We start from the raw sequence: 57,671 nt of genomic DNA on the forward strand, positions 1-57,671 counted from the left end.
CCTCCGCCTGCCACCGCTCGGCGAGGTCCGGCCGTTCCGCGTCGCGCAGCAGGTCCGGAATGGACGTCTCCACGCTGATGGAGTTGAGCACGAGGGCCCTGCCGAGTTCGAGCGCGCGCACCGCGAGGTCGAGACGGCCCGCCACGACGCACCACTGCACGATGTTCGCGGCCTCGCCCTCCGCACCCTCGGCCGTGGTCAGCGCGTAGTCGGCCTCGGACTGCAGCAGCACGTCGGCCGCCCGCGCCTGCATCGCGAGGATGCCCTGGTCGGCGGCACGGGCGCGGTCGCCCTGGTCCAGCCGCCGGTTGCCGCGCAGGTGCAGGGCGTCGCCCAGGAAGTAGTGCACGCCCGCTGTGTCGGAGGCGTCGGTGTGGCCGACGAGCGACTCCGCTTCCTCGAGCTGCTCGATGGCGTTGTCGAGATCGGCGGCCTTCGTGGACCGGGCGTAGCGGAACATCATCGACAGACCGACCGTGGCCAGCATCCGGACGCGGTCGCGCGGGCCGGTGGTCGTCTGCTCCCGCAACAGCGCGACCCCGCGGTCGAGCATCTCCAGGTCGTTGCCGACGAACCCGTTGTGCACCAGCGCGGCGGCCTCGGTCATGTCGTCCTGGCGGCCCGACCAGTACCCGGGATTCGGTTGCGCCGCAGGGGCGGGGCCGGTGACCGGCTTCCCGAACGAGCCGGACAGAGTGCGCGCGAACTCCAGCACCCGCGTCACCTCGGCCACGTCGAACTGGGCGACGCGCAGCTCCTCCGCGGTGAGCCCGCGCAGTTCCTCCAGGACCGCGTCGATCTTCTCCGGACTCGTGCCGCCGTGGCGCAGCGACGTGAGCGTGAGGCCCAGCCTGCCCAGCTTCGCCGACACCGCCTGCTGTTCGTCGAGCCCCGGCTCGGCGATGTCGATCAACCGGTAGGCGGACTCGAGGTCGCCGAGGTTCCTCCCGCTGATCGCGCGCTGCCCGAGCGCCATCGCGATGAAGGGTTTGATCATCGGGAACGCCCGGTGCCGCGGCGAGAGCGTGGCCTCCGCCGCTGTGAGGCTCGCGATGCCCGCGCTGATCGAGGACGGCTCCTCGGTCAGGATCCCGTCCAGCACCTCGACCATGCCCCTGGCCAGGTGCCGCGCGCCCTCGTCCGCGATGGTGGCGCTCTCCTCGGCGACGAACTCCCGCAGGTCGTCCAGCCCCGCCCGGTCGCCCGTCTCACCGATCCGGATCGCCATCGCGCTCACGAACGACGTGAACATGTTGTCCCGAGCGGGATCCGACGCCGGGACCTTGTGCAGCACCTTGCGCATCTCGGCGACCTCGTGAGGCAGCTGCGCGCGCTCTACAGGTGTCTTCTCGTGCTGGCCCTTCACCATGGTGACGATGTCGCGCAGCAGCGGCGCCAGCGGGATGTCGTCCCGCAGCAGGAGATCCGCCTCGTGCGCGGCGGCCACCGCTGCGTCGACGTGCACGCGCGCCTTGGTCGCGGACGCCTTCTGGTTCAGCAGCAAGGCGAGCAGCGTCGCGTTCAGAGCGCGGTCGAAACCCTCCTCCGTCAGCGACATGCGGTCGGTCGCCTGCGCGATCGCCTCGTCGAGTGCTCGTTCCTCGTCCTGGTGGTCCTCCCGGAAGTACGGCGAGATGGAGGCGAACAACGCCGCGATCGAGCCGACCGAGGTATCGGACCGCACCGGCTCCGACATCTGGGACAGGTGGCCGGCGATGTCGCTGAAGGCAGCCCTGGTCACGATCGAGGGCAGCATCCCGGCGTCGGAGACGAACCTGGCCGCCTCCGCCCCGTCCGGATCCTCGACGAAGCGGCGGTTCTCCCTGGCCCGCAACGTCGCGGCCCGCAGCTGCACGAGCATCAGCCGGGCGAGATCACCCGCCTCCTCCTGGTAGCCCGGTACGTCCAGCAGCGCGACGAACTCCGCGTGCGCGGTTTGGAAGTCGTCGTCCGGCCCGGCGTGCACGATGTAGCGCAACGCGAGGACGACCGCGCGGTGATGCCTCAGGCCGATGTCGTCGTCGTGTTCGAGCGCGCGCGTGAGCTCGTCGATCGCCTCCTCGACCACGTCCAGAGTGGTGGTGGGTATGGCGAGCGCGTCCATCGCCAGCTGGGGCCCGAGCAACGCGGCGACGGCGGCGCGCATCGGGTGGTCGTCGGTGAGGGCGGCGCGGATCTCCCGGAGGCCTGCGATCGCGGCCCGTGAGTCGTCTCCCGGTGCGAGCCCCTGCCTGCGTTGTGCCGCGGCGAGCGCGGCTTCGAGCCGGGCGATCAGCTCGTCGTCGTTCAGCGGTGCCCCCTACGGTGCGTGTGCTTCAGCGATCGACGGTAACTCCGCGCGGGACCTGGTCACGTGGCAACAAGTTGCCCTCGGCAGCTACCTGTCACGCGCACGGCCGTTGCCGTGCAAGGGGTGTGCCGATGATGTCGGGGTGACGATCGATCAGGAGCTCGCGCGGGACGTGGCCGGGAAGATCCAGTGGTTGCTCAGCCGCAGGCGCACGTCCAACACGTGGCAGCGCTTCGACGACGCGCTGACCGCCGTCCGGGCGGCGCACGAGTCGGGCGACTCCGCGGCGATGGAGCAGGTTCTCTACGAACTGGAACAGCTGACGCGGCGGGTGAGCGAGCGGCTGGGTGAGGAGTCCGCCGCCGAGCCGGAGCCGAAGGTGCGGGACCGCGCGAACGAGCTCGTGCACACGCTGCTGCCGGACGGGGAGGACTCGTGATCGCGCCCGCGCTGCTCACCTTCTTCCAGGTGCCGGTCGAAGGACCGCACGCCGCAGCGGGCCGGGCGTGGCTCGACGAGGCGTGGCGCGTCCTGGGTGACGAGCTGGGGTTCACCGGGCCGGTGCCTGGACTCGGCGTCGGCGTCGACCTCCGCGACGGACCGGGGCTGCTCGCGGCACGGCAGCGCGACGGCCACGAGGTGTGGCAGGCGTCGGTGCGGCTGGAGCACGACGTGCTGTGCCTGACCGTGATGATGGCGCCGGCCCGTGACCGGGACTGCGCCGAGGTGTGGCTGGAGCTCGAACGCGAGCTGGCCCGGCTGGGGCAGCCGTCGGCCGGGGTGCTGGGCGAGACGCGGATCCTGATGGCCCTGAGCACGGGGGAGATCGACCTGGAGGGCGTGCTGCGGGCGGCGGTGCCCGGCGGTGGCACGGTCGGCTGGTCCCGCAGGCCCGACCGGATCAGCCTGCCGGACGGGATCGTGCGGGTGTGGGAGACGAGCCCGCCCGCGGACGACCGGGTGGTGCGGCGCCTCGTCGCGGTCGCCTCGGCCGACCAGGAACGCCCGCTCGACCGGCTGGTGTGGACGACGGGGGACGGCGAGCTCACACCGCTCGCCCGGCACCTGATGCACGCGGCCAAGCTGCGCTACCAGATCCGGGTCTTCCTGCGCGACCGCGGGATCGCGCGCGGGAAGGGCATGCCGGACGTCACCGCGCCCGCGTTGCGCGTGATGCGCCGCGGCTGCGGGATCATCGCCGAGAACCTCGGCAAAGCCCTCAGCGGGCGGCTCCTCACGTCCGGCGGCCCGATAGCGGACGACCTGGCGCTGGGCACCTGGTTCCTCACGCGGCTCGACGACGAGCTGGAGGGGCTGGAGACGTCGGGCACCGAGCAGCAGGAGCCGGCGCCACTGCGCGGCCCGGACGTGTTCGTCAGCTACATCCACGACTCGGACGAGCACAAGAAGGACGTGCGGGTGTTCGCGGACCTGTTGCGCGACACCGGGATCAACGTCCACCTCGACCAGTACTACCCGAACGTCCGGCGGGACTGGTACGCCTGGATGCTCAACCTGGTGCCGACCGCGGACTACATCGTCGTGGTCGCCTCCCCGATGTGCCGCATCGTCGGCGACGCGGCGGGCGACCCGGGCCGCAACCTCGGCGGCCGGTCCGAGATGGGAATCCTGCGCGAGCTGCTGCACTCCGAGAGGCAGGACCGGACGAGGCGGATGCTGCCCGTCGTGCTGCCGGGCGGGTCGGTCGACGACATCCCGTTGTTCCTGCAGCCGCGCACGATGGACCACTACGTCGTGCCGTCGCTGACCAAGGCGGGGGTGGGGGAGGTGCTGGACGTGATCAACGAGCCGCGGCGCGACTGAATGTGGTCCACTACCTGCGACGACATCGCTGAGGCGCAACTAACAGGCACCCCGACGTGCATGCTCATACATCGTCGTGCATAATTCTCAACGTGTCCAAGGTGCTCACTTCACTTCCCGCCGGCGAACGCGTCGGCATCGCCTTCTCCGGTGGTCTCGACACCTCCGTCGCGGTCGCGTGGATGCGTGAGAAGGGCGCGGTGCCGTGCACGTACACCGCGGACATCGGTCAGTACGACGAGCCTGAGATCGACACGGTCCCCGGCCGCGCGGGTACGTACGGTGCCGAGATCGCGCGCCTGGTGGACTGCCGCTCGGCGCTCGTCGAGGAGGGTCTCGCCGCGCTCGCGTGCGGCGCGTTCCACATCCGCTCCGGTGGCCGCGCGTACTTCAACACGACCCCGCTCGGGCGCGCGGTCACGGGCACCATGCTCGTGCGCGCCATGCTCGACGACGACGTCCAGATCTGGGGCGACGGCTCCACCTACAAGGGCAACGACATCGAGCGGTTCTACCGCTACGGCCTGCTCGCGAACCCGTCGCTGCGGATCTACAAGCCGTGGCTCGACGCGGCGTTCGTGACCGAGCTCGGCGGCCGCAAGGAGATGTCCGAGTGGCTGCTGGAGCGTGACCTGCCGTACCGGTCGAGCGTCGAGAAGGCGTACTCGACCGACGCGAACATCTGGGGCGCGACGCACGAGGCCAAGTCGCTCGAGCTGCTCAACGAGGGCATCGAAATCGTCGAGCCGATCATGGGCGTCAAGTTCTGGGACCCGAGCGTCGAGATCGCCACCGAGGACGTGACGATCGGCTTCGACCAGGGCCGCCCGGTCACGATCAACGGCAAGGAGTTCGGCAGCGCCGTCGACCTGGTGCTGGAGGCCAACGCGATCGGCGGCCGCCACGGTCTGGGCATGTCGGACCAGATCGAGAACCGCATCATCGAGGCCAAGAGTCGCGGCATCTACGAGGCACCCGGCATGGCGTTGCTCTACATCGCCTACGACCGGCTCGTGAACGCGATCCACAACGAGGACACCGTCGCGGCCTACCACAACGAGGGCCGCAAGCTCGGCCGCCTGCTGTACGAGGGCCGCTGGCTCGACCCGCAGTCGCTGATGCTGCGCGAGTCGCTGCAGCGCTGGGTCGGCGCCGCGATCACCGGCGAGGTCACGCTGCGGCTGCGTCGCGGCGACGACTACTCGATCCTCGACACGTCCGGCCCGGCGTTCAGCTACCACCCGGACAAGCTGTCGATGGAGCGCACCGAGGACTCGGCGTTCGGCCCCGTCGACCGCATCGGCCAGCTGACCATGCGCAACCTCGACATCGCGGACTCGCGCGCCAAGCTGGAGCTCTTCGCGGGCCTCGGCATGGTCGGCACCCGCCAGTCGGCGCTCATCTCCGCCCAGCCCGAGCCGACGAAGCTGATCGGCGAGGTGCCGGACGGCGGCGCGGAGGTCATCGCCTCCCGCGGCACGGTCTCGGCGGCCGACGAGCTGCTCGACTCGGCGGCGATCGAGTCGGGAACGGACTGATTCGGCCGCTTCCGGCCCCTCCCGAGGGGCCGGAAGCTAGCCTGTTCCTTCGTGTCGATCATGGGGGAGTGGGCTCGACCCGCTGTGCGTCTGCATCCGGTTCAGGGCTCGCCGGGAGTGCGCGACAGTCACATCGGCGGGCCTTTCCTGTGGCCGGCGGACGAACCGTGGCCGTGGTGCGACGGCAGCAAGCACGACGAGGGCCTCACCATCCTCCCGGCCGACAGCTTCGGCGTGCGCGTGGCTCTGACCGGCGCCGTACAGCTCTTCCGGCGCGACTTCCCCGAACTGCCGTTTCCTCCTGGAACCGACCTGCTCCAGGTCCTGCTGTGCCCGTTGGAGCACTGGGACGAGGAAACCGACCACTTCGGGCCTTGCGTGCGGCTCTTCTGGCGTTCGTCCGACGTCACGGACGTGCTGCCCGCCGCCCCTGAACCCGCCGTGTTCGAACCGCAGTACCGGACGCGCCCGTGCGTGCTGCACCCGTGCCGCGTCGTCGAGTACCCGATGGGCGACGAACAGCCCGTGGGCGCGGGGGACTGGCCGCCGGTCGCGAACGGCAGCAAGGTCGGCGGCTGGGCGTTCTGGTGGCAGACCTCGCCTTTCGGCTTGGAATGCCCCTCCTGCGGAGCCGATCGGCGCCTTCTGCTAGCTCTTTACACCCACGAGGAACCCGAGAAGGAGCTCTGCTCCTGCGAGGTCGCCGAACGGGCGGTCGTCGGGTGGGAGTTCGGCCGGGAGGGCGCATTGAACGTGTTCGCGTGCACACAGGATGTCCAGCACCCGATCAAGCTGCACGTCGACTGATGGGCGCCGAGGATGCACGGCCCGCCGTGCTGCTGAACCCGCTGGAGGGCGAGCCGACGGACGCCGACAGCCACATCGGCGGGCCTCTGCTGTGGCCGATCGACGATCCGTGGCCGGTGTGCTCGGTCGACGGCGAGCCCTTCGTCGGTGCGGTGCAGCTCTACCAGCGGGACTTCCCCGAGCTGCCGTTTCCCAGCGGCACCGACGTGGTGCAGGTGTTGCTCTGCGCGCTTGACCACGATGCCGGCGGGCCCGACGTGCGGCTGGTGTGGCGCGACTCGTCGTCGGTGGTCGAGCTGATCGAGGAGGAACCCGACCCCTCGGAGGTGGAGGAGCGGTACGTCCCGACGATCAACGTCTTCGAGCCGATCCGGTACGCCGAACACCCGGACAAGGTGTCGGGCGGCACGAAGATCGGCGGGTGGACACCGTGGTACGACTCGGGTCCGTTCGTGTTCTCCTGTCCGGAGTGCGGCTCGGTGCAGCACCAGACGTTGTCACTCGCGACGCACGAGCCGTCCGGTGACGACGTCGAGTGGGAGTTCGGCGACGAGGGCAACCTGAACGTCTTCTTGTGCGAGAAGGACGTCCGGCATCCGATCAAGGTGCACATTGACTGACGTCCGGGAGATCGCCGCGGGACTGGGCCTGCGGGCAGGAGAGCTGGTCGACACCGGCGGCGATTTCCTCGTGCTGCACGCTCATGACGCCGACGGCGAGGCGTGGATACTGCGCCAGCCGCGCCGCGAGTGGGCGTTGCAGCGCATGGGGCCGGAACGCGCGTTGCTCGACCTGGTCGCCGATCGCGTGCCGGTGCCGGTGCCGCGCTGGCTCCCGGAGCACCGGGACATCGCGATCTACCGCGCGCTCCCCGGCGAACGCCCGGACGAGCCGTCGGACGAGTACTTCGAAGACGTGGCACGGTTTCTGGCCGCGCTGCACGCGATTCCGTTGGAGGAAGCCGCGCGGACGGGTGTCCAGATGCGCTCGCCGGACGACATCCGTTCGGTGATCGCGGAGAAGATCCACCGGGCACGGGGTGAGCTCGCGCTGTCGGACGACCTGTGGCACTACTGGCAGGCCTGGCTCGACGACGACTCGACGTGGCCGCCCCGGTCGGTCGTCGCGCACGCCGACATCTGCCCGGCGAACACGTTGGTGGACAACGGAAAACTCTCGGGCGTCATCGACTGGACCGACTCGCTGGTGGGTGATCCGGCGTCGGACTTCCGCAGGCTCGCCAAGCAGTTCGGGCGGCTCGACGAGCTGATCTCCTCGTACGCCAGGCACGGCGGGCTGACCTGGCCGGGGATGCGGCGGCACGTCGAGGAACGCATCCGGATGGCACCGGTCGACTCCGGGCTCTACGGAATCGACTCGGGCCAGGACCGGTACGTCACGAGCGCTTTGGAGCGGCTAGCACTGCTACGCCCGCCAGCAGCATGAGCAGGATCGCGGCGAACCACGTCATCACCGTCGTCGCGGCGAGGTAGCGGGTCGCGAGGCCGATCGACAACGACGGCACGCTCAGCCCGAGGTAGGCGATGAAGAACAGGCCCGCCAACGCCTCGCCGCGCCGGGCAGGTGCCGCCGTCCTGGCCACCGCGCCGATCGCGGCCTTGAACTGCACGCCCGCGCCGACACCCGCGATCGCGCCACCGGCCAGGAACAACGGGAAGCTGGTCGCGTACATGCCGGCGACCACGAGCAGGATGCCGATCGCCTGCGCGCCAAGGCCGATCGCCCTGAGGGTGCTCACTTGCACGCCGCTGGTCAGCGTTTGGGCGAGAGCCGCGCCGCCGAACACGATGAACACGACCAGCCCGGCCAGCGTCCGCGACGGGTGGTGCAGCTCGCCCGCCACGAACCCCGGCGAGACCGACGTGAACACACCGAACACCGCGAACGCCGAGAACGCGCCCAGTCCGGCGGCGCCGTGGTTGGCGCTGACCCGTTGTGGACGGTAGGTGACCTGTTGGCGGGTAACGGTTTCCGGCGTGAGTGCCACTGCGGCCATGCTCACCACGAGCAACACGGCCAAGACGACGTACGGGGTGCTGAGCGGCGACGACGAGTACTGCGCGAGCACACCGGCCACCAGCGCGCCGACGCCGAGACCGCCGATGTTCGCGGCGGTCGAGACGATCTCGAAGCGCTGGGAGGACGCGCCGGGCCGGTGGTGGGTGTGGAGGTCGTGCAGGTACGCGGTGGCGGTCGCGGCGATCATGCCGACGCCGAGGCCGTTGATCACGCGGGCGGTGATCAGCACGGGCAACGTGGTGCTGCTGAGGAACAACAGCGCGGACACGACCTCCAAACCCAGTGCGGGGATGAGGATCGTCTTGCGGCCCACCCAGTCCGAGACGTGCCCGGCGAGCAGCAGGCTGATCACGACGCCGACCGCGAACGCGGCGAACACGACCGTGATGGCGAAGGTGGAGAAGCCTTCGCGGGCCACGTACAGGGGGAACAGGGGAGAGGGGACGGTCGAGTAGGCCATCGCGACGAGGAAGGTGCCGGCGACGACCCAGAAACCCCGGCCGTGGTGCTTGCTCACGGCTGCTGGAGTGGTTGCCGAGCCGGTGGCGCCGCTGGTCAGTGGGCTGGCGGCGGGCGAAGTGAGATCCAGGGACACGTCACCACCCTGCGTGCCTGGATCCATCACGTCCAACGAAAGTTGCAGCTCGCGATCATCACTTTCTGAGATACTCGCAGGTGTGGACCTGCGTCAGCTGGAGTACTTCGTCGCGATCGCGGAGGAAGGCACCTTCACCCGCGCCGCCGCACGCGTGCACGTCGTCCAGTCCGCCGTCTCGGCCGCGATCAAGACCCTCGAACGCGAGCTTGGCGCGACCCTGCTCGACCGCAACGCCAAGCGGGTCCTGCTGACCGACGCGGGCGAGGCGCTCCTGCCCAAAGCCCGAGCCGTCCTGGACGCCGTCGTCGAGGCCAAGGACGCCGTGGCCGAGGTCAAAGGCGGGCTGCGAGGCACGGTGAAGCTGGGCACGCTGACGTCGATGACCCTGATCGACCTGCCCGCGCTGCTCGGCGAGTTCCACCGCAGGCATCCCGGCGTGCTCGTCCGCACCAGCGCGGCCACCTCGGGCTCGCAGGGCCTGATCGAGCAGCTGCTGGACCGCAGGCTCGACCTCGCGTTCGCGTCCCTGCCGGGCGACGTGCCGGACGGGATCCTCCTCGACGAGCTCGCGCACTCGGTGATGGACTTGGTCGTGCCGAACGACCATCCGTTGGCGCACAAGGAGGAAGTCCCCATCGGCGACCTCGCCGGCCTGGACTTCATCGACTCACCGCTCGGCTACGGCAACCGGGCTGTGGCGGACCGCGCGTTCGCACACGCGGCCGTGCCTCGCCGAGTGACCCTGGAGATGTCGGACATCTACACCGGCGTCGACTACGTGCGGCACGGTCTGGGCGTCGCCTTGCTGCCCAAGTACATCCTCGCGGGCGCGGAAGGCGTGACCACGTTGAAGGTCACGGGCGCCGACCTCAGGTGGCCGCTGGCACTCGCGCGGCCCGCGGACCGCACGCCGTCCGCCGCGTCCAGGGCGTTGATCGCGGTCGTGCACGAGATCTTCAGCCGCGATAGGCGTCGCACGCCAGCGTGACCAGGTCGCCCAGGTGCTGCGGCGGCTGGTCGCGCCACCACGCCAGCCACACCGGGATCGGCGGCGCGTCCTGCACGGCCCGATACGCGACGCCCGGGCGGGGGTTCAGCGACGCGGTGGCCTCGGACGTCATCCCGACGGCCTGGCCCGCGGCGATCAGCGTCAGCCACTCGTCGACGCTGTGCGTGTTGCGCACGACGGCGGGCGCGGCGCCGGGTTTCCAGAGGTCCAAAGTGGTCGTTCCGGTCCGGTCGTCGACCGCGATCCCGTACCTGGCCAGATCCGCGAGCTTCAGGGAACGCTTGCGCGCCAACGGGTTGTCCGTCGCCACAACGCCGTAGCGCCGTTCGGTGCCCAGCAACGCCGTCTCGAACCGCGGATCGTCGAGGGCTTTCCGCAGGACCGCGACGTCGGCGGTACCCTCGGCGAGCCCCGCGGTGAGCGAGTTCGACTGCACGAACACCAGCGGCAGCCCGGGATGCGCCGAAGCCCAGGCTTTCTGGAGCCGCCGGGTGTGTTTGCCGAGCGCCGACCACGCGTAGCCGATCCGCAGCTCGGTCTGCGACTCCGACGCGACCCGTTGCAGGTGCGCGACCTCGTCCAGCACGCGCCGTGCGGCGGCCAGAACCTGCGTGCCGACGCTGGTCAGGGCGACGTGCCGGGTCGAGCGCTGCAACAGTCGCACGCCTAGCGCCGCCTCCAACCCCGCGACGGCACGCGACACAGATGCCTGGGTGAGGTCGAGGTCCCGTGCCGCGTCGGTGAACGTGCCCGCGTCCACCACCGCGACGAACGCCCTCAGCTGCCGCAGATCCATACGTCCAGCGTATAACCAGAACGGCTCATGCATTTCCCGTATCAACGAGGAAACCGCAGGCTGTGCGGCATGAAGAGCCTCGGCGGATTCGCCACGATGACCGCCAGCGCGGCCAGCAGCCAGCTCGGTGCCGCGGTGGGCGCCCACGCGTTCGCCACCATCGGCCCGGCCGGTGTGGTGGCGGTGCGCCAGTTCGTCGCGGCGGCGGTGCTGCTGCCGGTCGCCCGCCCGAACCCGCGCAGATTCACGTGGGCGCAATGGTGGCCGACGATCGCGCTCGGCCTGGTGTTCGCCACCATGAACCTCAGCCTCTACACGGCGGTCGACCGGATCGGCCTGGGCCTCGCGGTCACGCTGGAGGTTCTGGGGCCGTTGGCCGTCGCGCTGGGTGGTTCCAGGACGAAACTGGACATCCTGTTCGTGCTGATCGCGGCCGCCGGCGTCTACGTGTTGGTGCTGCCCGGCCCGAGCAGCGACTACCTCGGCATCGGCGCCGGACTGCTCGCGGCGACGTGCTGGGCCGCGTACATCCTGCTCAACCGCCTTGTGGGGCAACGACTTCCGGGCCTGCAGGCACCGGCGGCGGCGACGAGCGTGTCGGCGCTGCTGTACGTCCCGGTCGCGGCGTTCCTGATCGCGCAGGGCCAGTTCACCGGCACTGCCGTGCTGTACGCGATCGGCGCGGGCGTGTTCTGCAGCGTCGTGCCCTACGTCGCCGACCTGATCGCGCTGCGCAGGGTGCCGGCGCGGTTCTTCGGGCTGGTGTGCAGCGTGCATCCGGTGCTGGCCGCGCTCGCCGGTCTGGTCTTGCTGGGGGAGACGCTCGAGCTCCACCACTGGGCTGGAATCTTGCTCGTCGTCACCGCCAATGCACTCGCAGTGACTTGCACGAAGTGGTCTGGATCACCTACCGTTCAGTCCGAAATGTGAATCCCCTTCACTTAAGTGGGGTCGTCCATGCGGACAGCAGTGATGACGGTGGTTGCCGCCCTGACAGGAGCCGCGCTGGTCAGCGGTCCGTTCGCGTGGGCTGAACCCGAGCCCTACCTCGTCGGCAGAGGCATCTCCGACGTCACCGGCCCGGCCGCGGAGAACGGCATGATGGGCTACTCCAAGTTCGACCAGAAGACGACGGGCATCGCCCAGCGGCTGCGGTCGCGCGCGTACGTCGTGGTCGACCGCAGCAACGGCAAGCGCGTCGCGTACGTCAACGCCGACCTCGCGATGATCTTCCGCGCGGTGCAGGAGGGCGTGCTCACCAAGCTGCAGGCCAAGTACGGCACCACCTACACGCGCGAGAACCTGCTGCTGTCCGCCACGCACACGCACAGCGGCCCCGGCGGCCAGTCGCACAACCTCGCCTACAACCTGTCGATCCTCGGCCTGCAGCCCCAGGCGCTCGCGGCCGTGGTCGACGGCATCACCGAGTCGGTCGTCGAGGCGCACGAGGACCTCAAGCCCGGCTCGATCAGCCTCGGCGTCGGCGAGCTGACGAACGCCTCGGTGAACCGGTCGCGCGTCGCGTTCGACCGCAACCCCGACAAGGGCGCGTTCCCCGCCGGCATCGACCCGCAGATGACCGTGCTGAAGTTCCGGCAGTCCGGCGACGACGTGGGCGCGATCAGCTGGTTCGCCACCCACAACACGTCGATCACCAACGCCAACACGCTGATCAGCCCGGACAACAAGGGGTACGCGGCCTACCAGTGGGAGCACGACGACGAGGGCGTGCGGTACCTGGACAACTCCTCGGGCTTCGTGGCGGCGTTCCCGAACACCAACGCCGGTGACATGTCGCCGAACCTGAACCTGAAGCCGGGTTCCGGCCCCACCGACAACGAGTGGGAGAACGCGCGCATCATCGGCGAGCGCCAGAACCGCAAGGCGCAGGAGATCTACAACGGGCCTCAGGCTGCTGTGTCCGGTGGTGTCGACTACCGGATGAAGTTCGTGGACATGTCGGCTGTTCAGGTCGAGGGCAAGTACATGTCCAACGGCCAGCCCGGCACGACGTGCTCGGGAGTCGTCGGCGCGTCGACGATCGCGGGCAGTGTCGAGGACGGCCCGGCGATCCCCGGCTTCTCCGAGGGCATGCAGTCGCCGTGGAAGAAGCTGTTCGAGCCGCTGCAGATGGAGGTTCCGCAGTGGCTGCGGGACTGCCAGTTCCCGAAGGCCTCTTTGGTGCCGACGGGTCTGATCGGCGCGACGCCGAACATCGTGCCGCTGCAGATCGTCCGAATCGGACAGTTGCACCTGGTCGCGATGCCGTCCGAGGTCACGATCACCGCGGGTCTGCGCATTCGCAAGACGGTCGCCGCCGAGCTGGGTGTGCCGGTGCAGAACGTGCTGATCCAGGGCTACTCCAACGACTACAGCCAGTACGTCACCACGCCGGAGGAGTACGACTCGCAGCAGTACGAGGGCGGCTCCACGTTGTTCGGCCGCAACACCACGCCCGCGTACCAGCAGGAGTTCGGCAAGATCGCGGCGTCGATGAAGTCAGGGTCCGCTCTGCCCGCCGGTCCGCTGCCGGGCAAGCCGCCGTTCACCGAGATCAACCTGCAGACCGGCGTCGTGCTGGACGACAAGCCCGCCGACAAGAAGTACGGCGATGTCCTTGTGGCGCCGAAGGCTTCTTACGGGCGCGGCGAGACCGTCACGGCCGTGTTCGTCACCGGTCACCCGAAGAACAACCTGCACCGCAACGGCACCTTCCTGGAGGTGCAGCAGCAGGTGAACGGTCAGTGGGTGCGCGTGGCCGACGACGGTGACTGGTCCACGCGCTACAAGTGGGAACGCGTCGGCATCGCCTTCTCGAACGCCACGATCACCTGGCAGATCCCACCTGGCACCGCCTCCGGCACCTACCGCATCGTCCACCACGGCGACGAGAAGTCGGGCTGGACGGGCAGGATCACCGGCTTCACGGGAGCGACAGCCGGTTTCACAGTGGGCTGATGCCTGCTCGATGAACGGCGCTTTTGTCCACGTGAGGTGGACGAAAGCGCCGTTCATCGTTATTCCCGGGCGGGGGTGAGAGGGTAGTTACGTTGTACACGATTTAATCGCGCACTAGGTTTCATGGCATCGGACCTCACGAAGGAGCAGCCATGAAGCGCCCAGTCCTCGAGCCCGCCGCCGCCGAGTTCGCCGCCGCCACCGCCCAGCCGCCGTTCCTGTTCGAGATCGACCCCTCGGAAGGCCGCAAGGCGGTCGACGAGGTGCAGTCGGGCTCAGTGGACAAGCCCGATGTCGACGAGCAATGGGTCGAGCTCGACGGCTTCAAGGTTCGCGTGATCAAGCCCCTGGACGTCACCGGCGAGCTCCCGGTCATCCTCTACATCCACGGCGCGGGCTGGGTGTTCGGCAACGCCCACACCCACGACCGCCTGGTCCGCGAACTGGCCGTAGGCGCCCGCGCCGCTGTCGTCTTCCCGGAGTACTCGCTCTCACCCGAGGCCCGCTACCCGGTCGCGATCAACCAGAACTACGCCACCGCGCGGTGGGTTCTCGCTTCTGGCGCGTCGTACGGCCTCGACACGTCCCGGATCGCGGTCGCCGGCGACTCGGTCGGCGGCAACATGGCGGCGGCCCTGACGTTGCAGGCCAAGGAGCGCGGCGACGTGTCCCTGAAGGCCCAGGTCCTCTTCTACCCGGTGACCGACGCGTCGTTCGACACCGACTCGTACCTGCAGTTCGCCGAGGGCTACTTCCTGCGCCGCGACGGCATGCAGTGGTTCTGGGACCAGTACACGACGAACCCGCTGGAGCGCGCCGAGATCACCGCCTCCCCGCTGCGCGCGACGCTGGAGCAGCTCGCCGGCCTCCCGCAGGCGCTGGTGATCACCGCCGAGGCCGACGTGCTGCGCGACGAGGGCGAGGCCTACGCGGACAAGCTGCGCCAGGCCGGTGTACCCGTCACCGCGGTCCGGTACGCGGGCGCGATCCACGACTTCGTGATGCTGAACGCGTTGCGGGGCACGCACGCCGCCGAGGGTGCGATCAACCAGGCGAGCGCGTTCCTGCGCAAGGCGCTCGAGGCCTGACCTCACCCGAGGTGGTCGTTCGCTCCGCTGACCCACGCGATGTACCGGTCGGCGGAGCGGCGCACCGCCTCCTTGGCGTCAAGGAGCACCGCGCGCCCCAGCAGGCTGTAGAGACGCTCGAACGCATAGGGCTCCAGCCGCTCCACGATCCGCCGCACCAGCCCGGCGGACAGCGGAATCTGGTTGGGATAGCTGCGCATGAACGTCACCCAACCGCTGTCCGCCACCGGAACCATGGTGTCCCCGACGAGCAGAACGCCGGAAGCGATGTGCGCGACCGCGGCGCCGGGGAAGTGCCCACCGGCTTCGACGAGCGTGACACCGGGCAACACCTCCAGAGTGCCGGACCACTCGCGAATCACCGGATCCTCGCGCCGCACCCACCGCCGGTCCGCCGAGTGCACGAGGACGGGAACGTTCCCCAGCGCGTGGCTCAGACTCACCTGCGAGCCGTACATGTGCGGGTGGCTCGCCGCGATCACCGCCACCCCTCCGAGCGAGGCGATCTTGTCGAGCAACGGTTGGTCGACGTGGTTGGGCGGGTCCCACAACAGGTTGCCCGCGGGCGTCTGCACCAGATGCGTCCGCTGACCGATGCCCAACGGCGGCTCGCGATGCAGCCGATGCAGGCCCGGCTCCAGTTCCTCGTGCACCAGCTCGTGACCAACAGCGGCCAGCTCGTCCAAAGTCGTCCACACCTGGCCGGTAGGAGGCACCCACTGCCGTTCGTCGACGCAGATTGAGCACACATCAGGAGGTTGCGAGGTGTCGGGGTGCTCCACGCCGCAGGTACCGCAGATCCAGATCGTCACGGCGAGGAGTCTTCAACCTCCAGCGAGGTCGAGGTCAAGGGTTGATCCGCACCGTGCTCTCGACCCGGAACGGCGTCCCTTGCTGGCACGTCGTCATCGCGCCGGGCTCGGCCTTACCGGTCACCTCCACCGCGGCGCCGTTCATCGCGATCGCCGGGTCCGCGCCGAGCAGCAGGTACTGCTCGGTGCTGGTGTTCAGGATCAGGCAGCCGACCTCGACACCCGCGGACACCATTCCCCGCAGCGTCGTCGCACCGGGAACAGGCCGGGGAGACGGCGTCGTGGTGAGCGGCGCGGACGACGGCGGCAGCGGGGCCGGGATGCTCGGCGTCGACGTGTCGGACGCCGGCGAGCTCGACGCCGGAGCCTGAGGCGGTGGTGGGGTCTGCCCGCAGGACGCCAGCACCAAGCACAACAGCACGGCCGTTAACCCGCGCATCGAACGTCACCTCCGATGGACCACCGCGACCGGGCACGGCGCGTGGTGCAGCACAGCGTGACTGACCGAACCCAGGATCGCACGCTTCACCACGCCGCGGCCGTGGCTTCCGACCACCACGAGAGCAGCGCCCTCGGCCGCTTGGAGCAACGCACGGGCCGGCGCGTCGAAAGCGACCTCCTGGGCCACGTGGACGTCCGGGCGGCGGGCGCGGTGCGGGGCGAGCTGTTCGTCGAGGAGCTTCGCGAGGTCCACGCGGATGTGGTCGAAGTCCTGCTCGGGCAGCTCGGCCCAGCCGACGTCGTTCCACGCGTAGATCGCGAGCAGCTCGCGGCCGTGGCGGGCGGCGAACGCGAAGGCGTACTCGATCGCGTCGGCGGACGTCGCGGAACCGTCCACACCCAGGACCACGCGGCCGTCCAAGGGGCCTGAACGCGTCACGACGATCGGGCGGCCACCGATCGACACGAGGCCGGAGGCGGTGGAACCGAGGAACATCTCGGCGATGCCGGTACGTCCGGAGGAACCCAGCACGAGCAGTTCGCCGTCTTCCTCGGCGAGCACGTCGACCGGGCGGCCCAGCCGGACGGCGGTTCCGACCTGGAGGTCCGGCCAGCCCTGTTTGATCTCCGCGGACAGCTCGGCGAGGTGGTCCTCCGCGGCGCGCGTCATCGTCTCCTCGGTCACGAACTCCGGGATCGGCGCGGACATCGGGGTGAAGACGGGCTCGGGCAGGGGTGCGCGGACGGCCTGCACGACCTGCAACGTGGCACCGCACCGCGACGCCTCTTCCGCACCCCACAGCACGGCTCGCCGCGCGAGGTCGGAACCGTCGAAACCCACCACGACCGTGGACATGAGAAACCACCTCCAGCCAGGGGATACCCAGCTGGAGGCGGCCCTTAACCATGATCTAGTTGATGACGAACTGCGAACCCGGCTCGATCAGGACGTTCCCGTCCCGCGAGTTGGTGATGTTCACGTTCGTCAGCCGCGCCGAGCCGCGGGCCTGGGCCATCGCGAGGATGCCGGAGCCGTTGTTCGACCTGTCGATCCGGACGTTGCTGATCTGCACGTCCGGCATGCCGCTGCCACCGCCCTTGAACTGGATGCCGTCGTAGGTGGAGTCGGAGATCTCGGTGTCCCGGATGACGACGCCCGGGATCGCGAGGTTCTGCGAGAACAGCGTGATGGCGCCGAACTCCTGCGCCTCACCCCAGAACGCGCCACCCGTGCGGTACAGGGCGTTGTTGGCGAGCGTGGTCGTCCCGCCGAACGGCAACGGGTCGTGGTCGGTCGCCAGCATGATGCCCGGGTAGTTCGCCGTGTCGGAGATGATGTTGTTCTCCGCGCGGTTGTTCGACCCGCCGTAGATCGCGATTCCGTTGGCACGCCACGGCAACGCGATCGTGTTGTTGAGGAACGCGTTGCCGCTGCCGACGTCGACGTTCTGGTCCTTCACGTACTTCGACGCCCACACCGCCAGCGCGTCGTCGCCCGTGGTGCGGAACGACGAGTTGAAGACGGTGGAGTTGCGGGTGCCGTTGGTGAAGTTGATGCCGTCGGCGTAGGTGTCGCGGATCCGCATGCCGCTGAACTGCAGGCCGTCGCCGGGGTTCCAGCGGTCCGGCAGGTTGGTGTAGTCGCGGCCGACCCAGACACCGACGTTGGCGTGCTCGATCCACACGTTGGTGATCTTGGTGTTCTTGCCGAACCGGCCGTTCAGTCCGACGCCGCCTTCCGCGTTGCCGTCACCGCCTCGGATCCGGCCGGAACCGAAGATCGCGATGTCGGAGATCTGCGTGTTGTCGTCGATGTCGAACCCGAAGTTGCCCTCGTGCGGGTGGTTGATCGTTCCCGCGTCCTGCGGCTGGGTGAGCGAGAACAGCTGCGAGTGCCACATGCCGGCGCCGCGGATCGTGACGTTGCGGATGCCGACCTGGTTGTACTGACCGGAGTTGAAGAGGGTCAGGATCTTCTTCTCCTGCCGGAACTTGCCTTCCGGGATCCAGACGCAGGGAATCTCGCCGTTCTGGTCGGCGGTCACCGCGCGCTGGATGGCGTCCGCGTCGTCGACCTGGTCGTTCGCCACAGCACCGTACTGCGTGATCGACACGCACTCGGACGGCTTCTGCGCGGCCGGTGCGACCTGTTCGAGGTCGATCAGGTCGATGACGTAGAACTGCGCGTTGTCACCGGAATCGCGCTGCAGCTTGAACCTCGTGCCCGCCGGGTAGCTGGTGGCCAGCAACGTCGAGGACTCGTCGAACAGGCGTCGCGCGTCGCCGCCCGGCCGGTTCGTGAGGCCCTCGGGGTCGTCCGTCGAGCCGTAGAGCCAGCTGTGCCGCGACGACAGGGTCACCTTCTGCACGAACTGGTCGTTGGCGTACAGGCTGATCGTGGCTTCCTGACCGCCACCGGCGGCGGCGTCCGGGATGGAGTTGCGGACCACGATCGAGTTCGTGCTGACCGTCGAGGTGATCTCCACGAACTGGCCCTGCGAGTCGAGCCGCACCGACTTGCGGCCGGACGACTCGCTGCCGAAGTTGGTGTGCCCGAACGTGCGCTTCGCGTCCGCCTCGAGCAGCTGACCCTGGTAGCGGCCGCTTTCGGCCTCGTACGACGTGAACGGCACCGAGGCGCCGCGTCCGACCACAATGGACTGAGTCGCGGTGTTGTTGTTCTCGTTGGTTTCCGCGACCTGACCGTTCGCGTCGGCGGTCGCGGTGGCCGTGGCACCGCCGTTGGTGGCGGTCCAGGTGCCGACGTTGACCGTCACGGTCTGACCGGCGTTGATCGCTCCGGTGTTCGCGGTCAACGTGCTGCTGCCGACGACAACCCGCGTCACCGAAGCACCGGCCGCGGACGTGCCGCGGTTGTTCACCGACACCGCGAACGTCACCTGCTGACCGGCCGCCGGGGACGACGGGTTCGGCGTGATGCCGGTGATCTGCAGGTCCGGTCCAGGAGCCTGGCCGACGACCAGGGGAGAGCCGGAGGTGAAGGTGTTGTTGCCCTCGTTGGTCTCCGCGACCTGGTTGGCCGGGTCCACGGTGGCTCCTGCCGCGTAGGACCCGGCGCCCCGCCGACCCGCGTCGACGCTGACGCTGGTGGTGGCTCCAGGTGCGAGCCCGCCGACCTGGGCGGTGCCCGCAGTGCTTCCTCCGAGCGTGACGTTCAGGGTCGTCGCGCCGGACGCCACCGTGCCGCCGTTGCGCACGGTCGCGGTGAGCGTGATCGCGTCGGCCTCGCTCGGGCTGGCCGGCGTCCACGCCAGGTTCGTGACGGTCAGGTCAGGAGCCGGTGCGGCCGCTCCGAACACCTGGAACTCGGCGACCTGGCCGCCGGGCGCGCCGGAGTTGGAGTAGAAGTGCAGCCGGACGTCCGCGACGCGCCCGCTGACCGGGATCGTGACGCTGTTGCCGCTGGCGGGGTCGAACCGGTAGTCGGCGCGGGCCTTCAGGGTCGCGAACGCCGTGGCGCTCGACTCCCTGCCCAGCACCTCGAAGTTCTGCGTGCGCGCGCCCCAGACCGAGTCCGGGTTGAGCTTCACGACGACCGAGGTGACGTCCGCGTTCGAGCCGAGCTTGGCGGTCAGGTGACCGGGGAAGCCGTTGGACTCCCAGTACGTGCCGGTGTTGCCGTCGACGGCGTTGGCGGCCACGAAGTCGTGCACGTGACCGGATTCCTCGACCGGCTTGCCCGCCGCCAGGTTGTCGCCGCTGGGCGGCGGGTCGACCGGGCCGGACTCGCCGTGCACCTCGAACTCGCTGAGCTGACCGGCGGGCCAGGCGGTGTTCGCGGTGATCGTCACCCGGACGTACCGGACGGACGTCGCCGCGAAGTCCAGCGTCACCGTGTTGTTCGAGGCAGGGGAGAACACCCGGCCGCTCGACCCGGAGATGTCGCTGAACTGCGAGCCGTTCTGACTTCCCTGCACAGCAAGGGTCTGCGTGCGCTGCTCCCAGTTCGAGGGCAGTCGCAGCACGACCTTGCTGACGTCCCGTGCCGCACCCAGATCGGCCTGGATCCACTGCGGGAACACGTTGTTCGTGCTCTCCCAGTAGCTTCCCTGGTTGCCGTCACCGGCGTTTCCGGCGCCGTACGGGCCGTTGGTGCTCGACGCGGTCAGGTTGGCGGAGAGCCGGACGACCGCTGCTCCTGCCGAAGGTGAGAGTCCGAAGAGTGTCAGTGCGGTTACGAGCGCAGCGCTCACCGCACGCTTCAAGAGCGTGGATTTCATTGAATTGTCCTTCACGGCAGGGGAAATCAGGTGATGTTGATCGTGAAAGTGGTCGTGGTGTTCTTGATGTCCTGGAAGTTGTTGCTGAAGCGGATTCCGTTGATGGTCACGGAACCCACGGCAGGACCCTGGCCGGGTTCGGGCATCTCGTTCGCCCACAAGCCGAAGCCGGACTTGGCGTCGAACTGGTCGCCGCTCTTCTGCGCGCCCGAGATGCTGATGTTGGACAGCACGGTGTCCTGGAAGATGTTCTCGGCCGCACCGTTGTACTTGGTCTGGAACATGATTCCGCTGTACGTCGGGTCGACGATCTCGACGTCGCTCACCCGGATCCCGGTGTACTTCTTGGAAGCACTGAACATCCAGATCGCGCCGAACGTCTGCGCGCCCCAGAAATGGCCACCGGACCGCACCAGGGTCAGCCCGCTGAACGTCGTCGGCTCCGGCCCGAAGTCCTCCATCGGGTACCCGAAGTCGAGCGAGCTGATCGTCACGGCGGAGTAGGTCAGCGTGTCCGCCACGTAGATGTTGCGGAACACGTTGTTCTTGCCGCCGTAGACCGCGAGACCCGCCGCACGCCACGGCGTCGTCACCGACAGGTTCTCGAACGTGTTGTTCTGCTGTCCGGTGCCGCCCGCGTCGGTGGCGGCGAACAACGCGAACGCGTCGTCACCGGTCGACCGGGCCTCGATGTTCGCGATCCGGTTGCCCGCCGACCCGTTCGTCATGTTCAGCCCGTCCGCGTACATGTCGCGGATCCGGCTGTCCTTGATGACGTTGTTGTCGACGTTGTTGCCCCAGAACAGGCACATCATGTGCTCGACCCAGATGTTCTCGATGGTCATGTTCTGGACGCCGGCGAAGTTGAACACCTTGCCCGGACCGTCGTTGCGCTGCGTGTAGTTGCCGAACACGGCGAACCCGCTGAACGTCGAACCGCTCGCGGACGACTGCGCGTCGAACCCGATGTCGGTGTTCTCCTGTGTGGTCGGTGCCTGGAACCTGGTGAACCAGGGGCCGGCGCCGATCACGCGGATCGCCTTGCCGTAGACGTTGAACTTCTGCTGCGTCGCGTAGGTGCCCGCGGGCAGGTAGACGCCGATCAACGTGCCGGTGGTGTCCATCCGGACGCGGTCGAGCGCGTTCTGCACGTCCTGGTGGGTGAACCCGGCGGGCACGGCATAGCGTGCGGCGTCAGGATTTCCGGCGGCTCGGACGTCCTCGAAGTTCACGAAGTCGATCGCGTAGTTCGTGGTGTTGGCCGCGTCCTTCTGCAGCTTGATCTTCGTGCCCGCCGGGAACGTCGAGTTGAGCATCACGTTCGCTTCGTCGTAGATGTGGCGCGGCCCGCCCGCTCCCGGCGAGTTGCCGGGGCTCGCTTCGTTGCCGTAGAGCCACATGTACTTCGAGGTCAGGTCGATGGCCTTGTGGAACTGGCCGTTGACGTAGACGTTGAGGTTGCTCGTGATGCCGCCGCCACCGGAGCTGTCCGGGATGGAGAACCTGGTGACGAGCGTGTTGGTCGGTGCGGAGGTCGTGAACTCGACCGACTGGCCGTTGCCGTTCAGCGTGACGGCCCTGCGGCCGGACGCCTCACCCGCCAGGTCGCCGATCGTCCTGTTCGGACTGAGGATCTGCGCGCCACCGCCGGTGACCGCGTCTTCCGCCTCGACGTGCTGCCACGGAACGCTGGCACCGCGACCGATGAACAGCGACTGCTCGCTGGTGTTGTTGCCCTGCTTGGCCGGGATCTCGTTGCCGTCGTTCGCGATCGTCGTGCGGACCGTGTACCGGCCGTCCGCCGCCGTCCACGTGCCGACGTTGACCGCGGCGGTTGTGGCACCGGCGTTGATCGTGCCGTTGTGGCTGCCGGTGAAGGTGCGGACCGTCTGGCCGTTGCTCAGGATCGTGACCGTGATCCCGTGGGCACCGGCTGCGGAGGCGATGGAGCCCTGGTTCTTGATCGCGACGGTGAACGTGGTGGTCTGGCCGTTGCTGGGGTTGCTCGGCGACCAGGTCGGCACCGCCACGAGGTCGGAGCTGGGTACTGGCGTCACGACCAGCGGGTCCGGGTGCAGACGGGAGTTGTTGGCCTCGTTCTGCTCCGCGACCTTCTTGGTCTCGTCGACCTTGGCCGTGTACTGGTACGAGCCTTCCGGACGGGCCGCGATCGTCGTGCTGACGTTGGCCTGCGCGCCGGCCGCAAGGGCGCCTAGTTGTGCGGTGCCCACCGCGGTCGTGCCGAGGAAGAACGTCACGTCGGTGGCAGCGCTGGCCGCCGTTCCGGCGTTGCGGACCGTGGCGTTGAGGGTGATCTGGTCGGTCTCGACGGGGCTGGCCGGCGTGAACGACGTGCCGGTGACGGTGAGGTCGGGGTTCGGGGCAGGGGTGCCGAACACCTGGATCTCCGCCACCTGTCCGCCGGGCGCGCCGGTGTTGGACGTGAACCGCAGCTGCACGTCCGCGACTCGGGCGGACACGCCGATCGTGACGCTGTTGCCGCTCGCCGGGTCCCAGCGGTAGTCCGCGCCGGCCTTGAGGGTGGTGAACGCGGTGGCGCTCTGCTCGCGGCCGAGGACCTCGACGTTCTGCGTGCGGGCGCCCCAGGCCGAGTCGGGGTTGAGCTTGACCGCGATCGAGCTCAGGTCCGCGTTCGATCCCAGTTGGACGGTCAGCGTGCCCGGGAAGCCGTTGGACTCCCAGTAGGTCTGGACGTTCCCGTCGTTCGCGTTGGCCGCGACGAAGTTGTGGACGTTGTGGTTGGCCGTGATGGGCTTGCCCTGCGCCAGGTTCTCGCCGGTCGCACCCTCGCGGGTCACGGTGTTGCTGGCGGGGGACTGGTTGCCCGCCGCGTCCTTCGCGATCACGTGGTAGGTGACCCGGAGACCGTCGGGCTGGCTGTCCGTGTACGTGGTGCCGGTGACCGTAGTTCTGAGGCTTCCGTTGGCGTAGACGTCGTAGCCGGTGACGCCGACGTCGTCCGTGCTCGCGTTCCAGGTCAGCCGGATCTGACCGGACTGCGGCTGGGTGAACGCGAGACCGCTCGGCGCGCTGGGCGCCTGGGTGTCACCGCTCGTCGGGCCGTGGACCTCGAACTCGCTGAGCTGACCCGCGGGCCAGCCGGTGTTCGCGGTGATCCTTGTGCGCACGTACCGCGTGGTGGCCGCGGTGAAGTCGATGGTGACGGTGTTGGCGGCGCTGGGGTTGAACTCGTACCCCTTGGACGCCACCAGATCCGTGAAGTTGCTGCCGTCCGTGCTGCCCTGGACCGCCAGGGTCTGGGTGCGGGTGCCCCAGTTCGCGGTGGGGAGCTTCAGCACGACCCGGTCGGCTTTGATCGCGGAGCCGAGGTCGGCCTGGATCCATTGCGGGAACGCGTTGTTCGCGCTCTCCCAGTACGTGCTCTGGTTGCCGTCGCCCGCGTTGCCCGGCCCGTAGCTCTGGTTGGTGCTGCTCGCGGTGTAGCTCGCCTGGAGCTTCGCGCTCGCCTCGGCTTCCTGGACCTCGAGCTTCGCGGTGGTCTTGGTGGCGCGGACGTGCCTCGCGAGCGTCGGGTCGACCTTGAACGTGACCTTGCCGTTCTTGAACGTGTGCGGTTGTTCCGCGACGAGCGTCGACCAGCCTCTGCCGTCGAGACTCGTCTGCACGGCGAAGGTTTCTTTCGCGTTCTTCGGTGCGGTGAGCGTGACCTGGTCGATGCGGGTCTGCTTGTGCAGATCGACGCTCACGGGCGCGGCTTGCGCGGCAGGGGCGATGACGAGCGTTGCTGCCGTGAGGGTCAGTGCGGCTAATGGGGCTAGCAGGGAGCGTGCGCGTGTCGACGATGACATGGCGTGCTTGGCCCTTCTCGGTGGGGACGCGAGGGGGTGTGGCGCGCCTCACCGTAGAAGTGCCCAGCAGATTACCGCAATATGTCGACGTGATTGCGCAAATTTGCGACAGACCGCTCTGAACAGGAAAGACGGGCCTCGGTTCGGCTACCTGAACCCCGTCGTAGGCGTGGCAGGGGCGATCACCAGCGGCAGTCGCTCCGTGACTGTGGGAGGTTTGCGCCCGAACGCCGCTCAAAAATTGATTGTGCGCCGATGGTCCCGCTTGCGCTGGCTTACGGTCAGCTTGCGAGACTTTCGCAAGGTTTGCGTAAGGTTCAGAGCTTCGCGAACAACCTTCTGGTTCGGTTCAGCAGATCCAGCCTGTGCTCACGCGTCCTCAGCGAGTGCCCCTCGCCGGGATAGACCACGAGTTCGGAGCTCTTCACCGCCCGGTGCAGCAGCTCGGCTTGCTCCAGCGGAACGTTGGTGTCGTCAGCACCGTGCACGATGAGCAACGGCGTCCGAATCCGGTCCGCGAAGGTGATCGGGCTGTGCTCGGGCCCATCGCCCAGCGCCGCCTCGAACGCACCCCACTCGCCGCGCGCGATCTGCTTCGGCCAGTCGGAGATGCCCGCGCCCACCAGCGCGGCCTTGAACCTGTCAGTCCGCGTGGTCGCCCAAGCCGCCATGAACCCGCCGTGGCTCCAGCCCGCGATGCCCAGCCGGCCGGGGTCGGCGATGCCTTGTGCTACGAGGAGATCGATCCCGGCCTCGATGTCGTGCCACTCCTCCTGACCGACCTTCTTGGCGACCGCGGCAGCGAACTCGTGACCGCGCCCCAGACTTCCCCTGGGGTTGGGCAGAAAACTCGCGATGCCCTGGTGCGCGAACCACTGCGCCGACGGCACCCAGTGCAGCTGGAAGTCGTCGGCCCACCGGTCGTACGGCCCGCCGTGCACAAGGGTGACGACCGGAAACGACCCGTCCTCCTCGCTCTTGCCGACGGGAAGCACCAGCAGCCCGTCGAGCTCGAGCCCGTCGCGCGCCCGGTAGCGGAGCCGTTTCTGTGCGCCCCAAGGGATGCCGTCGACGACATCGCCCCCTCGCGGCCTGGGGCTGCCTGTGATGCGGGCGAGGAGTCCTGCCCCCAGCCGGTGGAACTCGGTGTCCAGACCTGTCGCCACCACCATGATCGGCGCGTGGCCGTCGTCCTGGACAAGGTCGACGGGACACGCGGGCATGCCCGCGGTGAGGTTGCGGTGGCGCTGGTCGAACACCGCGTTGCCACCCTGCAGATGCGGCGGCGTCAACGCGATGTAGTAAACGTCGTCGCCCCACCACACAGGCGAGCTCGCGTCAGCCGAAGTGGCACCGAGATCGGTGATCTTGCCGTTCTCGATCACGTGCAGCGCGGGGTTGAGCAGGCCGGGATCGATCTTCGGCGACGACCAGGTGATCACCGCGAGCCGTCCGTCGGGGTGCCGCGCGACCTCGGCGACATGACGGCCGGGGACCTGGACATCTGCCGGTGGTTCGGACGTCGGAGCAGGCGGACAGTGGTCGACGGTCATCTCATCGGTCAGCTCTCGCACCCGCGCCCCCTCAGCTGGTCGCCGCCATTCTGCCAAGTTCGGGGTCGTGCGCGCTTGATCTCCAGTTAGCTGGAGCTTCTAGGGTCGGCCGCATGACGATTCTCGTTGCGGGGGCGACCGGAAACGCCGGACGGCAGGTGGTGCGCGAGCTGCAAGCGCTGGGACAACGGGTGCTGATGACCTCGGACGGGGTGGCCCCGCCGACCCCTCGCGCGCGTCCGGCTCGGCGCTCACCTCCTGGCCGGGACGTCCTCATGTGGTCTCGGTTCCGATTTGCACCTCCTCGCTCGCCGGCTCCCGTGGCCCGACACCGCCGCGCCGCCCGCCCCTTCCTTCTGCGGGGGCGCGGATGACCATGGTTTCGGGACATTGAACAGACGCGGCCAGGCGTGGATCCGGACGGACTTCACTCGTCCGTGTGACGGCCGCGCTGGCGGGACCGTGGTGCGGGCGATGGACTTCATGTCGAACACACCAGCCTGGGCCACACCGGCCTGGGTCGAGTCGGTTCGCGAGGAAGGCGTGGTGCGCGAGCCGTTCGCGTACTCGCGCGCTGCCTTGGTGCACGAGGCCGACATCGGGGCCGTGGCGGCCGCCGTGCTCACGAGGGGCGGGCACGGCGGTGCCACGTTGCGGTTGACCGGGCCGGAGGCGCTGACGGTGCCTCAGCAGGTGGCGGCGATCAGTGCGGCGACCGGGCGGGACGTTCGGTACGCCGAGCTGAGCGAGGACGAGGCACGCGTGCGGATGCTCGCGGAGGGCAGGCCGGCCAGGGTGGCCGACTTCCTGATCCGGTGGAAGCGGGACATGCCGGCTGAGGGGTACACGGTGGTGTCGACGGTGGAAGACGTGCTGGGGAGGCCCGCGCGCTCGTTCGCCTTGTGGGCTGAGGAGCACGCGGGCCGGTTCATCAGCGGAGCAGGTACGCGTTGATGATGGTCTGCTCCACGGTCTGGCCGCTGCCGGATGCCTTGGCGCGCAAGGAGACCGACTTGGCCCCAGCAGGATGGGCCAGCAGCACTCGGCCGGACGTGATCGGGGTGCCGCGCCACGTCGTGCCGCCGTCGTAGGAGACCTCGACGGACGTCACGCGCACCGAGCCGGTCTGCGACTGGGTCGAGATCGGGACGGACAGCATGCGGCCTGCCTGGGCGTAGCCGTTGTCGTCGAGCTGCGGGGTGAAGCGGACGACGCTCAACGGCAGCGCGGTGCGGTGAGTGGTGGTGTCGCTGCGGAACGTCCAGACGCCGGACACCTTGCTGCTCAACGGGGTGTCGCGGACAGCGGTCGTCTCGATCCGGTAGGAGGCCGCGCCGGGGGAGACGTCGAGCAGGCACCACGCGGCTTCGGCGTTCTCGCACACCTTGGTGTCGTTGCGGTACACCGTGGTGCGCGCCTCGGTCACCGGGCTGTAGCCCTCGTTGCCCGCGCTGTCGCCGAACAGCGGGATCGTGACGCGCATCAGGTCGCCGGTGCGGAACGTGTGCGGGATGTCGCGGGCCTCGGGCAGGGCCGGGCCGAACACCGCGCGGTTCAGGGGTTCCGTGTAGGAGCGGCCCGGCTTGTAGTGCCGCAACGGCGTGACGAGCGCGCCGGTGTAGCCGTTCTCGTTGAACAGGTTGATCCTGCGCGACCAGTCGCCGCCCTCGCCTCCGTAGTACTCGGTGCGCTGGCCGGGGGCCATGTTGTCCAACGAGCCGTAGCCCCAGTCGGCCCGGCCTTCCGGCGACGACGTGTGGCCGATGGTGGCGTTCTGGCCTTCCTTCAGGGCGGGCATGTCGACCTTCACGACGGCGAGGTCCTTGCGCGCCACCGTCTTGGTGAGGCCGTTCGGCGCGTGCCCCCTCTGGTACCAGGCCAGGCCGTAGAAGTCCGGGCCCGCGTTCCAGAACGTCGCGGTCTTGCCGGTGACCTCGGCCGAGTCGGGGCCGAGGCTCGCGACGCCCAGGTGGTTGATCGAGCCGCCGACCGAGAAGTTGCCGATGGTGTACCGGGTTCCGTTCACGACACGTTCGAAACCGGTCTGCAGCAACGAGAGCTGCGCGGTGACCGGAAGCTTCACCTGGACGTGCCCGGCCTTGCGGGCGTCGAGGTTGATCGTGGTGGCGCCGGTGACCGTCAGGTTCGGGTAGTTGATGACGTCGTGCGTGTAGGCGCCGTCGGACGACATCACGCTGCCGGTCAGGATGTAGCGGCCCTTGGCGAGACGGGCGACGCCGGTCTCGGTGTTCGGCCACACGCGGGCGCCGGTGTCGACGTTGATCAGCGACGCGAACGTGGAGGTCGTGGAAACACCGGACCGTTCGGTGCCGGTGATCTTGACGTCGTAGCTCTCGGTCTCCAGGTCGACGACGACGGCCGTGCGCAGTCCACTTGCGACGATCGCGCCACCCATCACACCGCCACCGGGCTGCTTCGCGATGTCCGCGGTGACCGTGGCTTTGGCGGAACCGCCTGCGGGCACGGTCAAGCGAGCGGGGGAGATGCTGAACAGCGAACCGTTCGTCTCGGTGGTGAGGTCGAGCGTGACCGGCTCGGTGCCCGCGTTGGAGTAGGTGATCTCCTTGGCCAGCGGGGTTTCGCCGGTGTGCGGCCACTGGTGCGAGCCGAAGCTGAGGCTGGTCGGGGACGAGGTCACGTTCTGCTTGATCAGCTTGGCGACGTCGACGCGGCCGGAGCCCTGCTCGAACGGGGTCAGCTTCGCGGTCGGCGTGGTGCTGCCGGTGAGGCGTGCCTTGAGCTCGCCGCCCTTCAGCGACGGGTGTTGCTGGCGCAGAAGAGCCGCGGCGCCCGCGACGTGCGGGGTGGCCATCGAGGTGCCGTCGAGCGAGGTGTAGCCCTCGACGACGGGCTGGCCGATCCGGCCGTCGGAGTGCAGTGCGGCGACGATGCCGACGCCCGGCGCGGTGAGGTCGGGCTTGAGCGTGCCGGCCTTCGTGGGGCCGCGGCTGGAGAACTCCGCGATCTGGTTCTGGTCGTCGACGGCGCCGACGGTGAGGGCCGCGTCGGCGGTGCCGGGGGAGCCGATGGTGCTCGCGTTCGGGCCGCTGTTGCCGGCGGCGATGACGAACAACGTGCCCTTCTCCGAGGACAGTCGGTTCACCGCCTCTTCGAGCGGCTCGATCTCCGGGGTGTCGTAGCCGCCGAGGCTCATGTTCACGACCTGGGCGCCCTGCTCGACCGCCCACTCCATGCCGGCGATGATCCCGCTGTCCTGGCCGGAACCGTTGTCTCCCAGCACCTTCACGTCGAGGATGCTCGCGTCCGGCGCGACGCCGTGGTACTTGCCGCCGCTCTTCGCCCCGGTGCCCGCGATGATCGACGCCACGTGCGTGCCGTGGCCGTAGTGGTCGCCGTCGTCGGGGGAACCGGTGAAGTTGCGCGAGCCGATCTCGCGGTCCTTCAGGTCCGGGTGGGTGTTGTCGACGCCGGTGTCGAGGACGGCGACGGTGGTGCCCTTGCCGGTGTAGCCCGCGGCGTAGGCGGCGGGGGCGTTGATCTGCGGGACGCTGCGGTCGAGGCTCGCCTGACGTTTGGCGTCCAGCCAGATCTTGCGAGCGCCCGAAGTCGACAGACCGCCCACGAGCGGCGTCTTAGCGGCGTCGAACGCCACGCCGTTGATGCTGCGCAGCTGGATGCCGGACTGTGCGCTCAAGGTGCCGGCGGGGTAGGTGACGATCACCGGCAGGGCGCCGCCGTAGGTCTTGAGCTCGGTGATGTCGAAGAGGCGCTCGTCGAGACGGCCGTCCGCGATCATCGGGATGGCGTCGTGCGGCACCACGAACTCGTGGCCCTGCGCGGTGTAGGTGGTGAAGAGGACGTGCTCGCGGCCCGGTGCCGGTCTGACAGCGCGTTGGCCGGTGAGCACCTGATCACCCGTGATGAGGGTGACGGGAGGCGCGTTGTCTGCTCGCGGGGGAGAGGCATGTGCCTGGCCGGCGGTGAGCAGGGCACCGGCCAGTACGACGACTCCGAGTAGGCGCACCCGGTCCTCCATAGGGTCGTGAGAGCGATCTCACGGACCGTAGTGAGACGATCACCTGGTCGCAAGGTCTAAACCAATTTCCGGTCCCCGGCGTCTCAGCACGCCGGTTCGGAAGTGATCGCACTAACCTGTGCGCCATGACAGGCCTGCGCGAACGCAAGAAAGCGGCGACCAGAGGGGCGCTGGGGGATGCCGCGTGGAGCCTGTGCGTCGAGCACGGCTACGACGGCGTGACGGTCGAGCAGATCGCGCGGGCGGCCGGGGTGTCGCTGCGGACGTTCTTCAACTACTTCTCCTCGAAAGAGGAAGCCGTCATGGCCGGCGACAAGCAGACGGCCGAGACGTTCGTGCGCGAGTTCGCGGCCCGGCCCGCGGACGAGCCGGTACTGGTCGCGTTGCGCGCGACCCTGCAGTCGATCTACCCGAAGCACGTCGACCTGGACCGTCTCCGGCAGTCACGCGAACTGCGCCGCCACCCCGCACTGCTGCCGCACGTGTTCGCCGCCTACTCCGCGCGGGAGCAGGAACTGGCCGCGGTGATCGCGGCACGGTGCGGGCTCGACGCCACAGTGGACCCGTACCCGGCGGTCACGGCCTCGACGATCCTCGCGACGTTGCGCGCCGTCGTGCAGTGGTGGCTCGACACCCCGTCCGCGTCGGAGAAGTACACGGCGGCCGAGCTGGTCTCGGAGATGATCGACCAGCTCGGCGCCGGTTTCACCAGGTGACAGTCACCATTTCACGGGCAGTGAGTGCACGCCGTAGATCGACATGTCGGTCCGCAGCGGCACTTCCTCGGCGGGCACGGCGAGCTTCAACGTGGGCAGCCTGCGCACCAGCTCGGTGAAGCCGACCACCATCTCCACGCGGGCCAGCTGCTGGCCGAGGCACTGGTGGATGCCGTGCCCGAACGCCACGTGGTGCCCGCGCGGCCGGTCGACGCGCAGCTCGGCCGGATCCGGGTACTGGCCGGGGTCGCGGTTCACCGCGGGCACCGACACCACGACGGTCTCGCCCTCGCGGATCAGGGTGCCGCCGATCTCGACGTCCGCCTTGGCGTGCCTGCTGACGCCCATCGCGATGATCGACAGGTAGCGCAGCAGTTCCTCGACGGCGTTCTCGGTGAGCTCCGGGTTCTCGCGCAGCTTCGCGAACTCCTCCGGGTGTTCGAGCAGCGCGAACGTGCCGAGCGCGAGCATGTTCGCCGTCGTCTCGTGACCCGCGATGAGCAGCAGGTTCGCGATGCCGGCGAGCTCCAGCTCGTTCAGGTCCGTGTCGCGAACGAGCCCGGACAGCAGGTCGTCGCCGGGGTTGCGCTGCTTCTCGCGCACGAGGTCCAGCATGAACTTGCGCAGCCCGGTGCCGACCTCGATCTGCTCGTCGATCGTGGTCTTGAGGCTGAGCAGCTTGGACGTGCGGTGCTGGAACTCCTCGCGGTCGCCGTAGTCGACGCCCAGCAGCTCGCAGATCACCAGTGACGGCACCGGCAGCGCGAAGTCCCGCACCAGGTCCGCCGGCGGGCCCTTCTCGATCATCGCGTCGAGCTGGGCGTTGACGATCTCGTGCACGCGCGGCGTCAGGTCGCGCATCCGCCGCACGGTGAACTGGCCGGTCAGCAACCTGCGGTACCGGGTGTGCTCAGGGGCGTCCATGAAGATGAACGACCCGGCCTGCCGCTCCGGCGGGAACATCTTGGCGCGCAACTCCTCCGAGATGAGCTTGCGCGCCCGCGGGCTGTTGATCCGGTCCGAGCTCATCCGCGGGTCGGCGAGGACGGCTCGCGCCTCCTCGTGCCCGGTGACGAGCCAGACCGCCTCGCCTTCGTGCTCGATCCGGTGAATCCGCCCGTGCCCGCTCAACTCGGTCAGCCCGCTGGCCGGGTCGAACGGGCACTTGCCGCGCTCGATGAGCTCGGCGGGCAGCTGCGGACGGATGAGCTCCTGCGCGCTGCGCTGCCGCTCTGCCGTGGTCATGGTGGCCTCTTCCCCTCTGACCTGGGGTGACCAGGTCGTGGCTCGGCGTCACCACCCACGCTACCGAAACTTGCGCGTTGTGCAAGATTTTTGAATTGGCTTTGGATTCGGGTTAGACGGCGAACACCTGGGCGTCGTCCGCGAAGGCCTTGAACTCCAGCGCGTTGCCGGCCGGGTCCAGCAGGAACATCGTCCACTGCTCGCCCGGCTCGCCCTGGAACCGCACGTACGGCTCGATGACGAACTTCGTGCCCGCCTCCTGAAGCTTCCCGGCGAGCTTCTCGAACTCGTCGACCGTCAGCACCAGGCCGAAGTGGGGGACCGGCACGTCATGGCCGTCGACCGGGTTGTGCACCCGCTCGGACTTGTTCGGCGCGAGGTGCGTGACGAACTGGTGGCCGTGCAGGTTCCAGTCGATCCACGTGTCGGAGCTGCGGCCCTGCTCGAGGCCGAGCGTCTCGCCGTAGAAGCGGCGGGCGGCGTCGAGGTCGTCGACCGGCATGGCCAGGTGGAAGCGTGGGATGTTCGGCATGTAGGAATGTTAACATTGCGACAAGCGCCCACTCGCAGGCCTTGTGTTCTTGTTAACAATCAGCTTGTTAACATTGCGACATGACGAAGATGGGGCCTGCTCGCCGCCGGGGTCTGAGCTCCGAGGTCGCCGACGCACTGCGCGAGGCGATCTTCGACGGCCGGTACGCGCCGGGGGAGTCCCTGCGCGAGGTGGAGTTGTCGGAGGCGCTCGAGGTCAGCCGCGGCCCGATCCGCGAGGCGTTGCAGAAGCTCGAACGCGAGGGCTTGGTGCACACCGAGTGGCACAGGGGAGCGTCTGTGACAACGTTGTCATCGGAGGACGTGGCCGAGCTCAACAGCTTGCGCGGCGCGCTGGAGATCCTGGCCGTGCGCCGGGTGGTCGGGCAGGCGACGGACGCTGATCTCACGTTGATCGAGAAGGCCGCCGCCGCGATGGACCGGGCCGACACACCGCACGAGATGGTGCGCTGCGACATCGCGTTCCACGACGCCGTGTACGCCGCCGCGAACCACTCCCGGCTGCTGCAGGCGTGGGAGTCGATCAGGTCGCAGGTGCACCTGTTCCTGATCACGAGGGTCAACGTCAGCAGCGACGGCTACCTGGAGCAGATCCGCGAGGAGCACCGCGACCTGGTGGCGGCGCTGCGGCTCGGCAACGTGGACGGCGCGCTGAAGTTGTTCGCGGAGCACCGCAAGCACGCGTTCGACGTGCTGACGTCGACCTGAGGAACCACACCGCTAGCCCCACACGTGGCGCGGGATCCGGTCGAGCAGGTCGCAGCGGACGTCCAGGTCGCCCGCCAGCACCACCGGGTCGCGGTGGTCGCCGGTCGCGTAGTGGGCGTCGAACTGGGCCCCGCGAATCCAGAAGCCCTTGCAGCGATCGTCGCCGAGCAGGAACTCGACGACGGCCGGTGACAGCACGGCCCGCGCGAAAGCCGGGTCCTCGCACGTGACCTGGTAGCGAGCGTCGAACTCGGGGTGCCCGACCTTGATGTCGCCGAGCCCCAGCCCCTCGTTGACACTGCTCGCGAACTTCAGCACCTGCCGGACGTCCAGCGTCGGCCGCACCACCGGCGTCCGGACCCACACGGTGTTGCAGCGGAGCCCTGACTGGCCGACGAACTCGTTCGAGGAGTCCATGGGCTCGTCGACGACGAACAACGCCGCGAAGAACGGCCGCCCGCGGTGCTGCCCGGTGATGATGTCGTGCGCCTCGACAGCGCGCGGTGACCGGTCGAACCCGACCACCACGGGCACCAGCTTCGGGAAGCGCTGCAACGAGTTGAACACCTCGACAGCGCGGTCGTCGCGCTCGGTGTGGTGCCAGCCGCGCGCCGGGAACTGCTCGCGCTGGCGCCCCGCGATGCCTTCCTCCTCGGCCTTGTTGGTGCGGTGCAGCCAGACGAACATCCACGTCAGCAGCCCGCCGAAGATCAGCAGGCCACCGACGGTGATGAGAATGATCCAGATCGGCTTCACGAACTCCCCCAGTTCAGATGCGTTCGACGACCATGCGCGTGCGCGGCCCCATCACCGCGCCCAGGTCGACGACGAACTCGCCGGCCAGCGGAGGCCAGCTGTGGAACACCACCGCCAGGTCTCCGATGTGGAACGACCAGTCGCCCACCAGGTCGCCCACGAGCGACGTCCGTCCACAAGCGACACACCGGACAGAGCCCTCGGCGCGGTCTTGGAGCCACGGCTCGACCAACGCGTGGTGCTCGTCGAACCCGATCGCCGGCAGCGAGCAGAAGGGGCACGAGGGCTCCTCGTAGTTGCCCACCGCGTGGTGCACGATCCGTTCCGCCACGACGTCGACCCCGGTGTCGCCGCCGCCGACCCAGCGCTCGGCCTCGGGCGCGGCCCAGGAACAGCGCGGACCCGCGTGGAACTCGCTCGGCGCCATGACCTCGTCGCGCGCGTCGTTCGGCACGATCACCCCGCGGTCCAAAAGCCACGACGTGACCGCGACAGCACGACTCCGTGCCTCATCAGCGGTCAGCGAGATCTCGACCAGCTTGATGGCGTGTTTGCTCAAGACGTCCCCAGTAGACGGTCCGCGTCCTTCTTACCGCACCGGGAGTCGAGCAGAGGCGCCAACGCGAGAAGTGGGGCGGGCGAACCCGCCCCACTCAGCTCGCTAGACGCGGAAGGCGCAGCACGGCGACTTGGTGGAGATGGCCGTCGTGGAGTTGGCCTCCGCCTCGAGCCACTTCCGCTCCACCACACCGCTTCCCGCCGGGTGGGCGGGGATCGATCCGGGGGCGAGCGTGGCGCGGAACGCCGCGTCCTTCCACGCCCGCACGATGGTTGCGTTGGACATGATCCTCCTCGACTCAGCGGCCGCGGGGTGCGGCCGGCGCGGGTGGGGCGAGCCGCAGCACCTGCGGCACGACGTCCGGCCGGTGCAGGCGCAGCAGGCCCAGCCCGATGCCGGAGACGCCGGTCATCAGCTCGGGCGCGGACGCGGCGTGAGCGAACCCGCAGCGCCACCCGCCGAGCACACCTCCGAGTCGCAGCGCGACCGCGTCACGCCAGTCGTCGCGGCCCAGGGCCTCCGCCGCGTCGGAGACGACCAGCAGGTGGCCCAGAGTGCCGTGGCACAGGCTGTCCGCGGGCGGCACCGGACTGTCCACAACGGCCTGCACAGCGACGGCGGCCGCGGCGTCGTCGACGCCCAGCCGGGACAACGCGATACCGGCAGCCCCGTTGCACCAGTCGGTGCGGTCGAACAACGCGTCCTCGCAACGGAAAGCGTCCTCGGCGAGCTCAGCGAACCGTGCGTGGCCGAGCGCGCGTGACAGCGACGTCAACGCATAGCCGATGCCCGCGTTGCCGTGCGAGAAACCACGAGGTGAAGTGCCGTCGTCCCACTGCATCGCGTGCCGGGCGAGGTGCCTGCCGTGGTCGGCCGCGACGGAGAGCGCGCGCTCGTCGCCGGTGACCGCGTGCCAGGCGAGCATCGCGAGGATCGTGCCCGCCGATCCGAACATCACGTCGAACTCGCTGTCGGGCACCCCGGCCGTCAGGTGCGCGAACACCGGATCCGACGGCGGCAGCACCGCCGGGTCGTCGCACAACGCTGCCACGTGCGCCAACGCGTAGAGCTGCGACGGCAGTCCGGCGAACCCACCGGACGGCGCGCCGGGGTTGGCCCGGATCCCCGCGGCCGCCCGCAGAGCGAGATCGGTGAACGCAGCGGTGCCGGTGACCGCGCCGAGACAGGCCAGGAACAACGCGACTCCGGCCGTGCCGTCGTAGAGGTCGTGCCCGAGCGGAGCCACCTGGTGCTCCGCCTCCTGCCCGACGACCTCCATGCCGAGCCAGGTCACGTCCTGCCGGCCGTGAATCGCGTGCTCCACCAGCATCTCGCCGATCGCGACAGCGGCTTCCACGCAGTCGTGAGCCGGAGCGGCACGCACGTCGCAGGACGGCGCCGAGGCCGACAACGAGGCCTGCACGACAAACGTCTGCCGCGCGATCTCCTGGTCGTCCAACGCTTCCAGCCGTGCGGCGACGCGGGCGAAAGCCGTGTGCGGGAAGTAGTCCGGATACCGCGCGCCCCGGCTGTCCCAAAGGTCGCGAGTGGACGGTGTCGCGGTGAACACCGGGATGTCGCCCCGCCGCAGATCCGCGCGTTCCACGTCCAGCAGCCGGCGACGGTCGCCGGGACCGACCTGGTCCAGCGCGTCGAACACCTCCTCGCGTGCCCGCGGATCCCGCAGCCGGTCGGGATGTCTGGCCGCCAGCAGCAGATGTGCGTAGCCCGCCGTCGCGAGCAGCATCTGCCGGACCGGCACGCGGGCGAACGCCTGCAACGGTCCCCGCAGCAGCTCTTCCCGCTTCCGCACGAGGAACCGCGTCATGGCGGTGAACCCGTCGACGACCTCGGCGGTGTGCTCGGACACCGGGACCGGAACACCGTCGAGCCGGGGCACGTTGGCGGCGACCGGGATCTCCACCTGCCGCTCGCCCAGGTGCATCGAGTCGGTGCCCTCCTCGTTCCACGCGGGCCCGGTGAACGAGCTCAGCTGGGCCTGGCCGGAGCCGAGGCCTCCGATGTTGACACCGGCGTGGTCGTCGTCGCCCCAGACCCGGCCCGGCAGGAACGCCGTGCGTGCCACGGATTCCCGCAGCCGCGCCGCAGCGACCGCCGTGGCGTCGTCGCCGGCCTCGGACGCGGTGCGGTCGAACAAGGTCTCGACGTCCACCAGCACCGGGTTCTCCCCGGCGGCGATGAGGTTCTCGTGGTGCATGTCCACACCGTCGATCACGTGCAGCAGAGCCAGATACGCACCCTGGCGGCGGTAGAACCGGTGCACGGCGGCGACATCGGGGCAGTCGGCGGGCGAGATGAACTCCGACCAGCCGTACGAGCCCCGGTTCGCGACCTTCAACAACGGTAGCGGTGGCACCTCCGGGTTGCCGATGTTGCAGTACGCCAGCAACGTCTGGAAGCACACGTCGACGGCCATCGGCCGAGGTTTGTACACCAACAGGGACTGCGTGTCCTCCGCGGTGAACTCCAGGACGCGCACGACGCGGCCGCCGCGATGAGGATCGCTGTCGCAGCCGGTCCTGATCCCGGACAACCGCGCGCCCTCAGGCAGCAGAACCTTGTGCAGCAGAGGCAGATCCGCCGCGAGCCGGGCCGCCATCTCGGCCAGCGCGTCGATCCACAGCTCGGTGAGCTCGCGAAGCTGTGCGTCGAGCACCTGGTACTCGGCGCACAGCGCCGGCCAGTCTCCCGGCAGCACTTCGTCGACGTAGCAACGGAAGCGTTCCTCGGGAGTGTCGCCGCGCAACCGGTCTTCCAGCCGCGCCACGTTGAGTTCCAGCACGAGCGTGGGACGTGCGAGCTGAGCGAGCATGCCGCGCAGCTCGTCCCGCAGCGCGTCGGCGAGCGTGTCCCAGCCGGACACGGACACCCGCGCGCACAAGCGATCCCACGCGCCGGCAACGAGTTCGTCGAAGGCCGACTCGAACCTCGGCAGCGTCGTGTGATCGCCCATGACGACCAGCGTGGCACCGGATCCCTGAACCGGCGCCAAACTGTTCCACTTTCAAAGCCACCCGTGGTCGTGCGCCAGCCGGAACGCCTCCGCCCGGTTCGCGACCCCGAGTTTCGCGACCGCCGCCGCCAGGTGGTTGCGGACGGTCCCCGCGGACAACGAGGTGCGCGCGGCGATCTGCGCCACCGGCGTGCCGAACTCGGTCAGCCGCAACACTTCCAGCTCGCGCTGCGTCAACGGGCACGGCGGCGCGGCGAGGGCGTCGGCGGCCAGCGCGGGATCGACCCACCGCGACCCGCCGTGCACGCGGCGGATCACGTCCGCCAGCGTGCCACCGGGCGATCCCTTGGGCAGGAACCCCTTCGCGCCCGCGTGCAGAGCCTGCTGCAGGTGCGGCGGTCGGCCACGACCCGTCAGGATCACCACCGCGCACGACGGCAGCACGCGCGCCAGCTCCTCGGTGACCTCCAGGCCGTCCAGCTCCGGCATCTGGAGGTCCACCACGGCCACGTCCGGGCGGTGGGCCCGCGCGGCCTCGACAGCGGCCCGGCCGTCCCCAGCGCGGGCCACCACCTCCAGATCCGGTTCCAGGTCGAGCAACGCCGCGAGCGCGTCGCGGATCAGCTCCTCGTCGTCGGCCAGCAGCACTCTGATCACGCGGGCACCACGACCTGCAGCGTGAACACGTCGGCGGACCGCTCGACACCCACCCGGCCACCCACGGCCGCCAGACGCTCGGTCATGCCCCGGATGCCGTTGCCCTCGCCGGACGGTTTCTCGCCGCCGTCGTTCGTGACGGTCATCCTCGCCTCCCCGTCCTCGACCGCGACGTCGATCATGCACCAGGTCGCGTGGCTGTGCCGCAACACGTTGGTGCACGCCTCCCGCAACGCCAGAGCCAGCTGCGTGGCGCCTTCGCCGTGCACCGGGACGTCCGAGACGGTGCAGCGGATCCCGGCGTCGCTCAGCACGGTCCGCACGGCCTCCAGCTGCTCGGGCAGGTTCACCGAGCGGTAGCCGTGCACCGCGTCCCGCACCTCGGCCAGCGCCGACGACGCGAGCCGCTGGGCCTCGAACGCCTCCGCGGCCGACCGTTCGGGCTCGGTTGCAGCCAGCCGCCCCGCCAGCTCCGCCTTCAGCGCGATCACCGTCAGCCGGTGTCCGAGCAGGTCGTGGACGTCCCGCGCGAACCGCAGCCGTTCCTCGCTGACCGCCAGTTCCGCCCGTGCCTCGCGCCCGGCCCGCGCCTGCGCCAGCAGCCCGGCGAACCACATCGGCAGCCCGGCCATCGCGATGATCGTCGCCCCGACCGCCGCGGCGATCATCTGGTACGTCGTGTGGTCGCGCGTCACGAAGAACCCGACCAGCCCGGACAGCACGACCGCGGCGAGTGCCGCGATCCACCGCCACACGCCGCTGAGCAGCAGAGGAGCGAACCCGGCAGCGCCGCCGCCGATCCACGCCCACGTCGACAGCTCGTCCGGACCGAAGGGTGCCACCAGTGGGATCGACACCAGCGTCGCGCCCACGAGCACCCAGAGCTTGGCTTCCCGAAGCGCCACCGCGTACGCCACGGCCACGATCAGCAGCCCCAGCACCCCGAACCAGCGCCCGGCGGACGGTTCGCGCAGCACCGACACCAGCGGCACGACGAGCGTGGCCACCCACAGCACGTGCAGGGTGCCGCGCAGCGCGGTGTGCGGAAGATCGTTCATCGCCATCAGCCTAGAACCACCGAAGCAGGATCGTGACGGCGATGACCAGGTCGAACACGCCGCAGAACTCCGACCACCAGCGCGGCACGACAGCGTCGCGCAGGTGGTGCACGAGATCCCAGACGGCGTGCGCGCCCCAGCCGAGCGCGATCAGCAGCACACCCGCGTCAGGCGAGACCATGATCACCACTACGGCCAGCGCCGCATAGAGGCTGAACACCGCGAGTTGAACGCGCGGCGCCCGCCAGCCCCACAGCAGATAGGCCGCCTGACAGAGCAACAGCGTCCACACCGGAGGCACCAGCGGTGTCTCCCAGAAGTCGAACGACACCGCCAGCGCGACGGCCATCGGCCAACGGTCGAGCAACCATCGCAATCGAGTTTTTGTCATGCATCGAGCGTCGAAGAAGGTCCCGGCAGAACCCATCCGTGCGGTGTCATGACTTCTCTGTGCGAAACGCACGGAGAAGCTATGCGTCGATCTCCGCCCACACCGTCTTGCCACCCACCATCTCGCGCGTGCCCCAGCAGCGGGAGATGGCGGCGGTCAACATCAGCCCACGACCCCGTGAGCTCCCGAGCCGTGACTCACCCAGACGCGGTAGCGATGCCGGTGTGTGGTCGTCGACCTCGACTCTGATGAAGTCGACGTGCCGTTGTACCCGTACTGCACGTGGTCCGATTGCGTGTTCGTAAGCGTTGCTGGCCAGTTCCGTGCACACAAGAAGAACGTCGAGCCGGACGTCCTCGGGAAGATCTCTCAACAGAGTGCCGACCCACGCACGCATGGCGACGAGGTCCGGCTGATCTTCGGGCAGGGTGTGCAGGGTCCTCGCGGAGGTGCCGAGCACCTCGGGAGTGTCCATCTCGATCCCCACCTCGTTCGGCTTCAGGCCCTCCTGGCTGCTCAAGACGGCCGTCAGGCTGCGAAATACCACCCGGCGTGCTACCCCAAACGTGTGGACGGGTACGGCTTCACCCTCGCGCTGGTCGGGGTCCTGGTGTTGGTCAACGCGGCGTTCTCGGGCAGCGAGATGGCGTTGGTGTCGTTGAGGGAGGGTCAGCTGCGTTCGTTGGAACGCGAAGGGCACCGCACGCTCGTCCGTCTCGCACGTGATCCGAACAGGTTCTTCGCGACCATCCAGATCGGCATCACGCTGTCCGGGTTCCTCGCCTCGGCCACCGCGGCCGTCTCGCTCGCGCAGCCGCTCGTGCCGCTGCTGGGGTTCCTCGACGGTGCCGCGGACGGGGTCGCGATCGCGCTGGTCACGATCGTTCTCACGTTTGTCACGCTGGTGTTCGGGGAACTGGCGCCGAAGCGGCTGGCCATGCAGTACGCGCTGCGCTGGGCGAAGATCGTCGCCCGGCCGCTCGACCTCCTGTCGACTGCGTCGCGGCCGGTGGTGTGGTTGCTGAGCCGCTCGACCGACCTGGTGGTGCGGATCTTCGGCGGCGACCCGGACGTCGAAGAGGAACAGATGTCGCCGGAGGAGCTGCGGGATCTCGTCGAGGTGCAACAACACCTGAACCCGGAGCAGCGCACGATCATGACGGGTGCGCTGGAAATCCACGAACGACGGTTGCGCGAGGTCCTGGTGCCGCGCCGCCATGTGACGGTGCTCGAAGAAGGTTTGACGCCCCGGGAAGCGCGGGAAATCCTGGCGAGGTCAGGACATTCGCGAGCACCGGTGACGAAGGACGGTCACCTGGACGACGTGGTCGGCGTGGTGCACCTGCGTGATCTCCTCGACGACGAGGCGTCGTTCGTGGACGTGGCGCGCACGCCGATGTTCCTGCCGGACTCGGTGCGCGTGACCGACGCGTTGCGGCGCATGAAGGCCGAGCACGAGCAGCTGGCGCTGGTGGTGGACGAGCACGGCGCGGTCGACGGCATCGTGACGCTGGAGGACTTGCTGGAGGAGATCGTCGGCGAGATCTACGACGAGACCGACTCGGACGTGGTCGCGGTGCGGGCCGAGGCCGACGGGTCGATCGAGCTGCCCGGCACGTTCCCGGTGCACGACCTGGTGGACGTCGGCGTGGAGCTCACCGGGCCGCCCGGTTCGTACGCGACGATCGCCGGACTCGTGCTGGTGCTGCTCGGCCGCATCCCGGAAGAACCTGGCGACGTCGTGAAGGTTTCCGGCTGGGACGTCGAGGTGCTCCAGGTCGACCACCACGCGATCACGCGGGTGAGGCTGAGGTCACAGGCGAAACCGCGGAATGAAGTGGACCTCTGAACCGTTACACCACGTGCAGCCAGTTCGGCTGCCACTCCTGCCAACGGAAACGGGGGGATTTGTCATGCCTGCAGATCTGAAGAACCGCGCGTCCGGGCAGCAGGACGCGGACACCGTCGGCCTGTACCTGCGCGAGGTCGGGCGCACACCGCTGCTCACCGCGTCGGAGGAGGTCGACCTCGCCAAGCGCATCGAGGCGGGGGTCTACGCCGCGCACCTGCTGGAGATCGGTGACACCACGCGGGACCGCCGCGCGCTGCAGCGGATCGCCCGGGAGGGCGAGCGCGCCAAGGACCACATGATCCGCGCGAACCTGCGCCTGGTCGTGTCGGTCGCGAAGAAGCACTCGTTCCGCGGGCTGCCGTTCGGCGACGTGGTGCAGGAGGGCAACCTCGGCCTGATCCGCGCGGTCGAGAAGTTCGACTACGCCAAGGGCTACAAGTTCTCCACCTACGCCATGTGGTGGATTCGTCAGGCCATCGAACGGGGTCTGGCGGACCAGACCCGCACGGTGCGCCTGCCGGTGCACGTCGTCGAAGAGGTCAACAAGCTCAAGCGCCTCGGGCAGAAGCTGTCCGCGGCACTGGGACGCGACGCCACGGTCGAGGAGATCGCAGCCGAGGCCAAGGTGTCCGCGACGCGCGTGCAGGACCTGCTCGACGCCTCACGCACCTGCGTGTCGCTGGAGACGCCGGTCGGCGACGACGGCGGCTCGGTGCTCGGCGACCTGATCCAGGACACGGACGGCATGTCCGCGCCGGACATGGTGGAGCAGCAGGAGTTCACCACCGGCGTGCGGGCGCTGCTCGATGTGCTGCCCGAGCGGCAGGGCCGGATCATGCGCCTGCGCTTCGGCCTGGAGGACGGGCGTGAGCGCACCCTCCAGGAGGTCGCGGAGGAGCTCGGCCTGACCCGCGAGCGGATCCGCCAGCTCGAGAAGCAGTCCCTCGCGGTCCTCAAGCAGTCGGGCCGCCCGGAGGATCTTTTCGCGCTCGCGGGCTGAGGACCGTACGAAAGTCGGTTGTTCTCATCGTTGTCGCAACTAAAGACTCATCACGTCCGATAACGGACTAACGCTGTTTCGCAACCGCGTGTGAACGCATCTGCATGGGCCGTCGAGGGCCGGCCCGCGTTCGCACGCGGTTCCCTGCGATCAAGGAGCAGTGATGAGACAACGCACCCTGCGCACGCTCGGTGTGGCGGCGATTGCCGCCGTCGGCACGGTGTTAGCGCTCCCACAGGCCGCCGCCGCGCAGCCCGAGGGACCGATCGTCGCGGAAAGCGCGCCGAACGCCGTCCAGGACAGCTACATCGTGGTGTTGAGGGACACCATGACCCGCTCCGAGGTCGGCGGCCGCGCCGGTGACCTCGCCGGGAAGTACGGCGGCAAGATCGGGTTCACCTACCGCGCCGCGTTCAAGGGCTTCTCGGCCACCATGTCGAAGCAGCAGGCCAAGCGCCTCGCCGCCGACCCGGCCGTGGCCTATGTGGAGCAGGACAGGACGGTCCAGGTCCTGACCGACCAGCTCAACCCGCCGTCGTGGGGGCTGGACCGCGTCGACCAGGCGGATCTGCCGCTGAACAACAAGTACAGCTACAGCACGGACGCGTCGAACGTCACCGCGTACGTCATCGACACCGGCATCAACTACAACCACAGCGACTTCGGCGGCCGCGCCACGTTCGGCTTCGACGCGTTCACCGACGGCCAGAACGGCAAGGACTGCCAGGGCCACGGCACGCACGTGTCCGGCACGGTCGGCGGCGCGACGTTCGGTGTGGCCAAGAACGTGAAGCTCAAGGCCGTCCGCGTGCTCAACTGCGCCGGTGGCGGTTCCGTGTCCACTGAGGCCGCGGGCGTCGACTGGGTGACCGCGAACGCCGTCCTGCCGGCGGTCGCGAACATGAGCCTCTACACCGGAACGGCGAACGAGCCGAGCCGCGTGCTCGACGACGCCGTCGGTGCGTCGATCCGGGCCGGCGTCACCTACGTCGTGGCGGCGGGCAACTTCAACGACGACTCGTGCAAGTACTCGCCGCAGCGCGTCCGGGAAACGATCAACGTCATGGCGACGGCTCGGACCGACGCCCGCGCGTCGTTCTCGTCGTTCGGCACTTGCAGCGACCTGTTCGCGCCCGGTGAGAGCATCGTTTCCGCGTCCTACAACAACAACACCGGCTCCGCGACGATGAGCGGCACGTCGATGGCCTCTCCGCACGTCGCGGGCGCGGCCGCGTTGTACCTGGCGGACAACCCCTCCAAGACCCCGGCCGAGGTGCACGCGGCGATCGTCGGTTCCGCCACGCCGAACAAGGTCACCAACCCCGGTGCCAACTCGGCGAACCTGTTGCTGCGCACCAACTCCGGTGGCGTTCCCGGTGTCTCGGTGACCAACCCCGGCGCGCAGACCACGGCTCTCAACGGGTCGGTCTCGCTCCAGCTGTCGGCTTCGGGTGGCACCGCGCCGTACACCTGGTCGGCCACCGGCCTGCCGACCGGCCTGTCGATCAGCTCTTCCGGACTGATCACCGGCACGGCTTCCACCGCGGGCACGTACAACGTGACCGCGACGGCGACCGCGACCGCCGGTGGTTCGGGCAGCGCCTCGTTCACGTGGACGGTCGGCGCGGCCTCGTGCGGCACGCAGACCAACGGCACCGACGTGGCGATCCCGGACCTGTCCACGGTGTCGTCGTCGATCGTCGTCTCCGGCTGCACCGGCAACGCCTCGGCGACCAGCAAGGTCGAGGTGCACATCAAGCACACCTACCGGGGTGACCTGGTGGTGTCGCTGATCGCACCGGACGGGTCGTCGTACTCGCTGAGCAACCGCTCGGGTGGCGCGCTGGACGACATCGACCAGACCTACACGGTCGACCTGTCGTCCGAGGCCCGCAACGGCACGTGGAAGCTGCAGGTCCAGGACGCGGCCGCGGTGGACGTCGGCCGGATCGACACGTGGAGCCTGACCCTCTAGAGCTCGGCGAGGGTTCCCTTGAAGTAGTGCGACGTGAGCTCCGCGTCCCGTGACTTCTCGTGCGGGGCGCGGAGCTTCGTCGCGAACTGGGCGATGTCGTCGAGGGTCCACCGCGTCCTGTAGAGGGCCAGACCGGCCGCGTTCGGTTGGTGGCCGGTCAGGTTCCGGTACGCGGTGTGGTCGTCGAGGAGACTCAGGTCGCGTTCGGGTGCGGCCAGTCCGACGGTGTCCCAGTCGATCAGCCGGAGTCCGTTCGTTGTGCGGATCAGGTTGCCGGGGTGGGGTTCGCCGTGGGTGAGCACTCGGGTGGCCGGGAGCTGTGCGGCGAGGTCGTCGAACTTCGCCAGCAACGCGCGGACGGCTTCTTCGTGAGCGACGAAGACCTCGCGGGCAGTGGTGTCGAACCACTCGCCGGGCTCGTCCAGCAACGCCTCCAGCGCGGCCCGCCCCGGTGGGTCGATCGGCGCTTCCGGGGCGTCCTCCGGTGGCGTGCACCCGTGCAGTGCGGCGAGGAGCTCGGCCACGGCCGCGGGCTGCTCGTCACCGAAACTTCCGGCTTTCCCGTGTAGGAAAGGGAAAACCGTCAGCGCGTACCTGTCGTTCAGCACGACCACGATGTCGTCGCCGGCTCGTAGTGGTGCAACCACGAACGGCAGTTGCTCGCTCAGGCTCACGGCCGTGTTCATCGCGCGCCGCAGCCCGTCGAGCGGCTTGTGCGCGAGGTCCGAGACGGACGTGAACCAGCGGTCCTCGACGTTCCAGTGGTAGTCGCCGAAACCGACCGGGGCGTAGGCCGGCGTCCCCGTGATGCCGAACCGGGCGAGGCCCGCCGCCAGCTCGTCGTCGGACAACCCGACGGGAAGATCTTCCACGACGGAAGAAGCTACCGGTGCGGATGGCAACATGTGCGGGGTGAACGTTCCGGCCGTCCTGCGCACCCTCGCCCGTTTGAGTGCCGCCGAGCAGCCGCAGAAGGTCCAGCTCGACCTGTCCAAGGCGGCCGGTCTGCTGTGGCTCGGCGAGCACGAGCCGGCGCGGCGGGCGATCACGACGGTGCAGGAGGGGGAGGCGTGGACGCCGATCACCTGGACCATCACGAAGCAGATGCGCGACCAGGTCCAGCACCTCGCGGCGTACGACGCGCTGCACCAGGAAGACCGGCTGCTGCGCCTGGGCTGGGCGTTCCTGGTCGGCCCGGCGGAGATCGGCGGCCAGCGCCGCAGGGTGTGCCTGCCGTTGATTTCCCGGCCGGTGCGGCTGCACCACGGCCTGGGGCTCACCTACGCCTTTCACGTCGCCGGTGACGTCGGCCTGCTCCCGCTGATCGACGACTGGGCGAAGACCGCGGAACGAGAGGCGGCGTTCGGCCCGACCGAGGTGTGGATCACCGAGACGCTGCGGCAGGCCGGGTTCGAGGACGTGCCGATCGTGCGCGAGGATCCGAACCGGTTGATCCACGGCCGGGACCTGGTCGTGGCGATGGGGTACGGGCTGCACGCCGGTGAGCCCGTCGTGACCACCGAACAGGGCTCGGCGTTGTACACGTGGTCGACCGCGGTTGGCACGGAGGACACCGCGCTGGCCGCGTTGTACGGGGCTGGTTCGACCGAAGTGGACCGGGCCGCGCCGATCAGCTCGGCGTTGCCGCTGAGCCACAGCCAGCTGCGCGCGGTCGAGCACGCCCGTCGCGCGCGGGTCACCGTCGTCGGCGGGCCTCCCGGAGCCGGCAAGACGCACACGTTGGCGGCGCTGGCGCTGGACGCCGTGGCAGCGGGGTGTTCGGTGCTGCTCGCGAGCCGCACCCGCAACGCCGCGGACGTGCTCGGTGCCGCGCTGCGCCGGGCGGGCGGACCGGTTCCGGTGCTGTTCGGCGACTCGGAGCTGCGCCAGGAGATGGCGCGGGAGCTGTCGGACGGGTTGTCCGCCACGAGCGATCCGGACCGGCTGAAGGAGCTCGACAGGGTTCGGCGGTCGGATGCGGCGGCCGTGTCGCGGGTCGAGCGCACGGTCGCGGCGTCTCTGCAGGACGAGGAACTGGCGGCGGAAGCGCGGCGGCATCACGCGTTGATGGCCGGACATCGTTCGCTGGCACCGCGCGCGTTCGACGCGGACGTGGACTTCGCCGCGCTGCAAGGGCTTCTGCGGCCGAGAACCGGCTTCCTGGGTGGGCTGCGCACGGGTTGGGCGCTGAAGAAGGCGCGCAACCGGACCGGCGCCGGCGAGGTGTCCGTCGAGGACCTCGCGGCCGCGGTGCTGGCAGCCGAGCAGACAGCCGCGTCGGTGCGGCTCGCGGCCGGTGGTGGCACGACGTTCGGAGAGCTGCGGCCGTTGCTGTCCGAACAGGACGGCACCTCCCGTGCCGCGACGGCCGCGTGGCTCAAGGAGCTCTCGGTCAGCCGCCGCGGTGCCGGTGCGCGCAGGGCGGTGGCGGCACTGGCGAAGGCGCTGCGGTCCGGCCGGGCGGCACGACGGCGCGGGCTCGCCGAGATCGACAGCGTGGACCTGGTGGCGGCACTGCCGTTGTGGGTCGGCACCTTGTCGGACGTGGAGGACATCCTGCCGCAGGTGCCGGGCATGTTCGACCTGGTGATCATCGACGAGGCCAGTCACGTCGACCAGCCGCTCGCCGCACCGGCCCTGCTGCGCGGTCGGTCCGCGGTGATCGGCGGCGATCCCCGGCAGCTGCGGCACGTGTCGTTCGTCAGCGACGAGGCCGTGCGCGCGGCCGTCGACGCCGAGGGCACCCAGGACCTGCGCGACCGGCTGGACGTGCCGAAGGTGAGCCTGTTCGACGCGGCCGCCGCCACCGCGGGCGTGCATTGGCTCGACGAGCACCACCGCTGCGCACCGCACCTCATCGGGTTCGCCGCGACGAGGTTCTACGACGGCAAGATCGCGCTGCTGACGACCCATCCGGCCATCGCGGACGTCGACTGCATCGACACCGAGCGCGTCGCGGGCGAGCGGAACACGAAGGGCGTCAACCAGGTCGAGGTCGACGCCGTGCTCGCCCACGTGCGCAAACGGGTCGCGGCGGGGGTGCGGTCGATCGGGGTCGTGACGCCGTTCCGCGGGCAGGCCGACGCGCTGGAGGAAGCGCTGCTGAAGGACCTGACGCTGGACGAGATCACCACGGGTGGTGTGCGCGTCGGCACGGTGCACGGGGTGCAGGGCAGCGAGTTCGACGAGGTCGTGATCAGCCTCGCGGCCGACGAGAAGCCCGGCGGGTGGCGGTTCGTGAACGACCGCAACCTGCTCGCGGTGCTGACCACGCGTGCCCGTTCCAAGGTGCACGTGATCACCTCGGCCGTCGAGCCGCCCGGTCTGGTCGGTGAGTACCTGAAGCACGCCGATGTGCCGCCGACGGAGACCGCGGGCGTCGAGCCGTCCGACCCGTGGACCGCCCGCCTGGCCGAGGAACTGGTGGCCGCGGGCCTGACCGTGCGCACCGGCTATCCGGTGGGGCAGTGGCGGGTGGATCTGGTGGTGGGGGAGAGGAACAACGCCGTCGCGGTCGAGACGCGCCCGCACCCGGAAGGGGCACAGGCGCATCTCGCCCGCTGGCGTGCGCTCACCCACGCGGGGTGGCAGGTGCACGACGCGTTCGGCAGCCGGTTCGGCCACGATCCCGCGCGTGCGGCGGTGGAGCTCGCCCAGGAGCTCCGCGGTTAACGACGGGTCGGCTGGAAGAGCGGTTCGGAGAGGGCTGCGGTGGGCAGGAACGGGTTCGGGTTCGCCGGGCACACGGTGCCGACTGGCGGCAACGCGCCGTTCAGCAGATACGCGTTGGTGTAGTCCGAAGCGCACTTGCTGAGCCCATAGGCCGTGTGGCCCCAACCCGCGTACGCGAGCAGTCGTGACCCCGCGATCTGCCGGTTGACCGCCTGAGCGCCGCGGAAGTCCGTGACGCCGTCGAAGTGGTTGCCCACCACCAGAACCGGCGCGTTGGTGCGAGTCCGCCACGGTCCGGCATACCGATCTTGGTTGACGGGCCAGTTCGCGCAGGCCGCGTTGCCCCACCACCACGCCGGGCCGAACTCCGAACCGGCTTCGGCGTAACGAGCCGTAGCGCGGTAGGCCTCGAACGCGCGCGGGAACTCGATGTCCGCGCACACGTTGCCGTTGTAGGCGTCGAAGCCGTTGTCGTAGTCCGGTTCCGCCGCAACGGAAACAGCGCCGGAAGCATCCGACAGCTGGTCGAACAGCTCGGCGGTCGAAGGCCAGGAGCGCGGGTTGTACATGGCGCCGATCGCCGCGTTGATCACCGCGTCGTAGGTGAACACCTGGTCGCCGAGCTGGATCGGCTTGGCGCGCACCGAGGCCAGCAACGCGTTCCAGCGCTTCTCCGACTGCGGCCCGAACACGCACTTGGCCTCGTCGCAGGTGCGGAGGAACTCGCGGAACTCCTCCTTCGTCGCGATCCGGTCCGACTGGATCTGCCGCCCGCTCGACCACAGCTCGGGGTTCAGCACACCGTCGATGACGAGAGCGCGGATGTTCTGGGGGAACAGGTTCGCGTACGTGGCGCCCAGGAACGAGCCGTAGGAGAAGCCGAGGTACGAGATCTTGCGGTCACCCACGGCGCGCCGCAGCAGGTCCATGTCCCGCGCCACGTCCGCGGTGCTCATGTGCCGCGCGATCGGCTGGTCGTCCCGGCACTCCGGCCCGAGCGACCGGTAGCGGTCGAAGTACTTGCGCTCCTGCGAGGCCTGGTACGGGAATCCCGGCACGCCCTCGAAGAACTTCTCCAGGTCGGCCTCGCTCGCGAAGCAGTGCAACGGATCCGACCGGCCGATGCCGCGCGGGTCGAAACCGACGATGTCGAAGCGGCCCTGCAGGTTGGCCGACAGCGTGTTGCCGGACCCCAGCGCGAAGTCCACGCCGGAGCCCCCCGGTCCGCCGGGGTTCAGGAACAGCGACCCGATCCGGTGGGCCTTGTCCGTGGCGGGTTTGCGTGCGAGCGCGATGGACGTGGTCGCGCCGCGCGGGTTGTCGTAGTCCAGCGGCACCTTGACGGTGGCGCACTCGAAGCCGGGGTTCTCCGGTCCGCACGCCTCCCAGCCGATCTTCGGCACCCCGGCGTCGGCGAGCGCGGGTGTACCGGTGGTGACCAGGAGTGCGGCCGCCGCGGCGAGCACGGTGAAACGCATCGACAAGCTCCCCTCTTGTCCGCAGAGGGGCCATTCCTACCGGCTGGCGCGCACGCCCGTGAACCTCCGAAAGGCGGTCAATCGGGCCGTCGGTGTTTCTGTCTGACTCCGAGCCGGTCGGCGAGCTGATCGTGGATGGGCGTGCTCATCACGATCGGGCTCGGCGGTGGTGCTTGCGGTGTCGGTCCGGGAGCGTCCTGGTCTTCAGGCATGCGAGGAGACTAGGCATGATCGTTGACCCGGCAAGCACGCCGATCAAGAAATCACACTCGCCGTACCCCAAGAGGTGAATCCGAATAGGCCGATTTATACCGAGGGTGGGACCCCGTGCGGGCAAAGTGACTACGTGTGGGTGTGCCCGATGGAGGTACGCCAATTTGCTCAGCAACGTGGAATCTCATCGGCCGGACGTGTCGTTTGCGTGATCTCGCCGTGATGCTGAACGATCGGGTTCATCACCGGACGAACGTGGAGCGTGACGTGGTCAGTGGCAAGGCGGGCATCGCCAAGCGCCAGCTCATCCTGCTCAGCGGCAGGGCGCACCCCGAGCTCGCCGAGGCGGTCGCCAAGCACCTCGGCGTGGCCATCACCCCGCAGGCCGCCTACGACTTCGCGAACGGCGAGACGTTCGTGCGGTTCGAGGAGTCGGTGCGCGGCGCGGACGCGTTCGTCATGCAGAGCCACAGCGCGCCTATCAACGACTGGCTGATGGAGCAGCTGCTGATGGTCGACGCTCTCAAGCGCGCCTCGGCCAAGCGCATCACCGCGGTCGTGCCGTCGTACCCGTACGCGCGCCAGGACCGCAAGTACGCCGGACGTGAACCGATTTCGGCCCGACTGGTCGCGAACATGTTCAAGACGGCGGGCGCCGACAGGATCGTGACGGTCGACCTGCACACCGCGCAGGCCCAGGGCTTCTTCGACGGCCCGGTCGACCACCTGCACGCGATGTGGCTGCTGTCCGACCACGTCCGGTCGCGCTACGCGGGCGAGGAGCTGACGATCGTCTCGCCGGACGCCGGCCGGACCAGGCTCGCCGAGAAGTGGGCCGACCTGCTCGGCGGGTGCCCGATCGCGTTCATCCACAAGACGCGTGATCCGTTGCGTCCCAACGAGGTCATGGCCAACCGCGTGGTCGGTGACGTCGAGGGTCGCACGTGCATCGTGGTCGACGACATGATCGACACGGCGATGACGAGCACCGGCGCCGCGCGGCAGCTGCTGGAGCAGGGCGCGAAGGACGTCGTGCTCGTGGCCACGCACGGGGTGCTGTCCGGTGACGCGTACGACCGGTTGATCGCCAGCAAGGCGCGCGAGGTGATCCTCACGGACACGTTGCCGATCCCGCACGAGAAGCGGTTCCAGGGGCTGACGGTGCTGAGCATCGCGCCGTTGCTCGCGCGGGCGATCCAGGAGGTCTTCGAGGACGGCTCGGTGACCAGCCTGTTCGACGGGAACGCCTGAGTGGTCGTCCTGTCCGTGCCGGAGTCGCCGTTGCGGTTGCGGCCGTGGGGGCTCGACGATCTGCCCGCGCTGGTCGAGGCGCACCGCGACCCGCAGCTGCGTCGCTGGCTCGCGACCTCGCTGGCCGGTGAGGCGGAGGCCCGGCAGTGGCTCGACGTCCAGGAGGCGGGCTGGGCGGACGCGACCCGGTTCAGCTTCGCCGTCGTCGAAGCCGATCTTCCTCCGCTGGGCCACGTGGTGGTGAAGGCAGGCTCGGCAGAGGTTGGCTATTGGACGGCCGCGCACGCCAGGGGACGGGGAATCGCCGCTCAAGCAGTGGAGACGGTGTCGACCTGGGCGTTGGAAACCCAGAAGCTCGCGCAGCTGAGTCTGCTGCACGCGGTCGGCAACGAGGCGTCCTGCCGGGTGGCGGAGAAGTGCGGCTTCGTGCTGCACGAGCTGGTGCCCGCCTCGCCTCCCGCGTTCCCGAACGACGCACACCGGCACGTGCGCACCGCCTAGCCGGGAAGCCTCGCGCGTTGTCCCGTGTTGGTAAGGGACATGGGCAACGAGCAGCGTGGCCGGGTGCGCGTCGAGCACTCGGCGAAGCGGGTCCGTGCGTACTTCGGTGGCGAGCTGGTCGCGGACACGACCTCGCCGCACCTGGTCTGGGAGATTCCCTACTACCCGGCCTACTATCTGCCGCTCTCCTCCGTGCGAGCCGAGCTGAAGCCGACGGGGGAGACCAAGCACTCGCCGAGCAGGGGTGAGGGAGTGGTCCACGACGTCGTCACGGCCGGCGGCACGGCCGAGGGCGCGGCACTGGTCTACCCGGACTCGCCGATCGAGGAGCTGCGCGACCTCGTGCGGTTCGACTTCGCGGCGATGGACGAGTGGCTGGAAGAGGACGAGCCCATCTACGTGCACCCGCGTGATCCGTACACGCGCGTGGACGTGCTCGGCAGCTCGCGGCACGTGCGGATCGCGGTCGACGGCGTGACGCTGGCGGCCTCCTCGCAGCCCCGGATTCTGTTCGAGACCGGGCTTCCTCCGCGCTACTACCTGCCGTTGAGCGACGTGCGGTCCGATCTGCTCAGGCCGTCGGACTCCCAGACGCACTGCCCGTACAAGGGGACGGCCACGTACTGGTCCGTCGAGGTGGGCGGGAAGGTCCACGAGGACCTGGTGTGGATCTATCGGTCGCCGCTGCCCGAGAGTCAGAAGGTGGCTGGGCTCGCGTGCTTCTACAGCGAGCGCGTGGATCTCTACGTGGACGGCGAGCTCCAGGCCAAGCCGAAGACGCCCTGGTCATAGCTACTCCGAGCGTTGTGTACTTCACACACTGCAAACTTGCAGTGACTGCAAAACAATCCTGTACTCTCTCCGTGTGAACCAGTCGGGGGAGAGCCTGCGCGACCGCAAGAAGCGCCACACGCGTGCGGCGCTGGAGCGGGCGACGGTGCGTCTCGCCGCCGAGAGGGGCTACGACCACGTCACGGTTGAGGAGATCGCCGCCGAGGCCGACGTCTCGGTGCGGACGTTCTTCAACTACTTCGCGAGCAAGGACGAGGCGCTGATCGGCGCGGACCCCGAGGCGGGTCCGCGCATGGCCGAGCGCATCCTCGCCGCGGGGGACGGGGTGTCGCCGTTCGACGCGTACCGGTCCTCGGTGCTCGCCGAGATCACCGACGAGCTGAACCACGGACGCGAGTTGTGGTTGCTGCGAAAGGAAGTCCTGATGCAGCGGCCGGACCTGCTCATGCGCGCGTTCGCCAACAACGCCGAAGCCGAGCAGCTGCTCGCGAACGCGGTGGCACAGCGCGCAGGGCTGTCCGAGTCCGACCTCTACCCGCGCCTGGTGGTCGGTGCCGGCAGTGCCGCGTTCCGCTGTGCGGTAACTCGCTGGGCTCTCGACGACGGCGTGGCGTTGGGTGACCTGGTCGGCGAGGCACTCGACCTGTTCGGCACCGGGCTGGCTCACGTACCGCCGCACGACGACAAAGGGGGAACGTCATGACCACCGAAGCCGAAGCGACACCGATCCACAGCAAACGTGAAGTCACGCAGGCGATGTCGGGCCTGATGCTCGGCATGTTCGTCGCGATCCTCGCGGGCACCGTGGTGTCCAACGCGCTGCCGCGGATCGTCGCCGAGCTCAAGGGCTCGCAGTCGATCTTCGCGTGGATCGTCACGACCGAGCTGCTCGCGATGACCGCGACCGTGCCGTTGTGGGGCAAGCTCGCCGACCTCTACAGCCGCAAGCTGCTGATCCAGGCGTCGCTGAGCCTGTACGTGGCCGGCTCGCTGATCGCGGGCTTCTCGCAGAACATCGAGATGCTGATCGTCAGCCGCGTGGTGCAGGGCCTGGGCGCCGGTGGTGTCACGGCACTCGCGACGATCGTGATGGCCGCGATGATCCCGCCGCGCGAGCTCGGCCGGTACTCGGGCCTGTTCGGCGCCGTGTTCGGCGTCGGCACCGTGGCCGGGCCGCTGATCGGTGGCGTGCTCGTCGACACCTCGTGGCTGGGCTGGCGCTGGTGCTTCTTCGTCGGCGTGCCGTTCGCGCTGGCCGCGATCTGGCTGCTGCAGCGCACCCTGCACCTGCCGGTGGTGCGCAAGGAAGAGACGAAGATCGACTACCTGGGCGCGTTCCTGATCGTGTCCGGTGTCTCGACGCTGCTGATCTGGTCGTCGCTGGCCGGGCAGAAGTTCGAGTGGGCGTCGGGCTGGACCGCGGGCCTGGTTTCGCTGGGCGTGCTGCTGCTCGTGGCGGCCGTGCGCGTCGAGGCCACCGCGCACGACCCGATCGTGCCGCTGTCGATCTTCCGCAACCGCACGGTCGCGCTGACGGTCATCGCGAGCGCCCTGGTGGGTGTCGCGATGTTCGGTGGCACGGTGTTCCTGTCGCAGTACTTCCAGCTGTCGCTCGGCAAGACGCCGACGCAGGCCGGTCTGCTCGGTCTGCCGCTGATCCTCGGCCTGCTGATCTCGTCGACCGTCGCCGGTCAGCTGATCACCAAGTACGGCAAGTGGAAGGCCTACCTGGTCTCCGGCGGCGTGGTCATGGTCGGCGGCATGCTGCTGCTGTCCACGATCACCGCTCACACCACGATCTTCATGGTGTCGGTGGACATGTTCGTGCTCGGCGTCGGCGTGGGTCTGCTGATGCAGAACCTGGTGCTGGCGGCGCAGAACGACGTGCCCGCTCGCGATCTCGGTGCGACCACGTCGACGCTGACGTTCTTCCGCTCGCTGGGCGGTGCGATCGGTGTGTCGGCGCTGGGCGCGGTGCTGGCGAGCAAGGTGTCGTCGCTGGCGGCGGAGAAGTTCGGCGCGATGGGTGGTTCCGGTTCCGGTGAGGCGCAGGTGCCGGACCTCTCGGTGCTGCCGCCCGAGATCAAGGCCGTGATCGCCGACATCTACGCGACGGCGACCGCGGAGATCTTCCTGGTGGGCACGCCGTTCGCGGTGCTGGCGCTGCTCGCGGTGCTGTTCATCAAGGAGAAGCCGCTCAAGGAGCAGAGCGGTGACGACCGGCTGGCCGCCGAGATGGCCTCCGGGCACTAGGTTGTGGCTGAGAGCGGACCCCTGACTTTCGTCGGGGGTCCGCTCTGTCTTTCGGGTCGGGTTTCCCGCGTTCGTGATCCTTACGTTGTGGGACATGAACATCTGGGGAGCAGCGTTGGCGCTGTTCGTGTCGACCTTCACGGGCGAGGCCTCGTATCCGGGCGTCGTCGTCGCGATCACCAAGGGGGACCAGGTGATCGCTGTCCAGGGCTACGGGCACGACTCGTCCGGAGCGCCGATGACCGAGCACACGAAGATGCCGATCGCGTCGGTCAGCAAGTCGTTCACGGCACTGGCGGTCCGGCAGCTCGCCGACGCGGGCAAGATCGATCTGGACCGGCCGGTGTTCGACTCCCGTGTCACACCACGGCAGTTGTTGGCGCACACGTCCGGGATCAGCGACCGAACGTTGCCGGAGAAGAGCCTGCCGCAGCCCTCGTCTCCTGCGGAAGCGGTTTCGCGGGCTCAGGACGTGCTGCGGTCGGCGGTGCCCGACGGGCAGTTCCGGTACACCAACACGAACTACCACCTGGCCGCGCGGCTGGTCGAGCTGGCGTCCGGGGAGAACTTCAACTCCTATCTGCGGTCGCACATCTTCGAACCGTTGGGCATGAGGGAGACCGTTGCGATCGACGTGACGCCGCGCGATCTGCCGTCCGACTACCGGCGTGGATACGGTTACGCGTACGGGTTCTCGGTTCCTTTGACTGAGCCTGATCGGTTCGTCGCCGGTTCGGATGGTGTGATCACCACCGGCGCGGACATGGCGAAGTGGCTGGCGGCCCAGCCGAAGCTCGCGCCGCGCGACGGCATGGGCTGGCGGGCGGACTCGAAGGGACAGCTGCGGCACAGCGGGATCTGGTTCACCGCCACCGCGGGACAGCTGCTGACGTCGTCCGGCCACGGGATCGCGGTGATGTCCAACAGCGGGCTCACGCTCGGCAACGAGGGCACGTCCGCACTGGAAGACGGAATCGCGGACGTCCTGGACGGCAGGACACCGGAAGAGCCTGGGCCGTACCGCCTGATCGTCGATCTGGTGCTCGCCGCGCTGGCGCTGTCGTCACTTGTGCTCGGCATCCGTGCGTTGCGACGGCCGCGCAAGCTCCACAAGGCGTGGCAGGTGCTCAGGTTCGTGCCGCTCGGTGTGCTCGTGACGATGCCTTGGTTGATCGGCCTGTTGTTCGGCGGGCGGGACATCACGTTCTTCCAGCTGATGCACTATTCGCTGCCGCTTGTGGTGTGGTTGGCCGTTTCTGGTGTGATGAACGCGAGTGTGGCGGTCGTGAGGTGGGTGCGATGAGGATCCTGGCGCTGGCGGCGTGCGTCGCCGCCGCTTTCACGGTGTCGTTCTTCATGCGCGAGACCGTGCCGCCGTGGACGGTCCTGGTGTGCGCGGTGGTGTTCGTGGCGTCCTTTCTGCTCGGTCGCAGGATGGCACCGGGCTGGCCCGCGATCATGTTCGCCGCCGCGGGACTGATCGGGCTGGTCCAGCTCATCGTCGTGTCGCTGGCGGTGGCGTTGCCGTGGTTCCTCGGCCGACTCGCCCACCAGCAGGCCGCACTGGCCGCGGCGGGCGTGGAAGCCGCTCACCTGCGCGAACGCACGCGGATCGCCCACGAGGTCCACGACACGCTGGGGCACGAGCTGAGCCTGATCGCGTTGCAGGCCGGTGCTTTGGAGATGAACCTGCCCGCCGAGCACCAGGCCGCCGCGGCTTCGTTGCGGATGGCTGCTTCCGACGCCACGGAACGGTTGGCGGACCTGGTGTTCCTGCTGCGCGACGGTGATCCGCCCGCTGTGGTGGACCTGCGGGAACTGGTGGACCGCGCGGTGGCGTCAGGTTTGCAGGTTTCGTTCACTGTGGACGGACGTGTCCCGTCCGCTGTGGAGCGGACCGTGTTCCGGGTGGTGCAGGAGGCGTTGACGAACGCGGTCAAGCACGCGCCGAAGTCCGAGGTGGTGCTCCGGGTGTCGACGGCCGACGCGACCACGGTGGTGGAGGCGTCCAACGACCTCGGGTTGCGGCGTGGTGCGGGCAGCCGGTTGGGCTTGATCGCGTTGCGGGAACGGGTGCGGCTCGCGGGCGGTACGCTCCGGACCAGCCGTGAGGGCGGGAAGTTCGAGCTGGTCGCTACTCTGCCGCATTCTGGGCCGCACTCGGGGGAAGCGTGATTCGGGTACTGCTGGCGGACGACGAGGCGATGGTGCGCGCGGGCGTGCGCGCCATCCTCGGCTCCGATCCCTTGCTGGAAGTCGTGGCGGAGGCGGGCGACGGCCGCGAGGCGATCGACCTGGCGTTGAAGCACCGGCCCGACGTGGTGCTGCTGGACGTCCGGATGCCCCGGCTCGACGGCCTCGAAGCGGCACGGGAGTTGGCGCGCCTCGGTTTCGGCGTGGCGATGCTGACGACGTTCAACGACGACGGCTACCTCGAACAGGCGCTGGACGGTGGCGCGCGGGGCTTTCTCTTGAAGTCAGGCGATCCGCGCGAGCTGATCGCGGGTGTGCACGCGCTGGCTTCTGGTGGTGCTTACTTGGCGCCCAAGGTGGCGGCGCGAATGATCACGAGGTTCCGCGGCGGACGGGTCAGCGAGGCCCGGTCCCGCGTCGAGTCGCTGACCGCGCGGGAACGGGACGTGCTGGCGTTGCTCGGCGAAGGCCTGTCGAACGCGCAGATCGCGCGGCGGCTTGACCTCGTCGAGGGCACGGTGAAGGGGCACGTGAGCGCCATCCTGACCCGGCTCGGCGCGGAGAACCGGGTGCAGGCGGCGATCGTCGCGCACGAGTCCGGGTTGACTGCCTGATCTCAGATCGGGAAGTGGCCGTGCTCCCCGGCGAGGGTGACCCAGCGGGTGGCCGAGAAGGCCTCGATGCCCCAACGGCCACCGAACCTGCCGTACCCGCTGGCCTTGACGCCACCGAACGGCGCCTGGGGTTCGTCGTCCACGGTCTGGTTGCCGACGTGCACGATGCCCGTGCGGATCCGGCGGGCCAGGGCGAGGCCGCGCCGCGAGTCCTCGGTGAGGATGCCGGCGGTGAGGCCGTGCTGGGTGTCGTTGGCGATGGCGATGGCCTCGTCGTCGTCCGCGACCGTGGTCACGACGACGGCGGGACCGAAGATCTCCTCCTGGAAGATGCGCATGTCCGGGGTGACGTTGTCCAGCACGGTCGCGGCGCCGTCACCTCCCGCCCGGAGGCGTGCGCCCGCATCGACGGCCTCGG

At 69.1% G+C, this 57,671-nt stretch carries 48 protein-coding genes (2 of these 48 running past the window's edge); 25 read left to right on the forward strand and 23 right to left on the reverse strand.

The features are described from left to right. A protein-coding gene (locus AB0M24_RS20415) for a CHAT domain-containing protein (RefSeq protein WP_363769668.1) crosses the window boundary here: on the reverse strand, window positions 1-2,146 show its 5' portion. The gene continues 1,220 nt to the left of window position 1, outside the view; the window shows 2,146 of its 3,366 coding nt (coding positions 1-2,146); the start codon lies at window positions 2,144-2,146; its stop codon lies beyond the left edge, outside the window. A 286-nt stretch (window positions 2,147-2,432) separates the two neighbouring features. On the opposite strand from AB0M24_RS20415, the gene AB0M24_RS20420 reads away from it, so the two are divergent. The 6 genes from AB0M24_RS20420 to AB0M24_RS20445 all read left to right on the forward strand — a co-directional run bounded on the left by AB0M24_RS20420 (window position 2,433) and on the right by AB0M24_RS20445 (window position 7,905). Then, window positions 2,433-2,729 (forward strand): CATRA system-associated protein, encoded by a 297-nt coding sequence (locus AB0M24_RS20420; RefSeq protein ID WP_363769671.1) that lies wholly within the window; start codon window positions 2,433-2,435, stop codon window positions 2,727-2,729. After that, window positions 2,726-4,114 carry a CATRA conflict system CASPASE/TPR repeat-associated protein gene (locus tag AB0M24_RS20425; RefSeq protein WP_363769674.1) on the forward strand — a complete coding sequence of 463 codons (1,389 nt, stop codon included), beginning with the start codon at window positions 2,726-2,728 and terminating at the stop codon, window positions 4,112-4,114. The genes AB0M24_RS20420 and AB0M24_RS20425 overlap by 4 nt, the downstream gene beginning before the upstream one ends. A 92-nt stretch (window positions 4,115-4,206) precedes the next feature. After that, complete coding sequence (gene argG / locus AB0M24_RS20430) at window positions 4,207-5,652, forward strand: argininosuccinate synthase (protein WP_363769676.1); 1,446 nt, start codon at window positions 4,207-4,209, stop codon at window positions 5,650-5,652. A gap of 60 nt (window positions 5,653-5,712) precedes the next feature. Beyond that, the gene (locus AB0M24_RS20435; RefSeq protein ID WP_363770251.1) at window positions 5,713-6,459 is read left to right on the forward strand and encodes a hypothetical protein; all 747 of its coding nucleotides are present in this window, start codon (window positions 5,713-5,715) and stop codon (window positions 6,457-6,459) included. Next, window positions 6,459-7,079 (forward strand): hypothetical protein, encoded by a 621-nt coding sequence (locus AB0M24_RS20440; protein WP_363769679.1) that lies wholly within the window; start codon window positions 6,459-6,461, stop codon window positions 7,077-7,079. The genes AB0M24_RS20435 and AB0M24_RS20440 overlap by 1 nt, the downstream gene beginning before the upstream one ends. Then, window positions 7,072-7,905, forward strand: coding sequence for a phosphotransferase (locus AB0M24_RS20445; RefSeq protein ID WP_363769682.1), 834 nt, complete (start codon window positions 7,072-7,074; stop codon window positions 7,903-7,905). Before AB0M24_RS20440 ends, AB0M24_RS20445 begins: the two co-directional genes overlap by 8 nt. Here AB0M24_RS20445 and AB0M24_RS20450 read toward each other — a convergent pair. Then, window positions 7,856-9,094: an MFS transporter gene (locus AB0M24_RS20450; protein WP_363769685.1), complete on the reverse strand. Its 1,239-nt coding sequence runs from the start codon at window positions 9,092-9,094 to the stop codon at window positions 7,856-7,858. The genes AB0M24_RS20445 and AB0M24_RS20450 overlap by 50 nt on opposite strands. 82 nt (window positions 9,095-9,176) lie before the next feature. Between AB0M24_RS20450 and AB0M24_RS20455 the strand changes: the two genes are divergently transcribed. Next, a complete protein-coding gene (locus AB0M24_RS20455) occupies window positions 9,177-10,085 on the forward strand; it encodes a LysR family transcriptional regulator (protein WP_363769688.1) in 909 nt (302 codons plus the stop codon). Here the strand turns inward: AB0M24_RS20455 and AB0M24_RS20460 are convergent. Continuing rightward, window positions 10,054-10,902, reverse strand: coding sequence for a LysR family transcriptional regulator (locus AB0M24_RS20460; RefSeq protein WP_363769691.1), 849 nt, complete (start codon window positions 10,900-10,902; stop codon window positions 10,054-10,056). The two genes, AB0M24_RS20455 and AB0M24_RS20460, sit on opposite strands and share 32 nt — an antisense overlap. Window positions 10,903-10,971: 69 nt before the next feature. Between AB0M24_RS20460 and AB0M24_RS20465 the strand changes: the two genes are divergently transcribed. The 3 genes from AB0M24_RS20465 (at window position 10,972) to AB0M24_RS20475 (ending at window position 14,948) form a co-directional block, all read left to right on the forward strand. Further along, window positions 10,972-11,832: an EamA family transporter gene (locus tag AB0M24_RS20465; RefSeq protein ID WP_363769694.1), complete on the forward strand. Its 861-nt coding sequence runs from the start codon at window positions 10,972-10,974 to the stop codon at window positions 11,830-11,832. A 27-nt stretch (window positions 11,833-11,859) separates the two neighbouring features. Beyond that, window positions 11,860-13,860 (forward strand): neutral/alkaline ceramidase, encoded by a 2,001-nt coding sequence (locus tag AB0M24_RS20470; protein WP_363769697.1) that lies wholly within the window; start codon window positions 11,860-11,862, stop codon window positions 13,858-13,860. Window positions 13,861-14,012: 152 nt separating this feature from the next. Continuing rightward, window positions 14,013-14,948, forward strand: a complete 936-nt coding sequence (locus AB0M24_RS20475) for an alpha/beta hydrolase (protein ID WP_363769700.1) — start codon at window positions 14,013-14,015, stop codon at window positions 14,946-14,948. A 2-nt stretch (window positions 14,949-14,950) separates the two neighbouring features. Here the strand turns inward: AB0M24_RS20475 and AB0M24_RS20480 are convergent, their stop codons facing one another. The 6 genes from AB0M24_RS20480 to AB0M24_RS20505 all read right to left on the reverse strand — a co-directional run bounded on the left by AB0M24_RS20480 (window position 14,951) and on the right by AB0M24_RS20505 (window position 25,846). Continuing rightward, on the reverse strand, window positions 14,951-15,760 hold the full coding sequence (locus tag AB0M24_RS20480; protein ID WP_363769703.1) for a hydrolase: 810 nt from the start codon (window positions 15,758-15,760) through the stop codon (window positions 14,951-14,953). Between the two features lie 34 nt (window positions 15,761-15,794). Beyond that, complete coding sequence (locus AB0M24_RS20485) at window positions 15,795-16,199, reverse strand: hypothetical protein (RefSeq protein ID WP_363769706.1); 405 nt, start codon at window positions 16,197-16,199, stop codon at window positions 15,795-15,797. A gap of 6 nt (window positions 16,200-16,205) precedes the next feature. Then, window positions 16,206-17,057 carry a universal stress protein gene (locus AB0M24_RS20490; RefSeq protein ID WP_363769709.1) on the reverse strand — a complete coding sequence of 284 codons (852 nt, stop codon included), beginning with the start codon at window positions 17,055-17,057 and terminating at the stop codon, window positions 16,206-16,208. A 55-nt stretch (window positions 17,058-17,112) separates the two neighbouring features. Then, a complete protein-coding gene (locus AB0M24_RS20495; protein WP_363769712.1) occupies window positions 17,113-20,442 on the reverse strand; it encodes a CARDB domain-containing protein in 3,330 nt (1,109 codons plus the stop codon). Window positions 20,443-20,468: 26 nt separating this feature from the next. After that, window positions 20,469-24,170 (reverse strand): discoidin domain-containing protein, encoded by a 3,702-nt coding sequence (locus AB0M24_RS20500; RefSeq protein ID WP_363769715.1) that lies wholly within the window; start codon window positions 24,168-24,170, stop codon window positions 20,469-20,471. Between the two features lie 419 nt (window positions 24,171-24,589). Continuing rightward, entirely contained in the window at window positions 24,590-25,846 is a 1,257-nt protein-coding gene (locus tag AB0M24_RS20505) for a prolyl oligopeptidase family serine peptidase (RefSeq protein WP_363769718.1), read from the reverse strand. Between the two features lie 453 nt (window positions 25,847-26,299). Here AB0M24_RS20505 and AB0M24_RS20510 point away from each other — a divergent pair, with 453 nt between their 5' ends. After that, a complete protein-coding gene (locus AB0M24_RS20510) occupies window positions 26,300-26,779 on the forward strand; it encodes a hypothetical protein (protein WP_363769721.1) in 480 nt (159 codons plus the stop codon). On the opposite strand, the gene AB0M24_RS20515 is transcribed toward AB0M24_RS20510, so the two are convergent. After that, entirely contained in the window at window positions 26,757-29,831 is a 3,075-nt protein-coding gene (locus AB0M24_RS20515) for a S8 family peptidase (protein ID WP_363769724.1), read from the reverse strand. The genes AB0M24_RS20510 and AB0M24_RS20515 overlap by 23 nt on opposite strands. A 137-nt stretch (window positions 29,832-29,968) precedes the next feature. Between AB0M24_RS20515 and AB0M24_RS20520 the strand changes: the two genes are divergently transcribed. After that, on the forward strand, window positions 29,969-30,559 hold the full coding sequence (locus AB0M24_RS20520; protein WP_363769727.1) for a TetR/AcrR family transcriptional regulator: 591 nt from the start codon (window positions 29,969-29,971) through the stop codon (window positions 30,557-30,559). 3 nt (window positions 30,560-30,562) lie between these two features. Here AB0M24_RS20520 and AB0M24_RS20525 read toward each other — a convergent pair whose 3' ends face one another. Together AB0M24_RS20525 and AB0M24_RS20530 are read right to left on the reverse strand one after the other, a co-directional pair. Beyond that, the gene (locus tag AB0M24_RS20525) at window positions 30,563-31,804 is read right to left on the reverse strand and encodes a cytochrome P450 (protein WP_363769730.1); all 1,242 of its coding nucleotides are present in this window, start codon (window positions 31,802-31,804) and stop codon (window positions 30,563-30,565) included. Window positions 31,805-31,916: 112 nt separating this feature from the next. Then, the gene (locus AB0M24_RS20530; RefSeq protein ID WP_363769733.1) at window positions 31,917-32,336 is read right to left on the reverse strand and encodes a VOC family protein; all 420 of its coding nucleotides are present in this window, start codon (window positions 32,334-32,336) and stop codon (window positions 31,917-31,919) included. Between the two features lie 80 nt (window positions 32,337-32,416). On the opposite strand from AB0M24_RS20530, the gene AB0M24_RS20535 reads away from it, so the two are divergent. Continuing rightward, on the forward strand, window positions 32,417-33,064 hold the full coding sequence (locus AB0M24_RS20535; RefSeq protein ID WP_363769736.1) for a GntR family transcriptional regulator: 648 nt from the start codon (window positions 32,417-32,419) through the stop codon (window positions 33,062-33,064). A gap of 12 nt (window positions 33,065-33,076) precedes the next feature. On the opposite strand, the gene AB0M24_RS20540 is transcribed toward AB0M24_RS20535, so the two are convergent. The 8 genes from AB0M24_RS20540 to AB0M24_RS20575 form a co-directional block, all read right to left on the reverse strand. Next, on the reverse strand, window positions 33,077-33,820 hold the full coding sequence (locus AB0M24_RS20540) for a hypothetical protein (protein ID WP_363769739.1): 744 nt from the start codon (window positions 33,818-33,820) through the stop codon (window positions 33,077-33,079). 13 nt (window positions 33,821-33,833) lie between these two features. Beyond that, the gene (locus tag AB0M24_RS20545) at window positions 33,834-34,379 is read right to left on the reverse strand and encodes a hypothetical protein (RefSeq protein WP_363769742.1); all 546 of its coding nucleotides are present in this window, start codon (window positions 34,377-34,379) and stop codon (window positions 33,834-33,836) included. Between the two features lie 102 nt (window positions 34,380-34,481). Beyond that, entirely contained in the window at window positions 34,482-34,664 is a 183-nt protein-coding gene (locus AB0M24_RS20550; protein WP_363769745.1) for a mersacidin/lichenicidin family type 2 lantibiotic, read from the reverse strand. A 13-nt stretch (window positions 34,665-34,677) separates the two neighbouring features. Next, window positions 34,678-37,353, reverse strand: coding sequence for a type 2 lanthipeptide synthetase LanM family protein (locus AB0M24_RS20555; protein ID WP_363769748.1), 2,676 nt, complete (start codon window positions 37,351-37,353; stop codon window positions 34,678-34,680). Window positions 37,354-37,404: 51 nt separating this feature from the next. After that, window positions 37,405-38,010 carry a response regulator transcription factor gene (locus AB0M24_RS20560; RefSeq protein WP_363769751.1) on the reverse strand — a complete coding sequence of 202 codons (606 nt, stop codon included), beginning with the start codon at window positions 38,008-38,010 and terminating at the stop codon, window positions 37,405-37,407. Then, window positions 38,007-39,068 carry a histidine kinase gene (locus AB0M24_RS20565; RefSeq protein ID WP_363769754.1) on the reverse strand — a complete coding sequence of 354 codons (1,062 nt, stop codon included), beginning with the start codon at window positions 39,066-39,068 and terminating at the stop codon, window positions 38,007-38,009. Before AB0M24_RS20565 ends, AB0M24_RS20560 begins: the two co-directional genes overlap by 4 nt. A 10-nt stretch (window positions 39,069-39,078) precedes the next feature. Beyond that, on the reverse strand, window positions 39,079-39,417 hold the full coding sequence (locus tag AB0M24_RS20570) for a hypothetical protein (RefSeq protein ID WP_363769757.1): 339 nt from the start codon (window positions 39,415-39,417) through the stop codon (window positions 39,079-39,081). Between the two features lie 121 nt (window positions 39,418-39,538). After that, the gene (locus tag AB0M24_RS20575) at window positions 39,539-39,979 is read right to left on the reverse strand and encodes an ATP-binding protein (protein WP_363769760.1); all 441 of its coding nucleotides are present in this window, start codon (window positions 39,977-39,979) and stop codon (window positions 39,539-39,541) included. A 48-nt stretch (window positions 39,980-40,027) separates the two neighbouring features. Between AB0M24_RS20575 and AB0M24_RS20580 the strand changes: the two genes are divergently transcribed. The 3 genes from AB0M24_RS20580 (at window position 40,028) to AB0M24_RS20590 (ending at window position 44,286) form a co-directional block, all read left to right on the forward strand. Then, a complete protein-coding gene (locus AB0M24_RS20580; protein ID WP_363769763.1) occupies window positions 40,028-41,308 on the forward strand; it encodes a hemolysin family protein in 1,281 nt (426 codons plus the stop codon). Window positions 41,309-41,372: 64 nt separating this feature from the next. Beyond that, on the forward strand, window positions 41,373-42,311 hold the full coding sequence (locus AB0M24_RS20585; protein ID WP_363769766.1) for a sigma-70 family RNA polymerase sigma factor: 939 nt from the start codon (window positions 41,373-41,375) through the stop codon (window positions 42,309-42,311). A 163-nt stretch (window positions 42,312-42,474) separates the two neighbouring features. Continuing rightward, window positions 42,475-44,286 carry a S8 family serine peptidase gene (locus tag AB0M24_RS20590; RefSeq protein WP_363769769.1) on the forward strand — a complete coding sequence of 604 codons (1,812 nt, stop codon included), beginning with the start codon at window positions 42,475-42,477 and terminating at the stop codon, window positions 44,284-44,286. Here AB0M24_RS20590 and AB0M24_RS20595 read toward each other — a convergent pair. Next, complete coding sequence (locus AB0M24_RS20595; RefSeq protein WP_363769772.1) at window positions 44,283-45,158, reverse strand: phosphotransferase; 876 nt, start codon at window positions 45,156-45,158, stop codon at window positions 44,283-44,285. The two genes, AB0M24_RS20590 and AB0M24_RS20595, sit on opposite strands and share 4 nt — an antisense overlap. A gap of 40 nt (window positions 45,159-45,198) precedes the next feature. On the opposite strand from AB0M24_RS20595, the gene AB0M24_RS20600 reads away from it, so the two are divergent. Next, on the forward strand, window positions 45,199-47,958 hold the full coding sequence (locus tag AB0M24_RS20600) for an AAA domain-containing protein (RefSeq protein WP_363769775.1): 2,760 nt from the start codon (window positions 45,199-45,201) through the stop codon (window positions 47,956-47,958). Here AB0M24_RS20600 and AB0M24_RS20605 read toward each other — a convergent pair. Then, a complete protein-coding gene (locus AB0M24_RS20605) occupies window positions 47,955-49,436 on the reverse strand; it encodes an alpha/beta hydrolase (protein ID WP_363769778.1) in 1,482 nt (493 codons plus the stop codon). The genes AB0M24_RS20600 and AB0M24_RS20605 overlap by 4 nt on opposite strands. A gap of 480 nt (window positions 49,437-49,916) precedes the next feature. Here AB0M24_RS20605 and AB0M24_RS20610 point away from each other — a divergent pair, with 480 nt between their 5' ends. The 8 genes from AB0M24_RS20610 (at window position 49,917) to AB0M24_RS20645 (ending at window position 57,253) form a co-directional block, all read left to right on the forward strand. Then, window positions 49,917-50,900 (forward strand): ribose-phosphate diphosphokinase, encoded by a 984-nt coding sequence (locus AB0M24_RS20610; RefSeq protein ID WP_363769781.1) that lies wholly within the window; start codon window positions 49,917-49,919, stop codon window positions 50,898-50,900. Further along, the gene (locus tag AB0M24_RS20615; protein WP_363769784.1) at window positions 50,901-51,401 is read left to right on the forward strand and encodes a GNAT family N-acetyltransferase; all 501 of its coding nucleotides are present in this window, start codon (window positions 50,901-50,903) and stop codon (window positions 51,399-51,401) included. It abuts the gene before it with no gap. A 39-nt stretch (window positions 51,402-51,440) separates the two neighbouring features. Further along, window positions 51,441-52,193, forward strand: coding sequence for a DUF427 domain-containing protein (locus AB0M24_RS20620; RefSeq protein WP_363769787.1), 753 nt, complete (start codon window positions 51,441-51,443; stop codon window positions 52,191-52,193). A gap of 73 nt (window positions 52,194-52,266) precedes the next feature. Then, complete coding sequence (locus AB0M24_RS20625) at window positions 52,267-52,896, forward strand: TetR family transcriptional regulator (protein WP_363769790.1); 630 nt, start codon at window positions 52,267-52,269, stop codon at window positions 52,894-52,896. Beyond that, window positions 52,893-54,446, forward strand: a complete 1,554-nt coding sequence (locus AB0M24_RS20630; RefSeq protein ID WP_363769793.1) for an MDR family MFS transporter — start codon at window positions 52,893-52,895, stop codon at window positions 54,444-54,446. The genes AB0M24_RS20625 and AB0M24_RS20630 overlap by 4 nt, the downstream gene beginning before the upstream one ends. A 94-nt stretch (window positions 54,447-54,540) precedes the next feature. Continuing rightward, complete coding sequence (locus tag AB0M24_RS20635) at window positions 54,541-55,749, forward strand: serine hydrolase domain-containing protein (protein WP_363769796.1); 1,209 nt, start codon at window positions 54,541-54,543, stop codon at window positions 55,747-55,749. After that, the gene (locus AB0M24_RS20640; RefSeq protein ID WP_363769799.1) at window positions 55,746-56,621 is read left to right on the forward strand and encodes a histidine kinase; all 876 of its coding nucleotides are present in this window, start codon (window positions 55,746-55,748) and stop codon (window positions 56,619-56,621) included. The genes AB0M24_RS20635 and AB0M24_RS20640 overlap by 4 nt, the downstream gene beginning before the upstream one ends. Beyond that, entirely contained in the window at window positions 56,618-57,253 is a 636-nt protein-coding gene (locus AB0M24_RS20645; protein WP_363769802.1) for a response regulator transcription factor, read from the forward strand. The genes AB0M24_RS20640 and AB0M24_RS20645 overlap by 4 nt, the downstream gene beginning before the upstream one ends. 2 nt (window positions 57,254-57,255) lie before the next feature. Here AB0M24_RS20645 and AB0M24_RS20650 read toward each other — a convergent pair whose 3' ends face one another. Continuing rightward, a protein-coding gene (locus AB0M24_RS20650) for an aldehyde dehydrogenase family protein (protein ID WP_363769805.1) crosses the window boundary here: on the reverse strand, window positions 57,256-57,671 show its final stretch. The gene runs 1,030 nt beyond the window's last position; 416 of the gene's 1,446 nt are visible here — the last part of the coding sequence; its start codon lies off the right edge, out of view; the stop codon is at window positions 57,256-57,258.

It is taken from the genome of Lentzea sp. NPDC051838, from assembly GCF_040681245.1.
Taxonomy (GTDB): domain Bacteria; phylum Actinomycetota; class Actinomycetes; order Mycobacteriales; family Pseudonocardiaceae; genus Lentzea.

Excerpts from the sequence above, each read along its gene's own strand:
- AB0M24_RS20435 (WP_363770251.1), top strand. The coding sequence starts at position 5,713 with ATGGGGGAGTGGGCTCGACCCGCTGTGCGTCTGCATCCGGTTCAGGGC.
- AB0M24_RS20440 (WP_363769679.1), top strand. The coding sequence starts at position 6,459 with ATGGGCGCCGAGGATGCACGGCCCGCCGTGCTGCTGAACCCGCTGGAG.
- AB0M24_RS20460 (WP_363769691.1), bottom strand. The coding sequence starts at position 10,902 with ATGGATCTGCGGCAGCTGAGGGCGTTCGTCGCGGTGGTGGACGCGGGC.
- AB0M24_RS20465 (WP_363769694.1), top strand. The coding sequence starts at position 10,972 with ATGAAGAGCCTCGGCGGATTCGCCACGATGACCGCCAGCGCGGCCAGC.
- AB0M24_RS20470 (WP_363769697.1), top strand. The coding sequence starts at position 11,860 with ATGCGGACAGCAGTGATGACGGTGGTTGCCGCCCTGACAGGAGCCGCG.
- AB0M24_RS20475 (WP_363769700.1), top strand. The coding sequence starts at position 14,013 with ATGAAGCGCCCAGTCCTCGAGCCCGCCGCCGCCGAGTTCGCCGCCGCC.
- AB0M24_RS20485 (WP_363769706.1), bottom strand. The coding sequence starts at position 16,199 with ATGCGCGGGTTAACGGCCGTGCTGTTGTGCTTGGTGCTGGCGTCCTGC.
- AB0M24_RS20490 (WP_363769709.1), bottom strand. The coding sequence starts at position 17,057 with ATGTCCACGGTCGTGGTGGGTTTCGACGGTTCCGACCTCGCGCGGCGA.
- AB0M24_RS20495 (WP_363769712.1), bottom strand. The coding sequence starts at position 20,442 with ATGAAATCCACGCTCTTGAAGCGTGCGGTGAGCGCTGCGCTCGTAACC.
- AB0M24_RS20510 (WP_363769721.1), top strand. The coding sequence starts at position 26,300 with ATGGACTTCATGTCGAACACACCAGCCTGGGCCACACCGGCCTGGGTC.
- AB0M24_RS20520 (WP_363769727.1), top strand. The coding sequence starts at position 29,969 with ATGACAGGCCTGCGCGAACGCAAGAAAGCGGCGACCAGAGGGGCGCTG.
- AB0M24_RS20525 (WP_363769730.1), bottom strand. The coding sequence starts at position 31,804 with ATGACCACGGCAGAGCGGCAGCGCAGCGCGCAGGAGCTCATCCGTCCG.
- AB0M24_RS20530 (WP_363769733.1), bottom strand. The coding sequence starts at position 32,336 with ATGCCGAACATCCCACGCTTCCACCTGGCCATGCCGGTCGACGACCTC.
- AB0M24_RS20535 (WP_363769736.1), top strand. The coding sequence starts at position 32,417 with ATGACGAAGATGGGGCCTGCTCGCCGCCGGGGTCTGAGCTCCGAGGTC.
- AB0M24_RS20550 (WP_363769745.1), bottom strand. The coding sequence starts at position 34,664 with ATGTCCAACGCAACCATCGTGCGGGCGTGGAAGGACGCGGCGTTCCGC.
- AB0M24_RS20555 (WP_363769748.1), bottom strand. The coding sequence starts at position 37,353 with ATGGGCGATCACACGACGCTGCCGAGGTTCGAGTCGGCCTTCGACGAA.
- AB0M24_RS20565 (WP_363769754.1), bottom strand. The coding sequence starts at position 39,068 with ATGAACGATCTTCCGCACACCGCGCTGCGCGGCACCCTGCACGTGCTG.
- AB0M24_RS20570 (WP_363769757.1), bottom strand. The coding sequence starts at position 39,417 with ATGGCCGTCGCGCTGGCGGTGTCGTTCGACTTCTGGGAGACACCGCTG.
- AB0M24_RS20585 (WP_363769766.1), top strand. The coding sequence starts at position 41,373 with ATGCCTGCAGATCTGAAGAACCGCGCGTCCGGGCAGCAGGACGCGGAC.
- AB0M24_RS20590 (WP_363769769.1), top strand. The coding sequence starts at position 42,475 with ATGAGACAACGCACCCTGCGCACGCTCGGTGTGGCGGCGATTGCCGCC.
- AB0M24_RS20605 (WP_363769778.1), bottom strand. The coding sequence starts at position 49,436 with ATGCGTTTCACCGTGCTCGCCGCGGCGGCCGCACTCCTGGTCACCACC.
- AB0M24_RS20620 (WP_363769787.1), top strand. The coding sequence starts at position 51,441 with ATGGGCAACGAGCAGCGTGGCCGGGTGCGCGTCGAGCACTCGGCGAAG.
- AB0M24_RS20630 (WP_363769793.1), top strand. The coding sequence starts at position 52,893 with ATGACCACCGAAGCCGAAGCGACACCGATCCACAGCAAACGTGAAGTC.
- AB0M24_RS20635 (WP_363769796.1), top strand. The coding sequence starts at position 54,541 with ATGAACATCTGGGGAGCAGCGTTGGCGCTGTTCGTGTCGACCTTCACG.
- AB0M24_RS20640 (WP_363769799.1), top strand. The coding sequence starts at position 55,746 with ATGAGGATCCTGGCGCTGGCGGCGTGCGTCGCCGCCGCTTTCACGGTG.